The following is a 49,133-nucleotide window of genomic DNA, read 5'->3' on the forward strand; positions in this document are numbered from 1 at the left end:
GCCGTTTCTTCGGCTTTGATGCGCTTGGTTAATGCCGAATACAGCGTCGGCTGCATATTATGAATGTTACCAAGCATCCATTTTACGTAGCTGATGGGAACGTCTTTAATCAGCATCCCCTTATATTTGCCAAAGGGCATTTTACTTAGAGGATTGGCTTTATTTGCAATAGCATGAGCGGCTGCAAAGTCCGTTGGTTCAATCTTTAGGCGCTCGCAGCACGCTTGATAAAGCAGATAACACATGCGCGCATCGCCTAGCGCGTCATGAGCGGCAATCGTCATCTTGCTTGCTTCAGATTTGCCTAATAATTGCTCGATACATCTCGATTGACCATAGGCGTTCCATTCTGGAAAGGCGACACGCGCCAGCCGCACGGTACAAATGAGTTTGGTAGAAGGACTGCCAATCACTCGCCAATCAAAGCGCACATTGTGACCAATCAAATACTGCGGTAATTCAAATTTTTCAAGCTCAAAGCCCTCAAGACCCGCCACGTCGTCATCGGTGATACCATGAATTTTAATCACAATCGGCGATATCGAGCGACCACTATTAAAGTACTTCATCCACTCAAATCCCGTGGCTACATTAATAGTCGCCACTTGAATAGGTCTTGGATCACGACCTTGATCGGTTTCGGTATCGATAATTAGTGCCGTATCATTCATAAATGTGCAGTCATAGTTACTTGGCCATAATAGTTACTTGGTCATAATAGTTACTTGGTCATAATAGTTACTTGGTCATAAATGTTTAATCATAACCATTTATGGGGATAAAATCTAAAGATAACAATGCTATACAAGAATTAAAAGTTCAGCTGCCTATAATGTAAATTGAAATAATTTGCGCCAAACAAGAGATGTCATGCCATCAAATACGAATAGCCAACCACCTAAGCCAACGTTTTTAATTCGTATACTCAACGTATTAATCAAAGCGGCGGTGTTATTGATGCTGTTATTTGTGTTCGACAAGCTTTTACCGAGTATCAGCCAACAAACCCAGTCGTTTGTGATGGCGAAATGGCAGCAAATCAGTTTACTACAACAAGAACTGCCCACCGAAAACAGCTTGCCTAGCCCGCTACCGGGACGGCATTTGACGGATACTTGGGGCGGCGCGCGCAGCCAAGGTCGAAAGCATGAAGGCATCGATATTTTTGCCCCACGAGGTACGCCGATTCAGGCGACAACTCAGGGTATCGTCAGCAAAGTTGGCAAAAATAATTTGGGCGGGCACGTGGTTGTGGTTATCGGACCGGGCGGCGCTGCACATTATTATGCGCATTTAGAAGATTATGCCGATATCAGCCCAAATGACTGGGTCAACGCGGGCGACATTATCGGCTATGTCGGCGACAGTGGGAATGCCAAAGGCACACCAACCCATGTCCACTACGGCATTTATATCCATGGCAGCGCAGTCAACCCTTATCCCCTATTGCAAAAACCTGACAGCTAGATTAAACCATTAAACTTCTAATAAGAAATTTAACGGTCCATCGTTGATACTTACCACTTGCATATCAGCGCCGAACTGGCCAGTCGCCACATTGGGATGCTGGGTTTTTGCATAAGTAATGAACTGTTCAAACAATGCTTGTGCAGCATCAGGTGCCATTGCGCCGCCAAAGTCTGGTCGACGACCCTTATCGGTTTTTGCCATCAAAGTAAATTGTGACACCAATAATACGCCGCCACCAATTTGCTGAACATTTTTATCCAATTTTCCAGCCTTGGCAGGGTCATCAGCGTTTTCAAAAATGCGATAGGTGAGGATTTTATCAATCATTCGCTGAGCACTTTGCAGCGTATCATCTGGCCCTAAACCAACATAAGCCAATACGCCTCGTCCAATCTCACCAATACATTGCTCGTCAACAGTGACACTGGCATGCTGCACCCTTTGTATCAACGCTCTCATTTACAGCCTTCCTTATTTATAAATCGCTTACAGTTTATGGTCGTACAATCATACCCTGACCATGATAAAATACCGTCATCAACTTGCCTATTAATAACTACATCGACATCTTTTGGTAGCCTCATTATGAATTTATTTACCACCCTTCAACAGTTTGTACCGCAGCAGCAGCTGAGTAAAGTCGCTGGGCGTTTGGCCGCTAGCCGCCATCCTTACGTCAAACGCGCGTTTATTCGCAGCTTTGCCAAAGCTTACAATGTCAGCTTGGATGAATACGAACGCCAAAGCTTTAATGCTTATGAGAGTTTTAACGATTTTTTTACTCGCGAGCTAAAAGACGATGCACGAATCGTTGATAGCAGTGCAGGCGGTATCGTCAGTCCTGCTGACGGCATTATCTCGCAGCTAGGGCAAATCCACGATCATAAATTGCTGCAAGCCAAAGGTCGTCATTACGATATTGGTCAATTACTTGCTGACAGCGAAGATGGCAGCTATTTCGCCGATGGCAGCTTTGCCACTGTGTATCTAGCGCCGAGCAATTATCACCGCGTGCACATGCCATTTGCCGGTACTTTGACCAAGACCCGTTATATACCGGGCACGCTATTTTCGGTGAACAATGTCACGGCAGCCAACATACCAGATTTATTTGCCCGTAATGAGCGCTTGGTTTGTCTGTTTGATACAGAATATGGCAAAGCAGCAGTGGTCATGGTTGGGGCAATGATTGTCGCTGGTATCGAAACGGTAGCGACGGGAAAAATCAGTCGCACTGATGATATCCAAGAAATGGTTCATAACATGAGCTTTCAAAAAGGCGATGAGCTTGGTCGTTTTTATTTAGGCTCAACCGCTATTGTCGTTCTGCCTAAAGCAGCAAAAGCCGATTGGCAAAATAGCTTGCAAGCCAATAGTTTAGTAAAAATGGGTCAGCTATTGGGTGTTGCTAATCCTCAATAACGTCCTCCTTATTACTAAATAAGCCCAGTTAAACGTAAATAATGACGTTTAGCCGGGCTTTTTAGTTTCTATTTATTACATTGATGGGCCTAGTTATACATCAATCAACCAGCCTTGCTCAGTCGCATAATCAACCTGTTCCAATAACCATTCATGGATACTAGGGAAACTGTCTTTAATAAACCCCAGCACACCAGCCACTTGTGATCGTGTCACGTCGTGATCACTCCATGTTTTTCCGCCCGTATTGATATTCAACAAAAATGGCAAAATTCGATCGACCACTCTCAGCAGTTCGGCTTCTTTACTGCTGCCAGTTTCTTGCTCTTCCCATATTTTACTGAGGTCAGCGATACCATTGCCACGCTCACTTTGCAGCCGAGCAATACCCTCGCGCTCTTCAACATGAGCTTTACCACGGCTATTGGCGAATAAAAACGTATCACCCGCATCAACTTCACCCAAGTCATGAATCAGTGCCATTTTTAATAACTGCTCATAATTAACATCGAGCTCAAATTGTTCAGCGATGGACCAGCAGGCCATTGCTAAATGCCAAGAATGCTCAGCGGAATTTTCTAAGCGCGTGGTTCCTGTTACATAGCTGCGCCGATTGACGCGTTTAAGCGCATCTAACTCTAATAAGAAATGGATAACATCATTGATATCAATGTTTGAAGCAAGCTTTGGATTTGGTAATGATGTTTGCTTGGTTGCTAAGGTGGCATTTGATGGCATAGCTTTCTCTAATTTAAACAGTGAATGATTAACGCTTTATCTAACTCTAATCTTGATGCAGAGGTGCTTATTATAATAGACATTTTCTTACGCTGGTAAGAATATAGGCATTTCTAAAACCATCAATAGAGGCAGACATCTAATTTTTTATTGTTTAATATTCGACTAATGCTCATAATAGGATAACAGGCAATGCATAAGACTATGGACAAAGTTATGCACAGAATAATGGATAACAACCTGGACCAGACAAGGATATGTCGATGCCAATCCCTACTGACGCTGTAACGCATGCTGACTCATCATTTACCACTTCAGCAACGACTCAGAAAAAACCACCCAATAAATGGCTAATTATCGCAGGCTTCTCTCTTTTAATCGGAGTAAATCAGTTTTTATGGCTGACCTTTGCGACCATCGTTATTAGCACTGAAGCACATTTTGGCGTTAATGAGTTTTTTGCCAATCTATTAACCTTGATGTTTCCTATTATCTTTGTGCTGCTTGCCATTCATTCTGGCAAGGTGCTCGATAACATCGGCTATAAAAAAATCGTCAGTTATGCTGCGCTCCTTATGCTGATAGGGTCAATAATACGTTGGTTGGGTGCTGATCATTATTGGTTAGTATTCGCAGGACAGCTACTGATTGCCATCGCTCAACCTTACATCAGTAATGCTATCAATCAAGTGACCTCCGACTGGTTTGATAAGTCGCAAATTGCCACGGTAACGGGCGTGATTATGGGTGGAATGTTTTCGGCAACTGCCCTTGGTGCGTTTGCTCCTGCCCCATTAATCGAGGCGTTTGGCTTCTCAGGCATGCTACTTATCAATGTCGTTATTACGGCGGTGGCGGTAGTAGGATTTTTGCTAGTCGTCGCTGAAAAACCCAAACAACAAGATAGCGCTATCTCTCTACACGAAATTGAATCACTATTAAAAAATAAACGGCTGTGGTTTATCTCATTAGCGGTGTTTATTGCCATGGGTTATTTCAACGGACTCAGCAACTGGATTGCACCTATTCTTGCGCCACGCGGTATTGATGAGGCGACAGCGGGCATCATTACCGCCATGCTGATCGTCGGCGGCATTTTAGGCGCGCTACTGATTCCGCTGTTATCCGATTATCTGCAAAAACGTCGTATCTTCTTAATATTGGCAGCGTTGGTTGGTGCGAGTGCAACCTATCCTTTACTGTACTCAACGACAGGGACAACGACGTTACTGCTAAGTTTTGTACTGGGATTTTTCTTGCTAGCAGGTTATCCGCTGCTGATTGCCGCCGCTGAAGACACCGTACATGCCTCACAAGCGGCCAAAGCAGTTGCTATGCTGATGATGATGGGCAATCTAGGTGGTGTTATGATGGTTTTACTGATGCAGGGCGTGAAAGGACTGACTGGCAGTTGGACAACGACTGGTTGGGTACTGATTGTTGCCATCGCTTTAGCCACTTTTTTGGTCTTAAAAATAAAGGATAAGCTAGTAAGCAAACCTACTATTAAACCAACTTAAAATGTTTTTTAAAAGCGTTATTTTAAAGCGAGAAAAGTTAGTATTTAAAAAAGATAGCGCCTAAGACTTAAGCGCTATCTGTACTAAACAGCCGAAGATTTTTTAAAGTGGACAATTACTATTTAATCAAATTACTAATAGTCTTAAAAGCAGGGTCTTTACTGCTACGACATAGCTCAAATAAAACCGTTTCAACCGTAGTAATCACGCCACCTGCACGGCGAATACGGCGAATCGCTTGCTTTTTATCGTAAGGATATCGCGAGCCAACAGCATCACCAATAATCACCGGCTGCATGCCATTATCCAGTAAATCAAGCGCGGTTTGCAGCACACAAACATGCGTTTCAACCCCAAACAACAAAACGATACTACGGTTCTGCTGAGCCAGATGATTCCATGAGTCATCATTATCACAGGCACTAAAAGTCACTTTTTCAAAACCTTTGGCGTTATCACCTTCTAATATGTCACGAATCTCAGGCAAGGTATCACCCAGACCTTTTTTATATTGCTCATTGAGCATAATAGGAATATCAAGCGCTTGCAGACCTTTGATGAGCGTCACTGTCTTTTTTAAAATATTTTCATGGTCATGGATATGCGGCGTTAGGCGCTCTTGGATATCAATAACCATCGCTTGGGTATTTTCACGCGCGATTCGATAAGTACGACTGGTAATCATAGTATTAGACATGGCACACTCCTTGTACGACTGACTTTATTATTAAAGGCTCATTTAGCTTTTTAGTTTTATCGTTGATGTTGTCTTTATTGGCCTTACTCTTATTTAGTCATAGTTTGCTGAGGGCGTCAATGAAGATAAATCTTATTAACAATTATGAACAGGATATTATAGACGCCATTTTTAATTAGCCAAAATAAAGCCCCTAGTCATGATGACTAGGGGCTTTATTAATACTATAAGACTAAAGAGGTGTATTAAAACGCTTAAACACGCTCAATAACTGTCGCGATACCTTGGCCAAGACCGATACACATGGTCGCAAGACCGATTTCAGTATCCATTTGCTCCATTGCATTTAGCAACGTAACCGTGATACGAGCGCCAGAACAACCAAGCGGGTGACCTAATGCAATCGCGCCACCATTGATGTTGACGATGTCTTGCTTGTCCGTCAAGTTCAATGACTTCAATACTGCTAAGCTTTGTGCAGCAAATGCTTCGTTTAGCTCAATGGTTTGCATATCATCAAGGCTCATGCCAGCACGCTTTAGGGCTTTTTGCGTCGCAGGAACGGGACCATAACCCATAATAGCCGCATCACAACCAGCAATGGCCATACTACGAATTCGAGCACGAGGTTTCAATCCCAAGTCTTTGGCTTTTTGCGCGCTCATCACTAGCATTGCTGACGCGCCATCAGAGAGTGCTGATGAAGTGGCAGCTGTTACTGTACCGCCTACTGGATCAAAGGCTGGGCGAAGCTTTTGCATTTGCTCCATTGTCGCGTCTGGACGAATCACTTCATCGACAGTACATAGTTGCAAGCGACCAGCAGCATCATGACCTTCGATACCGATGATTTCATTGTCAAAACGACCTTCAGTGGTTGCAGCCCATGCACGGCGATGTGACTCAAGACCAAAGGCGTCTTGCTCTTCGCGGGTGATGTTGTTCATGCGACCGAGCATTTCAGCCGTTAAGCCCATCATGTTTGACGCTTTTGCATAGTGCTTTGACGCTTCTGGGTTAAGATCAACGCCATGCATCATCCCAACGTGACCCATGTGCTCAACACCACCGATGATAAAAACATCACCTTGGTTGGTCATGATTTGCGCCGCAGCTGTATGAAGCGCCTGCATAGATGAGCCACACAGACGGTTCACGGTTTGACCGCCGGCTGTTTTTGGGATATCAGCTAGTAAGCCGATGTTACGACCGATGTTGAGACCTTGCTCTAGCGTTTGGTTAACACAGCCCCAAATAATATCTTCGACGTCACGTGGGTCAAAGTCATTACGCTCAACCAATGCTCGAACCAATTCAGCAGACATGCTATCAGCGCGAACGTGGCGGAACATACCGTTTTTAGATTTTCCCATTGCTGAACGTACGCCATCTACGATGACCACGTCTTTTGGACTTAAAGTTGTCATACTATCTTCCTTTTCAATTTTTATTGTCAGTACTGCCAAGCTCGCCTACCTAATTTAGAAGGTCAAGACTATCGATAATAAATAAATTACCAGTAATCTTATCGAGCATGGGTACGGCACTTCATCCTAGTAATGACCGACCATTACGCCGTTGCGTAAAAAGTCTCGCCTGCTGCTGCCATGTCGCGAATCTTCTGCGGCGCTTCATAGGCTTTGCCAAGGTGCGCATATTTTTCGCATAGCGCCAAGTAGTTATCTAGACCCATTTGGTCGATATAACGGCAAGGGCCACCACGGAATGGCGGGAAACCAACGCCCATAATCATCGCCATATCGGCTTCAGATGGCGTGCTGACGATGTTGTCTTCTAAGCAGCGAACCGTTTCATTACAGAAAGCCAGCATGGTGCGGTCGATGATGGTTTGATCATCAAACGTTTGCTTGTCGCTATCCGTCGTCGCTTTTAATAGCTCATAAGTTGCTTCATCCGCGACTTTCTTTGGCTTGCCGCGTTTGTCAGTCTCATATTTATAGAAGCCAACGCCGTTTTTCTGGCCTAGGCGGTTGTTTTCATATAAATGCTCAATCGCGCCTTTATAATCAGGCTTCATACGGTCAGGGAAACCTTCTGCCATGACTTCTGCGCCATGAACGCCGGTATCTAGACCGACCACGTCGATTAGATACGCAGGACCCATCGGCCAGCCGAATTTTTCCATGACTTTATCGACATGAGCAAAATCAGCACCTTGCTTAAGCAATAAATCAAAAGCGCCAAAGTATGGGAACAATACACGGTTGACTAAGAAACCTGGGCAGTCATTGACTACAACTGGCACTTTGCCCATTTTAGAGGCTAGCGCAACCGTGGTCGCAATCGCTTCTTCAGAGGACTTTTCACCGCGGATCACTTCAACGAGTGGCATACGGTGAACTGGGTTAAAGAAATGCATTCCGACGAAGTTTTCTGGACGATCAAGTGCTTCAGCCAGATAAGTAATAGAAATCGTTGAAGTGTTTGACGCTAAGATGCAGTCATCTTTTACTAAACCTTCGACTTCTTTTAGTACCGCACGTTTAACGTTTGGATTTTCTACCACGGCTTCGATAACGATGTCAGTCTCAGCAAAATCACCATAGTTCAAAGTCGGACGGATACGGCTTAAGGTTTCTCCCATTTTTGCTGGGGTCATTTTTTTGCGTTCGACCATTTTGCTTAATAGCTTGCTGGCTTCGCCCATACCAAGTTCTAATTGCTCAGACTTGATGTCTTTCATGATGATTGGCAAGCCTTTGCTGGCTGCTTGATACGCGATACCGCCGCCCATGATGCCTGCGCCTAGTACTGCGGCTTCAGTGATTTCATGCGCTTTTTTGCTGTGCTGCTTGGCAAGTTTTTTCACCAATTGATCGTTTAAGAACAGACCAACCAAGCTTTCTGCTTGTGGGGTTTTCGCCGCTTTAGCAAAACCAGTCGCTTCAACTTCGATCGCTTTATCACGTGGTAAATTGACGTGTTTTTCAATGGTTTCGATAGCGATTGCTGGCGCTGGGTACTGCTTAGGGTTGGCTTTGGCAAAAATCATACCTTTTGCGCTGTTAAATGCCATCGCTTGCTCAAGCTGATTAAGCTTAACAGGGTTTAGCTTCTCTTCACGCTTCGCTTGCCAATCAAGCTCACCTGAGATACATTTTTTGACCAAATCAATGGCGGCATCTTGCAAATCATCTGCAGGAACGGTCGCATCCACTAGGCCAAGTTTTAACGCTTCAAGTGGTTTTTTCGGGGTGCCAGTCGCAATCAGCTCAAGCGCATTGTCGATACCGATGATACGCGTACTACGAACCGTTCCGCCAAAGCCTGGGAAGATTCCCAATTGGGTTTCTGGTAGACCGATGATGGCTTTGTCGCTCATGACACGGTATTCACAAACCAATGTCATCTCACAACCGCCGCCAAGCGCTGCGCCGTTGATGGCCGCTACTTTCGGGAATGGCAAGTCTTCAAAGCGATTAAAGGCGTCATTGATATTGAACACCCACTCTTTAATCTCGCTTTCTGGTTTTTTAAAAGAACCCACAAACTCTGTGATATCAGCACCAGCGATAAAGACGCCTTTTCCTGAAGTGACAATCAAACCTTTAACGTCATCGGCTTTTTCTAGCGCGGTAACGGCTTCACCAAATTGCTTGTTGGTTTCAGCATCAAACTTATTCACGCTCTCATTTTCGGCGTTGTAGTGCATATTGGCGATGCCATCCTCTAGCATTGACACCGAAATGCGATTTCCTTGATATACCATTTGAAACTCCTTGCTATATAACGAAAGCTATGTTTTAAAATTAGAAGTTTTAAAATTAAAGTACATAGTCAGTTATTGTTAGAAAAACGAGTAATAGCACCGCCAATCTACTGTTTTTTAAGAAACGTCTCTTAAAAATAAAAGCAGACTGAGCCGTACCGAGGTCTTTATTATTCAGCGCTTATATTGATGTACTTAGCGTTATCCAGCACGTGCTAGCGTTAGCACCAATGGATACAGCGCTTTATTTATATACTGTTGCCTTGAGTCATAATTAAAATTGGTCAACGCCGTGTTTTATGCCCAAAATTTTGGATAAAAACTCATGGGTTGAGCGCCAGACCATTTTTACGCCAATTAGTGTAGGGGATTATGCCCCTGACTGTCACAAGCTAATACCAAACTCACAAGTCACTCTTAAATCAGCAGCAGCCCTTTACCTGACTAGCAATCTGCCTTAAGTGATTGTTTGTATACTGGAATTAGCGGGTCGCATCCAAACGCTTAATGTCACCTCTTATCAAAACATACTCAACCGCTAAGTTAAATCATCAATACGTAACGAGGGCTTGTTGCATTATTACGATTTTTTGACGGGCTTTTTTAACATTAAGTCGTCAAAAAACGTCATTGACGATACTTGTCGCATAAGGAATATGGTCTATCATGCTACACTAGCGACACTTTATTATCTTTTTTACGAATGGTTGGATTATGACTGTTTCTTCTACGCTAAACCTTACTGACTCTAGCTTTATGCCCTTTACAAATACCAAGCGGTTTCATCATGATGTGCGCGCCCAATTAACTCACGATATTGAAGTACTGTTTGCTTATGCTGAGCTGCCAAGCCCGCTGCTTAACGCTTGTCGTTATGTGATGACAGGAACTGGTAAATTGGTACGGCCATTATTGGTTGCCAGCGCCTTTGCTAGTGTCAATCGTAGCAATGCTAATGACGATGTTGTTAATAGCACGAATGAAAATGATGGTTTAGAATCGCTGCTAGAAAACGACTCAGATTATGATATGTGCCGCCGAGCAGCATTGGCAGTGGAGCTACTGCATACTTATTCACTGGTGCATGATGACCTGCCGTGTATGGATGATGACGAGCTGCGCCGTGGTCAACCAACTGCACATATTGTCTTTGAAGAATCAACCGCGCTGCTGGCAGGGGACGTATTACAGACGCTGGCTTTTGAAGTATTAACCGCAGAGCTGCCAACCTTTGCTCATTTTGACTCCAATATCGCAAGCCAGCTCATCGCGATATTCGCCCCGCGTGCACGGCGCATGGTATCTGGTCAAATGCTCGACCTGAATGCCGAAGCCAGCACTGAGATTACGCAAAGCGAGTTAGAAGCCATCCACCGTGACAAAACAGGTGCATTGATAGAGGCTGCGATGCTCATGGGCGGTATTTGTGCGGGCGCAACCGCGCCGCAGCGCATTGCTCTACAAGATTGCGCCCAGCATATTGGTCTGGCTTTTCAAGTCCAAGACGATATCTTAGATGTGACTACCAGCACCGATACCCTTGGCAAACCTGCGGGCAGCGATGAAAAGTTAGACAAATCTACCTATGTGAAATTGATGGGCGTTGAGCAGGCGACCAGCTACGCGCAATCGTTATTCAACGAAGGTCGCTCAGCCATCATTCGTGAGTTAAGTGGTCGCGATTTGAACAATCGTAAGCTTAATATCAGTAAAGACAATGACGCGTTATTGGCCCTGATAGAATGGCTTTGGTCGCGCAAAAAGTAACTCAAAATAAATAGGCGCGTAAACAACCAACTAAGTATTTCAATTATTCAAAAAGACATTCAAAACGACAAAGGGTGGTTAACATGGAAAGTACCCCTACTCCGCGTATTTACCTTGGCACGGGCGGTTATAGTGATGCTGACTTACTCGGCACGCTCTACCCTACTGGCACCAAAAAGACTGACTTCTTACGCGAGTACGCCAAGCAATATGGTGCGGTTGAGATTAATAGTACCTTCTACGCGCCCATCGGCCAAAAAGCCTTTGCCGGAATGGTTGATAAAGCTTACGTACAAGCGGATAGCGAATTGAAGTTCGCGGTCAAGCTGCATCAAGACTTTACCCACGCGCGAAAAGGCACAAGCGAGCATGCGCAAGCTTTCCTAACTGCCCTCACCCCGCTTATCGAAGCCAATGCTCTCGCACCATTATTACTCCAATTCCCACATGGCTTTGACCGTACTCGCGAGCATCGTCTTTACTTAGCAAACCTTGTGAGTTGGTTTCAGGATTATCCACTAGCCGTTGAGTTCCGTCATAACGGCTGGCATACGCCGCAAGTGATCGATAGTTTTGTCGATCAAGGTCTAATTTGGTGTAGCGTTGATTATCCCAAAGTCAGCAGTCTACCACCGTCACGGCTGATATTCACTCAGCGCATAGGATATCTGCGTATGCATGGTAATAACTTAAACTGGTGGGATGCGATGAGTGCTGCCGATCGGCATGATTATCGCTACTCTGAGGCTGAGATGAATGACTGGGCGCAAGCGATTGCCAATCAGCGTCAGCATTTTGATACGCTCTATATCTTCTTTCAAAATACCGTTAATGCGCATGCGTATTATAATATTGCGATGTTAAGAGAGGCGTTGGGTAGGTTTGGGTTTGAGGTGTTGTAGTGGCACGATTATTTTAAAAATGTCCTAGAAATATAATTTACATTTGTCGACCTTTCTGATTAACTTAATTCTAAGTTTAATTGCTAAATAGTCATACTCTTCGCAAATCAAGTCTCAATATAACTCGTTTAGGACAATACTATGGCAGCTTATATCACAGTAGGCGCTATAACAACTCATGGCGGTGAAGTCATCGCAGGCTCACCATATAGTACGCATAACGGTATTCCTATCTCTCGCAAAGGTGATAAGGTCATTTGTAAAAAATGCAAAAAACTAACTACCATACTATCAGGTGACCCGTCATTCATCGTCGATGGTACACCTATTGCGCGCGCAGGCGATGTCACTAGCTGCGGCGCTAAGCTGATTGCAGTTCAACAATCGTTCTGTGAGAGTGATTTTGAGGTAGGAGACGTTGAGCAGCCAGCACCCTTAGTGTTTCCTAAGTCTGATCCAGAAGCTTTGTTTGCTGCTATAAGTAAAGATGAGTTAACACCAACTAAAATTCAGCTTTTAAATGAAAAAACACAAGAGCCTTTAGATAGTGTGAAGTATACTTTGACCTTTAAAGATGGTGCAGTTGAAGAAGGATTGACAGACCCTAATGGTTATACACTAGAATTTAATAACAACGATCAAGAAATAGTAAACGTAGAATATCCAAATTTTAAAGAGTTCGGCAACCTTATTAAACACTATATATAACGGACCTACATCATGACTAGTAGTATTGCAAATACTACTGATACCACTAGAGGCGAGCCAACAAAGATCTGTTTAGATAAAGGAATAATGTGTAACGCATTAATAAAACAGCTTAATGTAGCTGTAATAGAGCCATATACATTTGGTATGAATAATTATCAGTGGGATCATCTTAAAACAAGAAACTTACTTGAGTATAACTTAGCAATAGTTTTTTCATTATCTAATGACATGTCGTCTTATACTGACAGTGTTTGGCTAGATAGTGAAAGACTACACATGTTACATACACTTAAATATATTGAATTCAACAACTTTATTATGGAAGCTTTTCTCAATCGCGCAGCGATAGCTATCAGCATGCTACAAACGGCTTCATTAACTTTTGGAACGCCGAAGCTTAGTTTGATGGGAGCGAATGGTATGCGAAAGTTTGCTATACAATCAATGAACAATTCAGCTGTTATTGAAAATGCTGTCGTCATAATAAAGAACAAAGGGCCTTCACTTTTAAATGAGCAACTATTTCATTTGATATTTAACAGAGAGTATCATAGTGAAACCCTTAAATTAAAAAGAGGTAGAAAAGGATTTAAAGCTATAAATAGAATGAACGAAATAGAATACATGAAAAATAACAACTTATGGACAAGTGGACAATGAGAAATTTATGAAAAAAAAACTAATTTTATTATCTCTCTTTAGTACCCTGTCAGCCTGTACCAGTACAGTATCTGGGAATGATATTAACTGTCAAAAAGACGGAAGTATAAGCGCACTATATTCGACCATAACGAGTGACAAAGAACTATATCTAGCTATCAATACAGATTCTGAAAATGAAATAGCCAACCAAGTGTACAGTAGTTTACTTAGTAAGCTTATGATCATTGATGGCCTTACTCATTTATATGAAATTGATTGGGCTAAGAATACTATCAGACCTGACGAATATGCAAATCCTGCGACTATTGATGCGCTATGCGTTGGCAATATTTTTTTAGAAAAATATCATGATTTTGGCGCAAAGAAATACGAATTAGTAGGTGGATATGAAAATATGTATGAGCTAAGTATGTCATACCAACCTTTATATAAAAAGTTATTAGAAGAAGATCAACAGCTTGCAAAAAAAGCAGGACTGGAATCTATAGATTCTTTTGACTGCTTAGCGCTTATGGAGGAATAATATATTTATTATATATCGTTCACAGTTTTAATGATTATCAATGATTAAGGTAGTTTAAGTAGTCAGTAGAAGCTTGATTATATCACTATAATAACGAGCGCCTTAATATGTGCAATGGGGGATTTACGCCAATACAGAAACTAAATCAGGCAGCTTAATTCTATCTATTAGGTGTCTTAGGTTTGGGAGATTTACCTATAGTAATGTACCTTATAAGTTAGTTAAACCAAAAAAAGGACGCCTCTCAGCATCCTTTTTTAAAATCAACTACTTAGTGGTTAAAGATTACTCTTCAACACCAGCATCTTGACCTTTATATTTTGCGTTGGCGTAGTCCCAGTTCACTAGCTTGTCTAGGAAGGTGTCAACATAGTCAGGACGACGGTTACGATAATCGATGTAGTACGCATGTTCCCATACGTCACAAGTCAATACCGCGACTTTATCATGAGTCATTGGGTTATCAGCGTCACCTGTTTTCATCACTGACAGCTTACCACCAACTTTATCAGCAACTAGCCAAGCCCAACCAGAACCAAACTGTGAAGTTGCTGCGTTTTTGAACTCTTCGCGGAATTTGTCATAGCTACCAAAATCTTCTTCGATTTTCGCTTTCAAATCACCCGTGGGTTCGCCGCCGCCATTATCAGGCGTCATGCAATTCCAGTAAAATGTGTGGTTCCACACTTGCGCTGCTTGGTTAAACATTGTCTGTTTGCTGTCATCTTTAGCAGTCGCTAAGATAATTTCTGGTAATGTTTTGTCTTCTAGACCAGAACCAGGTAGCAATTCATTAAGCTTGTTTACATAAGCAGCATGATGCTTGTCATGATGGTATTCTAGCGTCTCGGCGCTGATATGTGGCTCTAGCGCGTCTTTTGCGTATGGTAGGTCTGGTAAAGTAATATTTGACATAGTTATTTTATCCTTGCTGGTTTAGCCATTAGTATTAGGTATAGCTTAAATCAACGCTATAAATTATCAGACTAAATTGGCTTAGTTTATTGTTAGGAAGATGTCTTACATGAACCTCAACATGCTGGTGCATATTGTGGTAAACCTAAAAAACTCTAAATTTAAAAGCTCTCTTAAGCGAACATCACTTATTAGTTAATACGCTTATAAATATATAATAGTCAAAACCCACTAGGAATATCTAAAAGCATTATTAAATTTAAGTTCACAATCCATAAGATATAATTCACTGTAACTTGTTACCTATTATAGCAAGAGTGGCGAGAAATATCAGTTACCAAATGTTATGAATCGCCAATATATTATACTAATTGGTAATTTAGCCAATGACAGCTTAGAATATGCCAGTATAAGTTAATCAATTACGGACAGATAAAATGACTCATAGCAGCGCCGTCGACCCTACCCGAAAAGAAAATTCGAATCAAGCCAACTTATCTAATCAATGGGTACTCGCCAGTAATAATAAAGGCAAACTTGCTGAATTTAAGCGCTTATTTGCTGAAGCGAATTTGGACGTGACGATTATCCCGCAGGGTCAACTTGATATCGAAGACGCAATTGAAGATGGTTTAAGCTTTATCGAAAATGCCATCATCAAAGCGCGTCATGCCAGCCGCGCAAGTGGACTACCAGCGATTGCTGATGATTCAGGATTATGCGTGCCAGTATTGGGCAATGCGCCGGGCATTTACTCGGCACGCTATGCCGGCGAGCATGGCAATGACAGTAAAAACAACGCCAAGCTTATCGCTGACTTGCAGCTTATTCGCAATGCAAATCCAGATACGCCTATCGCCGGCTTGTTTGTTTGTGTATTGGCGATGGTTCGTCATGCTGATGATCCGTTACCGATTATCGCCCAAGGACTATGGCAAGGTGAGATTTTAGAGGCGCCCTATGGCGACGGCGGCTTTGGTTATGATCCGCTATTTTGGCTACCAGAGCTGCAACATACGGCAGCAAGCTTGAGCGCAGCCGATAAAAACAACGTCAGTCATCGTGGTCAAGCCATTCAGCAATTATTAAAACAATTGTCTTTATAGACTTATTTAGCGATAACTAAGCATCTGAAATCAAAGCAAGGCTTATAAATCACTAGCGGGGCGATGAAACAGATAATTTTTACTTTAATAAACAGATAGATTATACTGTTCTACTTTTAAAATTTTGTTGAAAGCCGTTATTTGTCTGTATAATTGAGCAAAAAGCGTTATTATGCGAGCGATTTACGGTCAATATTGATAGTGTTGATTAAGATAAGGCGTTGTGTATTTTTGCGTCAGTAGCGATTGCTACGGGTATGAATAGCGACATCGCAAGCTATCACTATCCCCTATTTATTCCAACGGCAACCGCTGGCACACGCTCGTATTCTGAGGCACGGTTGTCTATCATTATTTACATTTAACCCTAAGTACTATTGATTCAAAAGTACTATTTAATCCTAAAGGTGTAACGAACATGGCTACAGATTTACAAGTCACAACCAACAAGCTGTCTAACAAAGAAACTCAGCTAACGGTTAAAGTTCCCGTTGAAAAAATTCAAAACAAAGTTGAAGGCCGTATCAGCCAAGTGGCGAAAACTGCCAAAATTGACGGTTTCCGTAAGGGTAAAGTGCCGATGTCACACATCCGTTCACAATACGGTGCTGGCATTCAGCAAGAAGTGATCAACGATGTAATCCGTGACACTGTGTTTGAAGCGATTAAATCTGAAGATATCCGTGCCGTTGGCATGCCGAACATCGACGATGTAAAACTAGAAGACGATTTCTTGGTTTATCAAGCCACTGTTGAAATCTTCCCAGAAATCGATGTGCAAGGTATCGATGAAATCGAAGTTGAGCGTCACACGGCGACCGTCAGCGACGAAGACGTTGACACCATGATCGAAAACCTACAAAAGCAGCGTCAAGAATTCGTTGAGAAAAAAGGCAAAGCGGCCAAAGACAACCAAGTGACCTTTGACTTTGAAGGCTCAATCGATGGTGAGAAGTTTGAAGGCGGCTCTGCTGAAGACTTCAAACTGGTTATCGGTAGCAATCAGATGATTCCAGGCTTTGAAGATGGCATCAAAGGCATGAAAGCGGGCGAAGAAAAAGTTATCGATGTGACTTTCCCAGAAGATTACCAAGCTGAAAACTTGGCTGGTAAAGAAGCACAATTTAAAATCAATGTAAAATTGGTTGAAAAATCAAAACTTCCAGAAATCGACGAAGAATTCCTTGAATTATTTGGCGTAAAAGAAGGCGGCGTTGAGAAATTAAAAGAAGACGTGCGTAAAAACATGGAACGCGAAATCAAAAATGCGGCGCGTAGCCAAGTAAAACAAGCGACGTTTGATGCGCTACTTGAAAAAAATGAGTTTGACGTTCCAAACGCTATGCTAGAGCAAGAAATCGATCGTCAACGCAACATGATGATGCAGCGCTTTTCTCAGCAGTTCGGTACCAACGCTGATAGCTTCGATAAAGACATGCTACCAAATGAGCTATTTGAAGAGCAAGCGCTACGTGCTGCCCGTCTTGGCATCATCGTTGCTCGCGTTATCGACACCAAAGGCCTAGAAGTTGATCAGGATCGCGTTGAAACTTTCATCAAAGAAGCGGCTGAAAACTACGAAGATCCAGCAGAAGTGATCGAATACTACACCAATGACAAGCAGCAACGCGCGAACATTGAGTCTGTAGTACTAGAAGACCAAGTAGTTGACTATCTAATTGGACAAGGTAAAGTGACTGATAAAGAAGTTAGCTACCAAGACCTACTGGCCGCTCAGCAGCAGCAAGCCATGTAATCTAGGGAATTACCAGTCAATACTGACTGATTTAATACCTAACTTATTAAAAATGCCCTAACACATTCGTTAGGGCATTTTTATTGCTGGCTTATAAGCTGTTTTTATTAATAGTTTATCAAGGCTGCCCTTGATAAGTAGTCATAGACGCCTTATTAATAGGGAGTCATTTATCAATTGTCACATTAAAAATTTACTATTGCTTGGATAAAGAAGTTACCATTAGCTCAATTATTTGTAGCGCTTGCTGTTGTTATCAGTTTCTGTTTTAGCAGGTAATCACTTTTATTAAGCATATTTGAATAGTCACAATTCGCTATTAGCACGACTCCTGACGTAGGATTGGTTCAATAAGTTTTGCACCTTAATAGGTTTTATTACCAAGCGATAATGTTTACAATGATAATCATCAATAACAATGTAGCCAATAGCTAGCTTCTATTTTTTATTTTATGAATTTATAAACAGGACCTCTTTATGACAGATTATGATCGCATCACTGCTAACCCGCATTTTGATATGTTGATGAGTGCGCACAACACTACCCAAAGCGCACAATATAGTCAAAGTGCGCCGCAAGCTGCATTAGTGCCGATGGTGGTTGAGCAGTCAGCACGCGGTGAACGCTCTTTTGATATTTTCTCACGCCTATTGCGTGAGCGCGTTATCTTTTTGACCGGTCAAGTTGAAGACCATATGGCCAATCTTATCGTGGCACAGCTATTATTTCTAGAAGCGGAAAACCCTGATAAAGACATTCATTTATATATCAATTCACCAGGTGGCTCAGTCAGTGCTGGTTTGGCAATTTTTGATACCATGAACTTTATCAAACCTGAAGTTTCGACCATTTGTATGGGCGGTGCTTATAGCATGGGTTCATTCTTGCTTGCAGCGGGCGAAAAAGGCAAACGTTATGCCTTAGCCAACTCGCGCGTGATGATTCATCAGCCTTCAGGCGGTGCACAAGGTCAAGCAACCGATATCGAAATTAATGCTCGTGAAATTTTAAAAACACGTGCTCGTTTGAATGAGATTTTGGCTGAGCGTACCGGTCAACCGGTAGAGAAAATCGAAAAAGACGTTGAGCGTGACTATTGGTTAGATGCTAAAGAGGCCAAAGAATACGGTTTGGTTGATGAAGTATTAGAGCGTCGCCCCGATTCTTTATAAGCTTTAATTTTTTTATAAGCTTTAATAATAGACGTTTAAAAGACTTTAAAACATCAGCTGCCTAAGCGCGATATGGTAAGCGAGAATATATCAACTGCCCGACGCTTTGGCGCTGACGTCCATAATCAAAATATTGATAAGCATTAAATTTTAGGAGCGCCTGTATATGGCAGAAGATAACACCCCGCAATGTTCGTTTTGCGGCAAAGCAAAAAGTGAAGTAAAGCAGCTGATTGCCGCTGACGACGCTAATATCTGTAATGAATGTATCGAGCTATGTACGGACCTGATTGCTGATAGCGCCGAAGACGGTGACGACGACAGCGATATTGATACCTCTTGGGTCAATAAAAAACTGCCAACGCCAAAAGAGCTGCGTGCCAAACTAGACGAATACGTCATCGGTCAAGACGCTGCCAAAAAAGCATTAGCAGTTGCAGTTTATAACCATTACAAACGCCTAAAAGTCAGTCAAACTTTGGCCAATGACAGCAAAAAAGCCAAAATCGGTGCTGATGATGCGATGGTTGAATTGGCTAAAAGTAATATCTTGCTGATTGGTCCAACGGGTTCTGGCAAGACCTTACTGGCTCAAACCTTGGCGCGTCTGCTTGATGTGCCGTTTGCAATGGCAGATGCGACGACGTTAACGGAAGCAGGTTATGTTGGTGAAGACGTTGAAAATATCGTCCAAAAACTCTTGCAAGCGTCTGATTACGATGTCAGCAAAGCTGAGCAAGGTATTATCTATATTGATGAGATTGATAAAATCAGCAAAAAAGGCGACAACCCTTCTATCACCCGTGATGTATCAGGCGAAGGCGTTCAGCAAGCTTTATTGAAACTTATCGAAGGCACGGTTGCTGCTATCCCGCCACATGGCGGTCGTAAACATCCACAGCAAGAGCTTATCCAAGTTGATACCAGCAATATCTTGATAATCGTTGGTGGCGCGTTTGCTGGTCTTGATAAAGTGATTCAGCAGCGAACGGAAAAAGGCGGTATCGGCTTTAATGCCGATGTCAGCTCAAAAGATGACAGCCGCCGCAGCTCTGATTTACTCCAGCAAGTCGAGCCAGAAGATTTAATTAAATTTGGTTTGATTCCTGAATTGATTGGTCGTTTGCCCGTATTGGCTGCATTACAAGAGCTTGATGAAGAAGCATTGGTTCAGATTTTGACTGAGCCTAAGAATGCCTTGGTTAAGCAGTATAAGTATCTGTTTGATATGGAAGGCGCTGAGATCAGCTTCACAGACGAAGCGCTTGATGCGATTGCCAAAAAAGCCATGGAGCGTAAAACAGGCGCGCGTGGTTTACGTTCTATCGTAGAAAATGCTTTGCTTGAAACCATGTATGAATTGCCATCTATGAAAGATGCCAAAACTGTCTTGGTTGATGAGGAAGTCATTAACGAAGGCAAAACTCCTAAAATTGCTTAATTATTAGATTTTATCGTTGTAAATAACGTTAAAAAAGCAGTCAGTTCTTATTAATGAGTGAGTTATTAAAAAAGCGTCTGACCTTAGGTTCAGACGTTTTTTTGTGTTTGTTAACTCTCAATATAAGCTGATTGAAAATGACAGCTGCGTTTATCAATCTTTAGCAGCCAAACATATAATTCATGCTAAGGTAAAGCTCTCTTTATTCTTTATTTTTAAAATTCACATCTGGTAAAACTGAAGATAAAAGTTATATCCAAGCTTTTCAAATTAATGATACAAAGGACTGTTTATCATGCTTAACAACATCTCTAGAAATATCTCTGGAAACGCCGCTGCAATAGCAACTTCATTACGCGAACACCTACCCTTTCCCTCTCATCAAGATCTTGATATTGTCCCTTACTATGCTGATCATGTCGCTGCTATCACGGGGGCGGGCTCGGGAATGGGGCGTGAGCTTGCCATTCATTTAGCAAAAATGGGTTGTGATGTGGCGCTATCGGATATCAATCCTGAGCAGTTAGCCCAAACCAAAGACTTGCTCGTCGGTTATGATATCAAAGTCACGACGACGGTACTTGATGTTTCAGATAATAAAGCTGTTGAGGCGTGGGCAGATAGCGTCATGGCAGAGCATGGTAAAGTGAACTTTATTTTTAATAATGCTGGCGTGGCGCTTTATTCATCCGTAGAAGGAAGCAGCATTGACGAGCTTGAATGGATCATGGATATCAATTTCTGGGGCGTGGTCTATGGTACCAAGGCGTTTTTACCTTTGATTAAAAATAGTGTCAAAGAAAGTGAAATTACTAGTGGTAGTAAGGATAACAAGTTACGCCAATTTAAAGAGCATGGTCATATTATTAATATCTCAAGCGTATTTGGTTTGACTGCGCAACCCTCCCAATCTGCTTATAATGCCAGTAAATTTGCCGTACGCGGTTTTACTGAAAGTTTGCGCCAAGAGTTGAATATTCAGCGCTGCGGCGTATCAGCGACTTGTGTCCATCCGGGCGGTATCAAAACCAATATCGCCAATAGCGCCCGTGGTAACGACAGTATCAGCGACCTTGGCATGCGTAGTGGTAGTAAAGCCATCAGTAGCTTTAATAAGTTCTTAAAATTCGATGCCAGCGAAGCGGCTTGGATTATCTTACAAGCCGCCGCCACCAACGAGCCACGCTGCTTGATTGGCAACGATGCCAAAATGATGGATGCCATCCAGCGTCTGTTCCCGTCTCGTTATGGTCAGGTACTCAATGATATCAATAAGCTATCGCGTAAATTAAAAGGCAAGAAACGCGTAAAAACAGCCAACCGTAAAACGGTACCTGCTCATTAATATAACAGCAAATAAACGACGATAAGTTAAATTATTAGAGAGACATCCTTAGCAAAAAAGCGCGTAAATATTTCCCTATTCACGTGCTTTTTTAGTAGAAAACAACATAGATACTGTGGTTTGCGCCTTAGCTGTCTTTAATTTGATTTGTCACGTTATGTTTTATTTTTAATTTAAAATCACTTTACGTATTTGTATTTGATACAATCATGTTACTAGCAAGTTACTGATTGATTACCCCGCAGTTTTGATGAACAAAGTGCAGCGTATGCGCAAAGTCATGCTGTCATTTTTATTTAAATCACAGCATAAGTTCTGCCATCATTGCTGCTAAATTAACACATCGATAAATTTTTACATATTATATTTTAAGATAAGGATATTCCAATGAGAAAGTTTTCACGTACTAAGTCTTCTATTTTAGTGGCGACTATCTTTGCTCTTGGGGCAACTGTTATCACAGGTTGTGATAATAGTAGTGAAACTAAGGCCGTTGATCGTGTCGAAGAGGCAGCAGCCCTAGCACGTGTAAAAGATCTTGAAGCACGTGCAGACGCCTTAAAAGGTAACATGCCTGCTGCCAATGATATAACTGCAGGCGGCGCTGATGCTGCAAGCGGTAAGCCGTCCATTAAAATGCCAGACGAATCGACGATTCCAGATGATGAGTTTGGCGCGGCGGTGAAACGCGGGCTACAATTGGCCAATCATACCTATAAAGAGTTACCAGATAACGTCGGTAACCAGCTTAACTGTACCAGTTGTCACTTAGGGAATGGCTCAGAAGCGTTTGCAGCGCCTTGGAATGGTATGCCAGGCATTTACCCTATTTACCGCTCACGAGGCGGCCGTGTCAATACCATTCAAGAACGAATTAATGGCTGTTTTGAGCGTTCAATGAACGGTAAAGCTCTGGACTTGGGTTCAGACGATATGAACGCGATGGTTTCTTATATGAGTTGGTTGTCACAGGGTTTACCATACGGCGTCTCCCCTGAGGGTCGCGGTTTTGCTAAAGTCGATAAGAGCTTAGAAGCCAATACGGATAACGGCAAAAAGCTATTTGCAGAAAAATGTAGCGTTTGTCATGGCGCTGACGGTGAAGGTCAATACAACGATGATGGCTCTTATGTTTACCCAGCAGTCGCGGGCGATAAATCATTTAACGATGGAGCGGGAATGGCACGCACTTATACCGCAGCATCATTTATTAAAGGCAAAATGCCATTTGGCCAAGGCAACTCGCTAAGTGATCAAGAGGCGGTCGATATTGCCGCCTACTTTACCCATTTGCCACGTCCTGTCAAAGCCAATAAAGATAAAGATTGGCCAAATGGTGATGCCCCGAAAGATGTTCGTCGCTGATTCTAAATTTTTATAATATAGCAGGTTCAATTTAAAAGTGTTACAGCGATACAGGGATGAATTTTGCGCAGCCTCTGGGAACACAGCAAACAAGGAAAATTTATACCTGTATCGCCTCTGAACTTATGACAGTTTTACTTTTAATTAACTATATATAAAATGTCGAAAGCCCAGTTATTTAATAGCTGGGCTTTTTTATCATGGTGGTTAGGATATTTATCCTCTTTGATTTTTAGATTAAAACCTAAGGCAACCTCATATCCCCATCAACTAACCAACCAAGACGGCGCATCATATAAGCAACGACACCAGCGATGAGCGCAGGTAACACGAACATTAACAATATAATCGCCGTCCATAACTGAGTACTGCTCATGATTTCTTGTGACGCTTCAATGACGCCAAATACCCCAACCAATCCTGCTGTGCCCATACCAGCGCCAGTTGCTGTACAAGCCAGTCCAAAACCAACGGTTGCGATAGGACCAACAATGGCGCTAGCGGTAACGGCGGGCAGTAGTACCAATGGTTTTTTTAGGACATTGGGGATTTGTAGCATACTGGTGCCAAGTCCCTGAGAAATCACGCCACTGACGCCGTTATCTTTAAAGCTCGCCACTGCAAAACCAATCATGTGCGCCGCACAGCCAACGACCGCTGCCCCGCCCGCTAAGCCGCCAAGCCCAATAGCGATACAGATAGCCGCGCTTGAGGTCGGCAGGGTCAATAAAATGCCAACGACCACCGCTATCACAATACCCATTAGTAACGGCTGTAATTCAGTGGCCGCTTGAATACCTTGACCAATAGCATTGACAGCAGCAACGACTGGCGGGTTCAGGAGAGCGCAAACTACCAATGCGACTGCGCATACCGCTAAAGGAATAAGTAAGATATCAAGCTTAGTCTTGCCAGCGATCCAAGTACCAGCACGATAAGAAAATACTGAAGTTAAATACGCGCCAATCGGATTACCGGGCACAGCAGCAAAGCTTGCCGGACCTGCGTCTTGCGCCATAAATAAATTGCCTGCCATCAAAGCTTCAGAGTGTGCACCAAGCATCCCTGCGACCAAACAGCTAAGCATGACCAAAGTTGGCGCTTTAAGATAGTAAGCGATTCCAACCCCGATTCCCGCGCCCATCAGAACCGATGCCAATTTACCCACCGCGATCAATACCGGTAGTCCTAACCAACCGCCAATTTGCGAGATAATAAGACCCGCAATGAGGGTAACAAATAGCCCTAAAGCCATGCCTGTAAATGCATCGATAAAATACTTTTGAAAAAAAGCTCTAACCCTACCGACGGGGGCAGTTTCTAAAGGAGTCACAATCATCACCATGCTCTTATGTTAAGTTTGCTAAAAGATATTAAAAAAACTATCAAAAAAAAGAGATAAAAAAAGCGTCACTCTGACGCTTTTTTAATTAATACACGGCTTTTAACGACGCTGTTCAACGATAATAGAATCAATGCCATTGTTTTGCAGGCGCTGCTGGGCAGTAGCAACCGCTTGACGATTACTCATCGGGCGCGAAATAACCTGATAGATAGGTAAACCATTGCCCGTGGTATTTTTTACGACTCGAGCGTCTACTCCAGCCATCAAAACTTGAGCGCGGCGTCGATCAGCCTCATCGGCATCGCCAAAGCTATTGATTTGCAAGATATAAGTCGCTGCAGGCTTAGCTGGCTGCACGCTAGCATTACTAGCACTATTGGCATTTGCCGTATTGGCTCTGTTGGCGGCGGCACCAGTATTATTTGTAGCTGGGGTGCCATCGTAGGTCGCATCTTCTTCAACGATGACAATATCATCGTCATTAGCGCTATTGGCTGCATTATTGCTACGACTAGGCTCAATCGTGGTGCTTTCAGCGATACCAAAGTTTCCTGTATCATCACTATTTGCCGTCGTATTTTCCGGCTGATTGATGACCACATCCGGCTCGAAGTCAGTGATTTGACCTGATTGGCTATTACTTCCTTCGCCAAAGTCTTCATCAGGAATCGTTGCCATCTCTTGATTGGGCAAGATATCGTAGAATTCATAATCGCCATTATCGGTATCCGTATCGACACGTTGTTGTACTTGTCTATCAGGATCGGTAGCGTCACCGCTACCCGCAGGACTGAAGTTAAACAATGGCGAGAGATATAAAAACACTCCAATCATGAGCGTTAATACTGCCCCAACAAACATCCATAATAAGCCTGACGCACTACTTGTTTTGCGTTTTTCAGTGGCACCTTTTGGTTTTTTGGCTAACATGGATCTCGTTCTCCCTACTGAATATATCTGTCGTTATCGAATTATCGTTGTCGATTAGAATTGTCGAATTATCGTCAAATGATGGTTACAGCCGTCTGTCTTTATACTACATGCTAGACGGCGCAGACAAGCCTAATAAGCTCAAGCCATTGGCCAATACTTGACGCACGGCTTTAGACAGGCGTAAACGCGCTTGCATCATATCCATCTCATCTTGGCTTGGCGTCTCACCTGAGGTCAAACTGACCGGCAAGATGCGATTGCTATCGTACCAACCATGAAATAACGCGGCCAACTCTTTGAGATAGTTGGTTAAAATATGCGGCTCGTAGCCTGTCGCCGAGCGTAACAAGGTTGCAGGATAAGCTGCCAGCAATTTAATCAGCTCTTCTTCGCTTGGCGCAGTCAATAACGCCTGCTTCTCAGCACCGATGATATCGTTTACTTGCAGGCCACTGGTTTCTAGTTTTTCTAACACGCGGCAAACCCGTGCATGCGCATACTGAATATAGTAAACCAAATTGTCTTTGCTTTGCGATTTAGCCAACTCTAAGTCAAAATCAACATGTACTTCTGGTTTACGAGCGACATAGTAGAATCGTGCGGCGTCGTTACCGACTTCATGACGTAGCTCGCGTAAGGTGACAAATTTTCCCGAACGCGATGACATTTGCACTTTTTCACTGCCGCGCCACAAGGCAACAAACTGTACTAGCACCACATCAAGGCGGTCGGCATCGATACCAAGCGCCGTTAAAGCAGCTTTTACGCGCGGCACATAGCCATGATGGTCAGCGCCCCAAACGTTAATGACTTTATCAAAACCGCGATCAAATTTGTTTTTATGATAAGCGATATCAGAGGCAAAATAGGTGCTTTGACCATTGGCACGGCGCACGACGCGGTCTTTCTCATCGCCAAAATCAGTGGATTTAAACCAGATATTGCCGTCTTTTTCGTACAAATAGCCTTTTTCATCTAATATCTGCAAGACAGGTTCAATCTCGCTATCGATGGATCTTTCGCTAAACCAACACTCGTAACGCACACCAAAGTCGTTTAAGTCATCTTTGATATCCGCCAAAATACTGCTCAATGCGGCGTTTAAAAACAGCTCATAACCGTCACCAAGCAAAGCTTTGCTGTTAGCAATCAGACCGTCAATATGGGCTTCTTTATCGCCTGATAGCAGCACTTTTTCACCATCAGCATTTGTCTCAAACTGTGAATCTACTGGTACGTCTTTGGTAATGTCGGCAAAACTATGCACGTAGCTATCGCCATGCTGGGTTTTCAGGGTTTGCGCGATATCACTGACATAATCACCCTGATAACCGTTGACGGGGAATGTGACTGGCTCACCGTTGGTTTCTAAATAGCGCAAATAGGTACTGGTCGCTAAGATATCCATTTGACGGCCGGCATCATTGACATAATATTCACGCGTCACGTCATAACCAATGGCTTCGAGTAAGTTCGCCACACTCATGCCAAAGGCGGCACCGCGACCATGACCGACATGTAAGCTAGACGTTGGATTGGCAGAGACAAACTCAACTTGTACTTTTTGACCTTGAAACTGCTTACTCAAGCCAAAGCGTTCTTGCAGTTTAAAGATATCGTCTAACACCGCAAATTTGGCTTCGGTATTTAAAAATACATTGATAAATCCGGGGCCTGCAATTTCTACTTGGCGAATATTTTCATTGTCAGGCAAGGCGTTGACAATTTTTTCAGCCAGCTGGCGCGGATTGGCTTTCGCAGCTTTGGCAGCGGTTAGCGCGATATTGCTCGCAAAGTCACCATGACTGGTATCTTTTGTTCGCGTAATTTGGCTGTTGTTTTGCCAATCAGCCGGTAGCTCGCCGTCATTTTTTAGGACTTGAATGGCACTGTCAAACAGTGAGGCGAGCGTATCAATTTGGGCTTGTGACATAGGACTATAAACTCAGATAAATGAACAAAAAAATTGGTGGGACATTAAATAATACGAAAAGATAGGTAACCTATAAATATAACAACCTTTAGCTACTATTGCACTATTTGAACCAAAAATAGCGATGAAAGTGCTGCTATTATACTAGATGAGCACTACTTATAATATGCTGGTAATTATAGGCGGCAAATAAGCCTATGTTTAGATTGATTGTAGCGTTACTGTTGCCTGACGTTAGTGAAACATTTATAGCGACCTAATTCCGCGTTATAATAAAAACACTAATCGATTGCTCTATCCATAAACTATTATTTAATTTATGAAAACCATAAAAACAAACCACAGAAAATATGTCACTTTACAATTTTATTTATAGGAAAAACCATGTTTGCTATTGCTGCTAGTACCGTCACCAGTTGGGGCATGTATATTTTATTACCCATCTTTATTGCTTTCTTATTTTTTATTATCTGGGACTTATCAAAACGCTCTGAAGCGGGTCGTGCAGGTACCTTTTGGATGTTCTTAGCATTAGGTGCTGGATTTATCGGTTTTATTCTTAAAGTTCTATTAGAAGTGGCCTTTGAAAAATGGTTTATCTAACCCAGCTTTGCTTAGTTTAATTACCGCTTTGTTTAATTACCGCTTATCTACCCCATAAGGTTGTTGAAACATACGGTCACTCTTATGGAATTCTAAAACGGTAATTTTTACAACAGTCGTTATTTTTTTGCCATCAACGTCGCGCGCTTCGGCGCTGGGTAGCCTTCAATGGTTTTGCTGACGTCATTAGGGTCTAAGAAATCTGCCAATGAATGATAAGTCATCCAATCGGTTTTGCGCTGCTCAGCAGTTGAGGTGACGGCAACATCGACGCAGCGTACTTCGGCAAATCCTGCTTTTTCTAGCCAGCCCGTCAGTGCCGCGACCGATGGTAAGAAATATACATTATTCATCTGGGCATAGCGGTCGTGTGGCACAAGGACGGTATTGGCATCACCATCAATAACCAAAGTTTCAAGCACAAGCTCACCACCTTTGACCAACTGACCTTTAAGCTGTTGCAAATGCTCAAATGGCGATTGTCGGTGATAAAGTACGCCCATACTAAATACCGTATCAAATAGCTGACTGTGCTCAGGCAAAGCTTCGAGTGGTACCGGAATATAGTGGGTACGATAGCTATCAGCATCACCAACGAAGTGTCGAATCGCCATAAACTGATGATAGAACAGGCATGATGGGTCAATAATAATAACCGTATCTGCCCCCGCGCCTGCCATCCGCCAACCGTGATAACCAGAGCCACCGCCCACATCCAATACCCTGCGACCTTTTAGGTTTCCTAAATGCGGCGCCACTCGTTGCCATTTCCAATCACTATGCCATTCGGTATCGATTTTTATGCTGGACTTGTCATTGCCAATCTGACCACCAATTTGAAAGGGTCCTTTTCGCCACGGCATGAGTTGCTTTAATAATGCTAAGGTTTGTTTACGCTCAGAGTCACTTAAATTGGCGGCAATCGTCAATACATCACTGTCCAAATCCACCTTATCAGCCGCTACTGTTGGCAAACGTGCTACTGATGCCTGGTAAGCGGGCGCGTGGGCGTAATTGGCTTTATCTTTAATATCATTTAGCCATGTCGGTAACTGCGTCAGCCATTCGTAAGCGCTCGGCTGCTGCTGCGCTAATTTTAATAAGGTTAAATACAGTTCACGTTCAGCATTGATGATGGTGTCGTTAAGCATAAAAACAGATTGCCATGTTGGTTAGAAAATAGGATAAAGTTTTATATTACAAGTCTAGCGGTTATTTCTATCGCGTTTAAATATTATGTAAAGGCCACAATAGAAACAAAGTTTAAAAACTGAAACCACGTTAAATGACGCTGAAAACCGACATCGCTCAATCGTGCATGATGCTGATCTAAGGTATCAGTAATAAGGACGTTTTCGAGCGCATTTCGTTTGCCACTAATCTCCATCTCGGTATAGCCATTAGCACGTTTAAAGTCGTAATAACGCTCTACCAACCACGCGTCATATTGCTCATCAAAAGCGTGGGTCTTTTCGGTCAATACCAAAATACCACCGTCACTCAAAGCTGTATAAATTTTCTCTAACACCGCGATCCTATCAGCGGCTGGTAAAAACTGCAGCGTCAAATTTAAAATCACCATATCGCACGGTTCAATCTCGACATCACGAATATCGGCGGTGATGACCTCGATGTTATGCGTTGGATAATTCTCAGCCAATAAGGTTTTTGCTTTCGTAGTCATCGCTGGCGAGATATCAATCGCTTTAATTTGTAAATCTTGCGGTTCGAACTCGCCAGCCAGTGCCATACTTGCGCCACCAAGCGAGCAGCCCAAATCATAAATACGGCTCACACGCTGGCCATTCTCATCCTGCTGGCGGAATTTACAATGACGGCGCGCAAAGATAGGCAGCATCGCCAATACTTGACCGTAACCTGGCACACTGCGGCGAATCATATCGGGGAAACAGGCCACCACTTGCTCATCAAAAGAAAAACGCGCGGCTTTATCAAGTGGCGTGGTAAATAAAGTATCGTGTTTAACGGTGTCGTTAGTAAGGTTAGTAGGTTTATTTTGGCTCATGGGGCGGCTCATTTTTTGATGGTGGGACTTAAGTTTTGATAATAAGGTTTTGATGATAAATTTTCGCTGGTAAAGCTTTGATGAAAGCGTTTATCGCTAATCGCTTTTAAGACAGCTAAAGATAGCAAAAGCTCATTATAACATTACTGTTTGTTACTTATCGCGACCAACTGCCCTGCTAAGCTAAATAGGTAGTGCTAAGTGCAGTGCCGCATTGAAAGATGAAGACAGCATTGAAAGTTTACAATGTGGCAACCACATAAAGAACTTAGCTCATCTCTATAACAACAGCTATAATAATAGGAAAAATTATGCAAACCATTATCTTAGGCGGCGGCTGTTTTTGGTGCACCGAATCCGTATTCTTATCCGTAAAAGGCGTTCAGTCTGTCGTATCTGGCTACATGGGCGGTGAGGCTGTTTCTGCCAACTACGAAGCGGTCTGCGGCGGTGACACTGGACATGTTGAAGTGATCAAAGTTGAATTTGATGAATCTATTGTGCCGCTAGAAGTCGTGCTCGATGTCTTTTTTGCCACTCATGATCCCACCACAATGGATCGCCAAGGCAACGATGTTGGTAGTCAATATCGTAGCGTGGTTTTCTACACCGATGAAGCGCAAAAACCAACGGTAGACCGTACGATTAATAAGCTGCGCGATATGGGTATTAATGTAGTGACAGAAGTCCATCCAGCTATGGAATTCTATAAAGCTGAAGAAGCGCATCAAGATTTCTATAATCGCAACCCAGGACAGGCGTATTGCAACTTTTCTATCCCGCCAAAACTTGCCAAACTGCGTAAAGAGTTTAGCCAATATATGGTGAGCTAAACGATTACTATGATTTTTATATGCTATAAAGGCCAAGAGTTGAGTCGCTTGGCTTTTTTATTGCGTTTAACCGTATGATAGTGATAAACATTTAAAGTATAGATATGTTAGGAATAAAGGTATGGATTCTAAATTTTGGCAACAGCGCTGGCAAGAAGGCCGTATTGGCTTTCATCAACCTAACGTCAATCCTCAGCTAATTAAATATATCTCCAATCTGGCGTTGTCAATCGGTAGCCAAGTTTTAGTACCTTTATGCGGGAAATCGGTTGATATGGCATGGCTGGCGCACGAAGGCTATGACGTTGTCGGTATTGAGCTGGTTGAGACCGCCGTGCAAGCGTTTTTTTCTGAGCAGAATATTATCCCTACCATTGCTGAATTTACTAGCGCTACTGACAAATCCACGTTAAAACGCTATCAGGGTCAGCTTGCTGATCAAACCATTACCTTATGGGCGGCAGATATTTTCTCCCTAAATGCAACAGATATTGGCGATATTGATGCTGTTTATGATAGAGCCGCGTTGATTGCTTTACCAGCAGACATGCGTCAAAAATATAGCAAGCAAATACGTAAGCTTAGCCATAACGCCTCGCAACTATTGATGACGCTTACCTATGATCAAAGTAAAAAAGCCGGCCCACCTTTTTCTATTAGCCATAAAGACATTCAACAATATTATGGTACTCACTACCAGATTAAGGAGCTTGAAGGCGAGTCATCAACGCTAAATGCGGCATCTGAGATAGCGGTTACTGAGCATGTTTGGCTGTTGACTAAATAGTCTGAAAATATCGCCATTTAAAACCCTCTCCTAACCTCACGCGCGCGTCAGCTTATAGTAATTGAGTGCTTCGATACCTTTTCTTTACTATTGAGATTGGTTACTCTAAGTAAAATCGCTTTTTAATTGCTTTGCCTCACTTTTAATGACTATTTTGACGTTTATAGGATATTTTCATGCGCTTGACTCATTTGTCCACTTTGTCTTTGTTGACTGCCGCCATCGGTCTCAGCCTTGCTAGTACCGCTCAAGCTGCTAAACCCGACGCACCGAACTTGTCTAATGCTCAGTTTCAACAATGCTTGGACGGGTTAAAAAACTCTAGTAAATTTCGCGGCGTCGATAGCTATACTTTTAATAATTACCGCCCCTCTCAGCCTGATCCAAGTGTGATTCAGTCACTCAATTACCAACCTGAATTTCAAAAGGACGTTTGGGATTATCTGTCGTCACTGGTCGATAAAGAACGGGTTGAAGATGGTATTCGCGCTAAACACCAATGGGCTGATACATTGCGCCAAATTGAATCGCGCTATGGTGTCAAAGCCGAGCACGTACTTGGAGTGTGGGGCGTTGAGTCCAACTTTGGGCAAACATTAGGTAAAAAACCCCTATTTGAATCTTTAGCAACGCTGTCATGTTTTGATCGTCGTCAAAGCTATTTTCAAGGGGAATACGCCAATGCGCTAAAAATCGTCCAAAACGGTGATATTGCGCCCAGCGACATGACTGGTTCATGGGCAGGCGCATTTGGGCAGACGCAGTTTATGCCAAGCACCTTTTTGGAATTGGCTGTCGATTTCGATGGCGATGGTCGCCGCGATTTGGTCAATAGCGTGCCCGATGCACTGGCTTCGACTGCCAACTTTTTAGATAAGCGTGGCTATCGTACGGGCGAGCCTTGGGGTTATGAAGTCAAATTACCAAGTGGGTTTTGGGCAGCCTCTGATCGTAAAAACAAAAAATCCATCAGCCATTGGCGCAACCAAGGGCTGACCTTGGCGAACGGTAGTCCGTTACCTTCTAGTTTAAGTAGCGCTGGATTATTATTACCGGCAGGTAAAGATGGCCCGGCATTTTTGGTCGGCAAGAACTTTGATACGTTTTATTCCTATAATGCCTCAGAAAATTATGCGTTAGCTATTGCCCATTTATCAGACTTAATCGCGCGTGAAGACAGTAGCAAAACTGACTTTATCACGGCTTGGCCGACAGATGATCCTGGTATTAGTCGCCAGCAATCAAAAGATATTCAGCAGGCGCTATTGAATGCAGGCTACGATATCGGTGAAGTAGATGGCATCATTGGCGATAATACTCGAACGGCTATTCAGCAATATCAATCAAGCCACGGCATTTTCCCAGCGGATGGGCGCGCAGGACAGAAATTTTATCGCGCAATCGTGGGTAATGCGGTTCCTACGAACAACCCATATGGTCAACCGTCGAATAGCAAACCATTAAATCCTGCCCCTGCTGATCGAATGGGACAGCTCATTCAGCAGCAAACAAGTATGCCTAATAATTACTCCGCACAGCCAACTGCAAACCCATCAAGCTCTGGTAATACACGCTATCGCCGCGTTACTGACGCTGACGGTTCTGTGAAGCTTGTCCGTATTGATGAAGGCTCATAGCCTTATCACCCCTAAATAATGATTAAATAAAAGAAGCCACGTCATAGAAACGTGGCTTCTTTTTAAGTCTTTGGTTAACACTACATTTGAGCAACTAAGCTTGTTTGATAGCGGCAGTTATTTTTTGCATTTTAAATTAGACAATAGGAGGAGGATTTGGTTGGCCATTATCGCCATCCCAGTTCTCACGCGCTTTGTCATCCAAATCAGCAGGTGTTTTTGGCTTCCACTTGCCATTTTCTTTCCAAGTCGCATCGCCCCAGTCGGCATCTTCTTCTTTTCTGTCCAAATCTTTATAAGCTTGGGCAGGATCGATACCACGGCGCTTCATATCCGCGACTTGCTCTTCTAAAGTGTGAAACTGGTGCGCCTCATGCATCGCGTTTTCTAAGCCATTCAACTCGTTGGTCAAGTCATCATATTTTGAGTTACTCATTATTTACTCCCTAATTATTCAGTTTTATTATGTATTTATGCCCTTTATTATTACGGATATTGCATAAGTTCACAATCACCGAGACGTATGCTTTGTATTACAAAGGGTAAGCAACGCCTTTATAAAAGAAAAGTTTATAGATGAGGTTTTATAAATAGAAGAGATTTATGAATTGAGCTAATCGAGGCGTGAAGAGGATTGACTACTTACTTTGGAAGTATTTTTCGTCAATAAGCTTTTGGCATAAAAGGTCAGTTTCCAAAGCTCTTGGGAGACGCGCGTTCCATAGGTGGTTAGCTGGATCCAATTGGCTGCTACCAACTGGCACTGTAATTGGTTTAAGTCATCTTGAGAAATCTGACAGCGAGAAACGGCATGGACATTTGGCATGTCCTTTTTGATATCAAGCTCAGCTTTGGTGGCAATTAAGCGATTGATAGCGCTTTGTAGGCCATAATTGGAAAAAGTGGCTGGGATTTTGATCAAAGTGATTAATACCTCTTGCCACGACAATGTCATGGTCCGGGTGACATCGGTTAAATTGCCGCCTTCATAGGCTTGCGCTTTATATTGAATCTCAAAAGTGTCTGTTAGCACGATGGGTTTGCTGACGCTATCAGCAGTCAAATGTTTGAGAGTGTCAGCAGGCGCTTGGGCGAGCTTGATTATTTTATTAGTCGAAGCGTTATCAATACCAATAGATTCCTCAGAAAGACTTTTTTCAATGACAGTGACTCTATTCGCTTTCATCAGCTCGTCGCCAACCCTTACCCAACCATCGCCTACTTGATGATTGGCAACCATTTTATAATAGGCTTGAATAAGTAGCTGCTCAATATCGTTTTCTGTCTCATAATAATAAATTTTATCGGCTTTTTTGGTGACCATGTGGGTAAATTCTAGCAGTTGCCGACTAATATTGACCTCATTATGGTGAGTTTTAATCAATATCAGCAAGGGTTTAAGCTTGGCTTTGGCATTTAAATAGCTCAAGTGCATTTGACTAACGCCCGTATTTTGCGTCGTACCATAGCTATCACCGATAATCATCAAGGCATAATCACAAGCATCAATACACTGGCGACCATATAGCGACGCTTTGGGTAATTTGCTCGAAACATCATAGGTTAAAAATGCGCGAGCTTGAAAAAACATCGCAACACTGTCTAAAACCAACAGCTGATCGTTGTCAGCACATATGACGTGAATATGATAGCGACGGTTTGGCACAATCACCTCTAAGCTTGAGTAGCTATATAAATCAGAGTTCTATAAATCCACAGGAAAACCAATAAAATTAGGAACTAATTAATTCTGATGAGCAGATACTAGCCTAACATAATATTTCTACTATGCGTCCAATTTATTACTAATACCATTATTATCTTGCGGAATTATAACAGCAGTATCACCACTAAACCTTTAAGCAACTTCTGCTGAGTCTAATAAACAGGGTTAAGGATGAGAATAATACTGCAAAAGGCTCTGCTTACCGAGCAAACTTTGTATTAAAATGTGTAACTTCTCATCATATTTGGTCGCATAAAAGGTCAATGGCGGCGCAATACTTGTATTTTCTGCTCTATTCTCTTTTAAAGCCTTATCACCCTTCAAAGACTTATTATCCTTGAAAGTCTGACTGCTTAAAGCCTCACCACCTAAATCCTCAGCTGGCAAAGCCAATAAATGATCTACTAATAATAATTGTTTGACGCGCTCAGCAATTGCTTGTCCAGAATCGACAATTTGTATCGATAATTGCTGCTGGGCAATCTCTTGCGTTAAAAACGCTTTAAAAAAGGGATAATGCGTGCAACCTAGAACCAACTGATCTACGCTATCTTGCGCAAATACCTGTAATTGCTCACGTAAATCCTGAGCAGTTTTACTATCTTCCGGCATTCCCGACTCTACCCAAGGAACCAAGTTTGGGTCAAAGTATTTGGTTACCTTCGTTGCTTTAGGACTGGCAATATGGTTAATAACGTCATTAAGCAGCGTACCGTTTAAAGTCGCCTTTGTTGCCAATACTGCCACATGACCACTTTTACTGGCCAATACCGCAGGCTTCAACGCTGGCACCAAACCAACAATAGGCAACTGCGGATAATATTGTCTGGCGGTCTCTAAAGCATACGCTGAGGCACTATTGCAAGCGATAACGATCAGCTTGCAGCCTTGTCGATATAACCACTCTACTGCTATTAGTGTTAACGCTTTAATATCTTCACTATCGCGATTTCCATACGGCACATGCAAGGTATCTGCATAATAAACATAACGTTCATGCGGTAATTGCTGAGCTAAATGCAAATAGACCGACAAGCCGCCAACGCCTGAATCAAACAAGCCGATTGGCGCATTGCGATCCTTTTTAGTCACCTTCTCTATCACGTGATTATTTGATTGAAGCTTTCTAAAATTATCATCAATAAATGTCGTTGAGTGCGTGTTAAGCCTATCGAGGATAGTATGTTCAGGCGCTGCTTTTACAGCAATCTTCATGGTTATCTTACCGCCGTTTTCATATAGGAGTTAAATATTGTTAGATACTAAATATTGTTTATTTTTAAGCAGATGGCATCGATAATGAGTAAGAGTTGCCACCACTTTGCAGCGTTAGTATCGTCTCACCATTTTGCTCTGTCAACTCACCAATTTCGGTTAAGTGATAAAAAGTATTTCGTCCAATTAATGCCTTTAAGCCATTTCTCACCATCATATAAGGACGGATTTGGGTATTCTCTTCTGTGCTTTCATTTACTTTTGTGCTTTCATGATCGTCAGGGCTTTTAATCGTATAAGCGCGTAACTGAATAGGATGCTCATCATCTAAACGTACCACATCGCCCGTGGTGGTGGTAAATTCTAGCCAGCACTTACCGGCTTCATGAACGATGCCGACATCATTAATCAGTAATGGCGCATCTTCTACTTGAATGCGCAGCTTTTGCACAGGTGTCTTTAGAAAATACGCAACCGAGCCATTATTTTCCTCCTTCCATAAAATAGTAGCAAATAAGCGCACCAATGACTCTCGGGTCATATGACTGCCTTCGTGCCACCATTCACCGTTGGCTTTAATCGTCAAATCCATATCTGCTACTTGCTCAGGGTGCCAATTCTCAAGAGGCGGTATGACGCGGCCTTCACGTTTGCTTGCAGCCGACTTAAAATATTGGCTTAAGGCATTCATACTATTTAGCTTGGACACCTTATCAGTTGGGGTTTCTGAGCTATTTTTATTAATGGCATCATCGCTTTTATTCTTATCATTCATCATAAAATCCTTTATTTAGTAATCAAAGTTTGGCAAATCTATTATTACCATAAATTTTTGTTTCGGGTATGATGAAAGCCTATCGTCATTGTACTCCCGCTATTTGAATTTTACCTTAACATTGATACCCAGAAATGCGTATCGTGTTTGTAGGACTTTTCTTTTATAATGAGTAACGATTATTTATTTGAAATGGTTCAGTGGGTGTTGAATTAACGACACATTTTACGTTATGGGTTGATAGGTTTTGGAAAACATCTTTAACCTTAACGTCGTCAATTGATGCCGCAAAGACAGTTTTTATCGGGCAGCCATATGTCTGAGTAACGTTAGCGCCGCAAGCCTTATTATTCAATTGTTAAGCTAATGATGCCCTGGGATAAGCCACTACAAGTTTAGGAGTAGGTATGCAAGAGCAAGACAATCAAAAGCCTGTCGTTGATAACGACACTGTTAACAATGACGCGCCCATCGTGGATAGCGATACCGTAAATACTGATGCAGCCGTAGCAGAAGTAGAAACGGCAGATGCATCACAAGAAGCAGAAGAAGTCGCAGCTACTGAAGAAGCCTCTGAAGTTGAAGCGGCAGAAGTTGCCGTCGAACCAGTAGTAGAACCAGTAGTAGAACCAGTAGTAGAGCCTGAAGCTGCCGAGCCTGAAATCGAACGTGAATCAATGGAATTCGATGTCATTATCGTTGGCGGTGGTCCTGCCGGGCTGTCAGCAGCCATTCGTCTGCGTCAGCTTGCTATTGCAGCGGGCAACGATGAATTTATGGTTTGCGTGGTCGAAAAAGGTTCTGAGTTTGGTGCTCATACGTTATCTGGCGCGGTTATGGAAACACGCGCTTTGGATGAGCTGATACCTGATTGGAAAGAAAAAGGTGCGCCACTAAACGTTCCTGCCATTGAAGACCGCGTTTATATGCTGGGTTCTGCAACCAAGGCCACCAAACTTCCTGATTCTATCGTGCCTGCTAGTATGCACAATGAAGGCAACTATATTGTCTCACTAGGCAACGTCGTTCGCTGGTTGGCAGAACAAGCGGAAGAGTTAGAAGTCATGATGTTCCCAGGCTTCGCAGCCGATGACATCTTATATAACGATGACGGTTCGGTAAGAGGCATTTTAACGGGCGACATGGGCGTAGCTGCCGATGGTGAAGCCAAGCCTAGCTTTGAGCCAGGGTATGAGCTACTTGGTAAATATACCATCTTTGCTGAAGGCTGCCGTGGTCATTTAGGCAAGCGTTTAATCAGCCGTTTTGATCTTGATAAAGACTCCGATCCTCAGCATTACGGCATTGGTATTAAAGAGCTTTGGGAAGTCACACCAGAAAAACATGAACAAGGCGTGGTGATGCATGGTTCAGGTTGGCCATTGACTGACACAGGCTCTTCTGGTGGTTGGTGGTTATACTTCGATGAAAACAACCAAGTAAGCTTCGGAATGGTCATCGATTTATCGTACTCAAACCCTTATATGTCACCGTTTGATGAAGTGCAGCGCTTAAAACTGCATCCCCTCATTCGTAACATCTTAGAAGGGGGCAAACGCCTGTCTTATGGCGCTCGTGCTTTGACTAAAGGCGGCTTAAACTCTTTACCAAAATTCACTTTCCCAGGTGGCGTTTTGGTCGGTGATGACGCTGGCTTCTTAAATCCTGCCAAAATCAAAGGCACGCATACTTCAATGAAATCGGGAATGCTAGCTGCTGAGGCAATTTTTGAGGCGCTACAAGCTGGTCGTGAGTATGATGACGTGGTCGCTTATAGCACTATGTATAAAGAATCTTGGTTGTATCAAGATAACTACGAAGCGCGTAACTTTGCACCAGCCATGCACCGTATGGGACAATGGATGGGCGGCGCCTTTAACTTTATCGAGCAAAATTTGCTCGGCGGCAAGATGCCACTGACCATTCATGACAATCAGTATGATTACGATCAGCTTGAGACCGCAAAACACGCCTATCAGCCCACCTATCCTAAGCCGGATGGTAAACTGACATTTGATAAATTGTCATCGGTCTTTATCTCGAACACTAACCATGCTGAAGATCAGCCAACGCATCTAAAACTGACCGATCCAACAGTTCCTGTCTCCGTCAATTTACCATTGTATGCTGAGCCTGCGCGTCTGTATTGCCCCGCTGGCGTTTATGAATTGGTAAAAGATGCCGAAGGTGCTAAGTTTGTTATCAATGCGCAAAACTGCGTCCATTGTAAAACCTGTGACATCAAAGACCCATCACAAAACATCACTTGGGTGACGCCAGAAGGTGGCGGTGGTCCTAACTATCCAAACATGTAAACCCTGTTCGTAATAAATATTACTTAATAAAAAACCGCTCTTAATGCTAAGGGCGGTTTTTTTATGCTTGTAGTTTTAATAGCTCAATTCTTAATTTATCTCTAAAGACTAATCGGTCCAAGCATCACGGTTGGCTTCGTCTTTTAGTTTCACAAAGTCATCTGGGTCAAACTTAATTTGATCGCCCGTTTTGCCTTCTTTAACTTGTCGCTCATAATCACGCAAGATGCGTAGGGCGACAGGCGATAAAATTAAAATAGCCACTAAGTTGACGAGTGCCATCAGACCCATGGATAAGTCAGCAAAGTTCCAAATAGCAGGGAGGCTTGCGATAGCACCAACAAATACCATTCCCAAAACCATAAAGCGGAAAATCATAATCATCACTTTGGCGTTTCTTTCACCAGAGATAAATTCAAGATTGGACTCACCATAACTGTAGTTGGCAATAATGGAGGTAAATGAGAAGAAGAAAATCGCAACCGCGACGAAAATAACGCCCATATCACCCACATACTGTGACAGTGCTAACTGCGTTAATTGAATCCCTTCCTGTTCGACATTTGGGTCGACGACGCCTGAGAGAATAATAATGGCAGCCGTTGCCGTACAAATAACCAGCGTATCTATAAAGACACCGAGCATTTGCATAAAACCTTGCACCGCTGGATGATCGGGATGGCTTTTTGCCGTTGCTGCTGCATTGGGCGCTGAACCCATACCGGCTTCGTTCGAAAACAGACCGCGTTTGATACCATTAATCATTGCCTGCGCAATACCATAACCAATAACGCCGCCTGCCGCTTGCTCAAAACCAAATGCCGATTTTACAATCAAAGCAACCGCTGCTGGGAATTCGCTAAAATTCGTCACAATAATATAAAGTGCCAACAAGATATAAAGTATCGCCATGACGGGCACAATCTTACCAGCGATACGCGCAACCGAACGCAAACCACCAAATACGACTGGCGCAGCCAATACCACCAGCACCAATCCTGTCATCCACGTTGGCACCCCAAAGGCTTCATTGGTCGCTTGGGCGATAGTATTTGACTGAACGCCATTAAATGCCAAACCAAACGCCACCAGCAAACAAAGTGAGAAAAATATCGCTAGCCAGCGCTTTCCCAAACCCTTTTCGATATAGTAAGCGGGACCACCGCGGTAAACATTGTCTTTATGCGGCACTTTATAAGCTTGCGCTAAGGTAGACTCGATGAAGCTGGTCGACATACCGACTATCGCCGTCATCCACATCCAAAATACCGCGCCTGGTCCCCCAAGATAAATAGCAATTGCAACCCCTGCCAGATTACCCGTACCGACACGCGCTGCTAAGGAAGTCATCAACGCCTCAAATGAGCTGATACCGCCCTCTTTACGACCTTGATTTGACACTCGTAATAACTGCCACATATGACCGAAGTGACGAAACTGAATAAAACGCGTAGCAACGGTAAAATATAGACCGGCACCGATTAGCACAAACATCAGTAGTCCATACCACGGATTGCTTGCAATCAACCAATCATTATTCCCCCATATAATACTAACACCGTAATCAACGATGTTATTAAACCAACCTGCTATGCCTTCGTTCATACAAACTCCTCACTTACGCTTTATAAATTTTGCTTATTTTTTATATAAAAATGTCTATAACCAATCAAAACAGTCTCAAAATTAACTAAAAACATTCCTGAAAAAGTTACCGTGGGCATTCTATAGTGTTTAAGGCGTGTCTGACTATCACATCTGGTTATCATCTCAAGATGTTCATTTCTGAAATAAATGTAACTTGCCCTTTAACTGCTATAGAATGAAGAATGTAACAAATGAGAAGCATTTTTTAGACATTTATCGTACGATTACAATAACGTCGTCGCTCGCTACTTAATAAAACTGCTAGATCTTTTTGATGACATTAACTGTTTTATGATGGATGAACAAAAATGATGGGTTATTTGAAACCAAGTTTTTAATAAAAACAGTTTTTAATAACGACATTTTTTCAACACGATAGACTGAATTTTATAGACATTAGCGTTCGGTTGATATTGGTTTATTGGCATGAATGGCTATCGTATTAAAAACTTTAAGACTCTTGTCAGGAAGACGGGATCGTAAAAAGACAGCGGATTGTTGACCTTCATGATTTTACCTCGATAAATCCCCTCTTTTCTGCAAAGCACCCTTAAACCTAGAAGTAATAAGCATTCGTTATCTCTTCGTTTTATGAGACCAGTTTTTAACGAAACCGATTTTAATAACTCGATTTATAGGTAAGTCATTTTGCACCAGATTTTTAAATGGTTCGCTTTTAGGTCTTTGGTTTTGATAATTTTTGATGGCATGAGGCTGTAAATACCTCTTTTTAACTTTGTTTGTTCATCATAAATAGCTAAAGCCTCTTTCATTTGTGCGTATTTTTTCAGCCAAGCTGTTGAGTCATTTTGTATTAGCTGTCTATAAGATGGTTTTTTGTAGACATAACTTCGCTTGGAGCGATAGACAATAATCACTCATTAGGCTCAAATCAAACATGATGTTTTTAGGTAAGACAAAAGGAGTTGTCCTATGGAAAACCACAACGATCCATCCGGTTATTGGCGTGCCAATGTCCGTCTCATTTTAGGTAGCCTCGTTATCTGGGCCCTATGTTCTTACGGTTTCGGTATTTTATTTCGTCCATTATTAACAGGCATTCGAATAGGTGGAACTGACCTAGGATTTTGGTTCGCTCAACAAGGATCCATTGGTGTATTTATCATTTTAATCTTCTTCTACGCGTGGCGTATGAATAAGTTAGATAAACAATATGGTGTAGACGAGGAATAGTCCTATGAGTCAATTTGCGATTAATATTATTTTTGTAGGCCTATCTTTCGCTTTATATTTCGGTATTGCGTGGTGGGCACGTGCAGGTTCAACCAGTGAATTCTATGTTGCTGGTGGCGGTGTGCATCCGGTAGTGAACGGTATGGCAACGGCTGCTGACTGGATGAGTGCGGCGTCATTTATCTCCATGGCAGGTATTATTGCCACCGGTGGTTATGCCGCATCCACTTACTTAATGGGGTGGACGGGGGGTTATGTTCTACTGGCCATGCTGCTCGCGCCTTACCTGCGTAAATTTGGTAAGTTCACGGTTCCTGATTTTATTGGGGACCGTTTTTATTCCAAAACCGCTGCTATGATTGCGGTGGTTTGTTTGATTATTGCGTCGACCACTTACGTTATCGGTCAGATGACGGGAGCTGGAGTTGCGTTTTCCCGCTTCTTAGAAGTGGATAACACTACAGGTCTGATTATCGCGGCGGTTGTCGTGTTCTTCTACGCCGTCCTGGGCGGTATGAAAGGGATTACCTACACGCAGGTTGCGCAGTATGTGGTTTTAATGATTGCTTATACGATTCCTGCAGTCTTTATTTCACTGGAATTGACGGGCAATCCGATTCCTGGTCTTGGTTTGTTCTCAAACCATATCGAAGCTGGTATTCCTATCTTAGCCAAGCTTGATCAAATCGTTGTAGATTTAGGCTTTACCGCTTATACGGCTGACGTACCAAACAAGCTAAATATGGTGTTATTTACTTTATCACTGATGATTGGTACCGCAGGTTTACCTCACGTTATTATTCGCTTTTTCACGGTTCCTAAAGTTGCGGATGCACGCTGGACTGCTGGTTGGACATTGGTATTTATTTCTCTACTATACTTTACGGCACCAGCTGTTGGCGCAATGGCACGCTTAAACCTAATCGATACCATCTATCCACAAGGTGTTGAAGAGCCTGCTATCGAATATGATCAACGTCCAGACTGGATGAGAACTTGGGAAGACACTGGCCTCATTAAATATAACGATTTAAATAACGATGGTCGCATTCAGTTATATGCTGATAGTGGACTTGGCGCCGCTGAGCTTGCATTGGCTGCCGCTACCACTGACGGCGGTGATGTTGCAGCAGCAACCGCGGCTGTAGAAGAGGCAAAAGCTGAGCATGCTTTAGAGCGTGATGGCATCTTCGTCGATAGAGGCTGGGAAGGTAATGAGCTAGACGTCAACGCGGATATCCTAGTATTGGCTAACCCAGAAATTGCGCGTCTACCAGGTTGGGTTATTGGTCTTATCGCCGCCGGTGGTTTGGCAGCAGCGCTATCAACAGCGGCTGGCTTATTACTTGCCATCTCATCAGCAATCAGTCATGACTTGATCAAAAGAAACATCAATCCGAACATTACCGATGCAGGCGAACTAAAAGTCGCTCGTATCACGATGGCGATTGCGATCGTTGTTGCGACTTGGCTTGGTATTAATCCACCTGGATTTGCCGCCCAGGTAGTGGCTCTAGCCTTTGGTATCGCAGGTGCGTCACTGTTCCCTGCCCTGATGATGGGAATTTTCTCTAAGCGTATTAACAACCTTGGCGCTATCGCTGGTATGTTAACGGGTTTGGTTAGTATCTTGGTTTATATCTTTCTCTTCAAAGGCTGGTTCTTTATCAGTGGGACAGCAAGCTTCCCTGATACTGAAGAGTACTGGTTGTTCGGCATCTCGCCATTATCATTTGGCGCAATTGGTGCCCTGCTGAACTTTATCGTTGCATTCATAGTCTCTTATGCAACGACACCACCACCGGCCCATATCCAGGAATTGGTTGAAAGTGTTCGTTCGCCACGTGGAGCTGGCGGCGCAATCGATCACTAATCTAGACGATATTGTGTGTTATTCTTTGTCATATAATCACTCACTGGCAGCAGCTGCTTGTGAGTGATTTTTTTATATCAGGCTTATTGTAAGCTGGTTCGTTATAAATTGGTTTTAAATGCGCTGATAGCGTTAAGGAAAAATCTTATGCTTTTTGAGTTTATTGCGACCATAGCTGCTGGATTTGGTATGGCTGGGATAGCATTGATCATTACCCATCTCAGCAAACTGGTTGGAAAAAAAGCACCAAGGTGGTTGATTCCACTGTTTGGTGCTATCGGTATTTTTGGCTTTCAAATACAACAAGAATACAGCTGGTTCGAACAACAGACCTCACAACTTCCTAAAGGCGTGCATGTGGTTAAAAAAGTTGAACAGCGCACTTGGTTTCGTCCATGGTCCTATATTAAGCCACAAACATTTCGCTTTATGGCAGCTGACAGCGGGCACGCTCGCGCTAACGCCGATAATCCAGATATTTACTTGGTTAATTTATATTTATTTGAAAGACGTAGAAGTGTTCAGCAAGTACCACAAGTTATTGATTGCGCTGCACCCGCCCGCGCAGATTATGTGTTGCAAGAAAAAAATAGTAGATTGAGCATTGATGAACACATTAAAGAAACAACTACATGGCGACCACTAGAAAAAGATGATCCTTTATATACCAATGTTTGTATCAACAAAAATTAAGAATAATATGAGTAAGCAGTTTGACTGAAACCGTATTGAAGACATGGTATTAAAAATATGGCATTAAAAATATTATTTTTCTAATTCAACTAATAACGTCCCTGAACCCTTGTATAATTATGCTTTGAGTTTGCTCCTAATAATAGGCCGGCGCACAGACCACCGAAATGCGCCGCGAATGAGATGCCTTGCTGCGGCATCAAACCTTGCTTAATGGTCAGCCAATAGCCTGTGCCCATCACAATACAAGCAAGCAGATAACCCCAACGCCGCGCAAATACTGCCCCACCTATCATATAGCCAAGCATTGCAAAACAAAGCCCCGACGCCCCAATATGAATCGACAACGGCGAACCGATGACCCACGTCACCAATCCTGACGCTACGATAAGTTTTAGCACTGTACGATAAGCATTACTTTCAAAAAGACCAAATAAGAATAAAATTTGCAATAGTGTCAACGTATTGCCCAGTAAATGAGGAAAGTTGCCATGCATCGTCCATGATGCAAAGACACCAATCATACTGCCGATATCTAATGCCCGTGGCACAATACCAAAAACATTCCACAGACCAAAAAGCACAGTGTCGTTAAGAAAAAACATGCCCCACATAGGAATAAGTACAATCGCGTATAAGCCGATGACTTGCTTAATCCTTTGCAATATCAAAGTCGTTAGTTGTTGCCATTTCATTTTACTTTTTACCTTTTAAACCTCTTCATTTCATTAAAGCTATATTACTGACTTACAGAAAACAGGGGGCTTTCTACAGGTTTAAACGATAATAATGAAGCGTCTTTGTCAGCGGTCAATACACTTTTAGCATGCAGCAGTGAGGTTGAATGGTAAGGGACTAAAGCGGTCGGCATAAAATTACGCGCAGCATCGATATGCTTGACCGAATCATCAAAGAAAATATGCGGCGCAAATGTTTTTAGTACTGAAGTTTTTTCAAGTCCGCCTAAAAAAAACGCCATATCGAGATTGACGTCCCAGTCGCGTAGCGTTTTGATAGCGCGTAAGTCAGCAGGGGCATTACGCGCAGTGACCAAGGCAATTTTCATAGGAGAAGAGTGCAAATGAGCAGGTAGACGCTCCTGCATTTTTGCCAGTTTAATCAACAGCTCTGCATAAGGACCCTTCTCTATAGGCAAGTCACGCATTTTGGCTTCACGCTCATGGAAAGCTTGCAACCCTTTTTGCTTATAAAGCAGCTCACCCGAGTCATCAAATAATACCGCATCACCATCAAACGCGATACGCAGCTGCTGCGTATCTAGCTCATAGGTGTTTATCGGGGTAGAATCTAGTATCGCACACGCACAAATATTGGCATCTGCAACTTGCTGAGCATCCTCACGATTGGTGGTCAAAAATAAATCAACATTAAAATCTTTAATATAGGGCGCTACAGGGCTTCCGGAGATAAATGCCGAGCGAGAAATGGTTAAGCCGTGTTCACGAATCGCATTGAGCACTTGTATTCCCGTATCAGGGCTACTTTTTGACACGATGACCACTTCAACCAGCGGCGTTTCAATACCTGAGTTTTGCTTCCCACTATCCTGACAATAATTATTTAAGTTCAATAAAGCTTTGATAAGTGGATATCCGGCGCCGATATCGAGTGGGTCGTTTTCACGTTCAGCCATATAATCTCGAAACACTTTAATCGCGTCGCTAGGCCGCTGCTGCAATAACGCTGTCAGATGATTCTCAGATTCTGACAAGTCAAATAAAGCGGTCGCTGATATCGCAACGATTAAGGTGTTAGTAAAATCTACTGCCATAGCTTTCTCTACTTAATTTTCTATAAGAATATATGGTATGCATTCTACTATATCCATCATTATTTATAATGATGAGAACCGTTATGTTAACGTCATTACTGTAATAGTATTTATCATATCTTCAAAACTTAAATTCATAAAAAAGCCATATCGTCATTACGACAATATGGCTATAAATCTAAAAACAATGTTACTTTTACGATTGTGAGCAGCTTATCCCCCAATAATACAGCGGCAATTGAACCCTTTGATCTAGTTCAACAGCACCAAAGATATGGCAGGGAAGGCAACTAAAATAACCAAGCGTACCAAGTCGGAGACAATAAACGGTGTTACCCCCTTAAACATATCTGACAGCTTAATATGCGGTGCCATTGCCTTAATCACAAAAATATTCATCCCCATCGGCGGTGTAATCAAACCAAGCTCTACCGTTAATACCGCAATAATACCAAACCAAACTGGATCAAACCCTAAGGCCAAAATAATGGGATACACCACAGGAATCGTAATCACCAGCATTGCTAGCGCATCCATAAACAGTCCTAGCAAGAAATACATGATTAAAATACAAATCAGTACCACCATTGGGCTTACCGCCAAGGTGCCAATCCAGCTTGCTAAACTATAAGATAAACGCGAGACTGAAATAAAATATCCTAACGCTTCTGCACCCAGTAGCATAAAGAATACGACGGCAGATAATGCCAGCGTCTCAATCAGCGATTGCTTCAGCCCTGTCATGCGCATACCTTTGGCAAAGGCATAAGCCCATGACACAAAGGCACCAACTGCTGCCCCTTCTGTTGGCGTAAATAATCCAAAGAAGATACCAGCAATAATTACAATGAAAATAAAGCTAAAAGGAATCAGTCCGGTCAAAGAGATGAGCTTATCTTTCCAGGACGTGGACTCACCGCGTCGTGCTAAATGCGGCTTCCAGCGCACCATAATCATAACGGTGATCGAATACATCACCATCCCTAACATTCCTGGTAAGAAACCCGCGATAAACATGTCGCCAACCGACTGCTGGGTTAAGATGGCATAAACCAGTAAAGCAATACTGGGTGGAATCATAATCCCCAAAGTACCACCAGCTGCTAAAATACCGCAAGCAAAGCCTGGCTGATAACCGTACTTCTCCATTTGCGGCAAGGCGACTTTAGTCATGGTAGAAGCAGTAGCCAATGATGACCCTGAGATAGAGGCAAAGATGCCAGACGAGCCAATTCCTGCGATTCCTAGGCTACCTCTGACTCCACCAAATATCGTTCGCGTCGCTTCAAACAGTTTGCCCGCCATTCCTGAATGGGTAGCGAAGACGCCCATCAATATAAATAACGGAATAGCACTAAAATCATACTTAGCTAAGACGTCGACTGGTAAGTCTTTGAGCATTTGCACAGCGCCAATAGGTGCCGTCACTGCGCCAAAACCTACCAAACCCACGCCAAGCATTGCCAAAGCCACTGGAACTCGTAGGACGACAAGCAGAATCATGACGATTAAGCCAATGGCGCCAATAATTTCTGGACTCATGCGCCTGTCTCCTCAGCGTCAAAGAACTGGCCTGTTTTAAATATATTGATGGATTCAATCAATGAGCGAATAGCGAGTAGGATACTTAAGAAGGCACTAATAGCATAAATAGGCATCATAGACAGTCTGAGATCTTGGGTTACTTTGCCGTACTGTAGAGCGTCAAAAGCGCTGTCGTAAAGACCCCATGCAAACACGATTCCGATAACAAAGAACCCCATCATAAAGACGCCCATCATGTAGCCTTTAATAGCTTGAGGCATCTTTTGGGTAAAGACGTCGACGATGATTTGGGAGCGTTCAACAAAAGCGGCAAAGGCGGCCAGTAATGCAAAAAGCATAAAATAAGAGACTATCTCCACGCTACCTTTCACCGTAAATCCAAATTCACCGCCGGTAAGTTTGAAAATATAACGAGCAGTGACATCAAGCATGGTTGTCAGAACGATAATGATAAGACTAACGCCACCAATAAACTGGCATAGCCTAGAAATAAAGGTACTAATTTTCACTAAAAATGCCATGTGACACCTCCCATAAGTTAGACCTTACAGGCTGCACTGGCGGCTTTAGCTTTTTTATAAACACCATCTGCGTCTAAACCTAAGGCTTTAACATCAGCAAGATATTTATTGGTACCTTTCTCAAGCGGTCCTTTCCAGTTAGGATCATTCAGTGGATCAGGGATGTCGATGATTTTATCGCCTTTATCTTTAGCTGCCTGAATTGCCATTTGGTCATGCTTATCAAATACTTCACCCACTTTATTAGCAAGCGCCATTCCTGAGTTTTTATCCAGAACTTGCTTTAAATCATCTGGTAGACTGTTATATTTGTCCTTATTCATAGTAACCATAAGCGCTGAACTATAAAAAGGGATACTAGTATGATATTTCGTTATTTCATCAATCTTAAAGGCGGTGACTGCTTCCCAAGGAAAACTTAGCCCATCAACAACGCCGCGCTGTAAAGAAGTATACATATCATTAGCAGGAAGCCCTACAGGCGAAGCACCAGCAC

The 49,133-nt window shown here is 42.9% G+C and carries 45 protein-coding genes; 23 read left to right on the forward strand and 22 right to left on the reverse strand.

All coding sequences use genetic code 11. The features are described from left to right. A partial coding sequence (locus B4K26_RS08950) for a putative quorum-sensing-regulated virulence factor (RefSeq protein WP_296244937.1) occupies positions 1-671 on the reverse strand: 671 nt, incomplete at its 3' end. Between the two features lie 199 nt (positions 672-870). Here B4K26_RS08950 and B4K26_RS08955 point away from each other — a divergent pair. After that, positions 871-1,467 (forward strand): M23 family metallopeptidase, encoded by a 597-nt coding sequence (locus B4K26_RS08955; protein ID WP_296244938.1) that lies wholly within the window; start codon positions 871-873, stop codon positions 1,465-1,467. A gap of 9 nt (positions 1,468-1,476) precedes the next feature. On the opposite strand, the gene dtd is transcribed toward B4K26_RS08955, so the two are convergent. Next, positions 1,477-1,929, reverse strand: a complete 453-nt coding sequence (dtd, locus tag B4K26_RS08960) for a D-aminoacyl-tRNA deacylase (RefSeq protein ID WP_296244939.1) — start codon at positions 1,927-1,929, stop codon at positions 1,477-1,479. A gap of 126 nt (positions 1,930-2,055) precedes the next feature. Between dtd and asd the strand changes: the two genes are divergently transcribed. Further along, on the forward strand, positions 2,056-2,892 hold the full coding sequence (asd, locus tag B4K26_RS08965) for an archaetidylserine decarboxylase (protein WP_296244941.1): 837 nt from the start codon (positions 2,056-2,058) through the stop codon (positions 2,890-2,892). A gap of 93 nt (positions 2,893-2,985) precedes the next feature. Here asd and B4K26_RS08970 read toward each other — a convergent pair whose 3' ends face one another. Continuing rightward, entirely contained in the window at positions 2,986-3,630 is a 645-nt protein-coding gene (locus B4K26_RS08970) for an HD domain-containing protein (protein WP_296244943.1), read from the reverse strand. A gap of 263 nt (positions 3,631-3,893) precedes the next feature. Between B4K26_RS08970 and B4K26_RS08975 the strand changes: the two genes are divergently transcribed. Beyond that, a complete protein-coding gene (locus B4K26_RS08975; RefSeq protein WP_296244946.1) occupies positions 3,894-5,150 on the forward strand; it encodes a CynX/NimT family MFS transporter in 1,257 nt (418 codons plus the stop codon). A gap of 118 nt (positions 5,151-5,268) precedes the next feature. On the opposite strand, the gene B4K26_RS08980 is transcribed toward B4K26_RS08975, so the two are convergent. From B4K26_RS08980 to fadB, 3 genes are all read right to left on the reverse strand, one after another. Continuing rightward, on the reverse strand, positions 5,269-5,847 hold the full coding sequence (locus B4K26_RS08980) for a hydrolase (protein ID WP_296244948.1): 579 nt from the start codon (positions 5,845-5,847) through the stop codon (positions 5,269-5,271). Positions 5,848-6,101: 254 nt separating this feature from the next. Continuing rightward, complete coding sequence (fadA, locus tag B4K26_RS08985; protein WP_296244949.1) at positions 6,102-7,274, reverse strand: acetyl-CoA C-acyltransferase FadA; 1,173 nt, start codon at positions 7,272-7,274, stop codon at positions 6,102-6,104. 143 nt (positions 7,275-7,417) lie between these two features. Continuing rightward, positions 7,418-9,577, reverse strand: a complete 2,160-nt coding sequence (gene fadB, locus B4K26_RS08990; RefSeq protein ID WP_296244951.1) for a fatty acid oxidation complex subunit alpha FadB — start codon at positions 9,575-9,577, stop codon at positions 7,418-7,420. 714 nt (positions 9,578-10,291) lie between these two features. Here fadB and B4K26_RS08995 point away from each other — a divergent pair. The 5 genes from B4K26_RS08995 (at position 10,292) to B4K26_RS09015 (ending at position 14,143) form a co-directional block, all read left to right on the forward strand. Next, positions 10,292-11,344: a polyprenyl synthetase family protein gene (locus tag B4K26_RS08995; protein ID WP_296244953.1), complete on the forward strand. Its 1,053-nt coding sequence runs from the start codon at positions 10,292-10,294 to the stop codon at positions 11,342-11,344. An 83-nt stretch (positions 11,345-11,427) separates the two neighbouring features. After that, positions 11,428-12,246: a DUF72 domain-containing protein gene (locus B4K26_RS09000; protein WP_296244954.1), complete on the forward strand. Its 819-nt coding sequence runs from the start codon at positions 11,428-11,430 to the stop codon at positions 12,244-12,246. Between the two features lie 141 nt (positions 12,247-12,387). After that, positions 12,388-12,954: a PAAR domain-containing protein gene (locus tag B4K26_RS09005; RefSeq protein ID WP_296244955.1), complete on the forward strand. Its 567-nt coding sequence runs from the start codon at positions 12,388-12,390 to the stop codon at positions 12,952-12,954. Positions 12,955-12,966: 12 nt separating this feature from the next. After that, the gene (locus tag B4K26_RS09010; RefSeq protein ID WP_296244957.1) at positions 12,967-13,617 is read left to right on the forward strand and encodes a hypothetical protein; all 651 of its coding nucleotides are present in this window, start codon (positions 12,967-12,969) and stop codon (positions 13,615-13,617) included. Positions 13,618-13,624: 7 nt separating this feature from the next. Further along, a complete protein-coding gene (locus B4K26_RS09015) occupies positions 13,625-14,143 on the forward strand; it encodes a hypothetical protein (protein WP_296244959.1) in 519 nt (172 codons plus the stop codon). A 285-nt stretch (positions 14,144-14,428) separates the two neighbouring features. On the opposite strand, the gene B4K26_RS09020 is transcribed toward B4K26_RS09015, so the two are convergent. After that, positions 14,429-15,058: a superoxide dismutase gene (locus tag B4K26_RS09020; protein WP_296244960.1), complete on the reverse strand. Its 630-nt coding sequence runs from the start codon at positions 15,056-15,058 to the stop codon at positions 14,429-14,431. Positions 15,059-15,495: 437 nt separating this feature from the next. On the opposite strand from B4K26_RS09020, the gene rdgB reads away from it, so the two are divergent. The 7 genes from rdgB to B4K26_RS09055 all read left to right on the forward strand — a co-directional run bounded on the left by rdgB (position 15,496) and on the right by B4K26_RS09055 (position 23,244). Further along, positions 15,496-16,164 carry an RdgB/HAM1 family non-canonical purine NTP pyrophosphatase gene (rdgB, locus tag B4K26_RS09025; RefSeq protein ID WP_296244962.1) on the forward strand — a complete coding sequence of 223 codons (669 nt, stop codon included), beginning with the start codon at positions 15,496-15,498 and terminating at the stop codon, positions 16,162-16,164. 221 nt (positions 16,165-16,385) lie between these two features. Next, entirely contained in the window at positions 16,386-16,529 is a 144-nt protein-coding gene (locus tag B4K26_RS09030; RefSeq protein ID WP_296244963.1) for a hypothetical protein, read from the forward strand. 53 nt (positions 16,530-16,582) lie between these two features. Continuing rightward, positions 16,583-17,920, forward strand: coding sequence for a trigger factor (gene tig, locus B4K26_RS09035; RefSeq protein ID WP_296244964.1), 1,338 nt, complete (start codon positions 16,583-16,585; stop codon positions 17,918-17,920). A gap of 477 nt (positions 17,921-18,397) precedes the next feature. Further along, positions 18,398-19,093, forward strand: coding sequence for an ATP-dependent Clp endopeptidase proteolytic subunit ClpP (gene clpP, locus B4K26_RS09040; protein WP_409521376.1), 696 nt, complete (start codon positions 18,398-18,400; stop codon positions 19,091-19,093). A gap of 166 nt (positions 19,094-19,259) precedes the next feature. After that, positions 19,260-20,534: an ATP-dependent protease ATP-binding subunit ClpX gene (clpX, locus tag B4K26_RS09045; RefSeq protein WP_296244967.1), complete on the forward strand. Its 1,275-nt coding sequence runs from the start codon at positions 19,260-19,262 to the stop codon at positions 20,532-20,534. Between the two features lie 295 nt (positions 20,535-20,829). Next, on the forward strand, positions 20,830-21,879 hold the full coding sequence (locus B4K26_RS09050; protein ID WP_296244969.1) for an SDR family NAD(P)-dependent oxidoreductase: 1,050 nt from the start codon (positions 20,830-20,832) through the stop codon (positions 21,877-21,879). A gap of 387 nt (positions 21,880-22,266) precedes the next feature. Beyond that, positions 22,267-23,244, forward strand: a complete 978-nt coding sequence (locus tag B4K26_RS09055; RefSeq protein ID WP_296244970.1) for a c-type cytochrome — start codon at positions 22,267-22,269, stop codon at positions 23,242-23,244. A gap of 244 nt (positions 23,245-23,488) precedes the next feature. On the opposite strand, the gene B4K26_RS09060 is transcribed toward B4K26_RS09055, so the two are convergent. The 3 genes from B4K26_RS09060 to argS all read right to left on the reverse strand — a co-directional run bounded on the left by B4K26_RS09060 (position 23,489) and on the right by argS (position 27,455). After that, positions 23,489-24,583 (reverse strand): PTS transporter subunit IIC, encoded by a 1,095-nt coding sequence (locus B4K26_RS09060; protein ID WP_296244972.1) that lies wholly within the window; start codon positions 24,581-24,583, stop codon positions 23,489-23,491. Between the two features lie 105 nt (positions 24,584-24,688). Beyond that, a complete protein-coding gene (locus B4K26_RS09065; protein ID WP_296244974.1) occupies positions 24,689-25,519 on the reverse strand; it encodes an SPOR domain-containing protein in 831 nt (276 codons plus the stop codon). Between the two features lie 106 nt (positions 25,520-25,625). After that, on the reverse strand, positions 25,626-27,455 hold the full coding sequence (gene argS / locus B4K26_RS09070) for an arginine--tRNA ligase (RefSeq protein WP_296244976.1): 1,830 nt from the start codon (positions 27,453-27,455) through the stop codon (positions 25,626-25,628). A 384-nt stretch (positions 27,456-27,839) separates the two neighbouring features. On the opposite strand from argS, the gene B4K26_RS09075 reads away from it, so the two are divergent. After that, complete coding sequence (locus tag B4K26_RS09075; RefSeq protein WP_296244977.1) at positions 27,840-28,058, forward strand: DUF2788 domain-containing protein; 219 nt, start codon at positions 27,840-27,842, stop codon at positions 28,056-28,058. 119 nt (positions 28,059-28,177) lie between these two features. On the opposite strand, the gene cmoB is transcribed toward B4K26_RS09075, so the two are convergent. Both cmoB and cmoA read right to left on the reverse strand, forming a co-directional pair. Next, entirely contained in the window at positions 28,178-29,209 is a 1,032-nt protein-coding gene (gene cmoB, locus B4K26_RS09080) for a tRNA 5-methoxyuridine(34)/uridine 5-oxyacetic acid(34) synthase CmoB (RefSeq protein ID WP_296244978.1), read from the reverse strand. Between the two features lie 83 nt (positions 29,210-29,292). Next, positions 29,293-30,096 carry a carboxy-S-adenosyl-L-methionine synthase CmoA gene (gene cmoA, locus B4K26_RS09085; protein ID WP_296244979.1) on the reverse strand — a complete coding sequence of 268 codons (804 nt, stop codon included), beginning with the start codon at positions 30,094-30,096 and terminating at the stop codon, positions 29,293-29,295. Positions 30,097-30,395: 299 nt separating this feature from the next. Between cmoA and msrA the strand changes: the two genes are divergently transcribed. The 3 genes from msrA to B4K26_RS09100 all read left to right on the forward strand — a co-directional run bounded on the left by msrA (position 30,396) and on the right by B4K26_RS09100 (position 33,341). Beyond that, positions 30,396-30,917, forward strand: coding sequence for a peptide-methionine (S)-S-oxide reductase MsrA (gene msrA, locus B4K26_RS09090; protein ID WP_296244980.1), 522 nt, complete (start codon positions 30,396-30,398; stop codon positions 30,915-30,917). A 121-nt stretch (positions 30,918-31,038) separates the two neighbouring features. Next, positions 31,039-31,704, forward strand: coding sequence for a thiopurine S-methyltransferase (gene tmpT, locus B4K26_RS09095; protein WP_296244981.1), 666 nt, complete (start codon positions 31,039-31,041; stop codon positions 31,702-31,704). Between the two features lie 176 nt (positions 31,705-31,880). Beyond that, on the forward strand, positions 31,881-33,341 hold the full coding sequence (locus tag B4K26_RS09100; RefSeq protein WP_296244982.1) for a lytic murein transglycosylase: 1,461 nt from the start codon (positions 31,881-31,883) through the stop codon (positions 33,339-33,341). 136 nt (positions 33,342-33,477) lie between these two features. On the opposite strand, the gene B4K26_RS09105 is transcribed toward B4K26_RS09100, so the two are convergent. The 4 genes from B4K26_RS09105 to B4K26_RS09120 all read right to left on the reverse strand — a co-directional run bounded on the left by B4K26_RS09105 (position 33,478) and on the right by B4K26_RS09120 (position 37,057). Then, on the reverse strand, positions 33,478-33,777 hold the full coding sequence (locus B4K26_RS09105) for a hypothetical protein (RefSeq protein WP_296244985.1): 300 nt from the start codon (positions 33,775-33,777) through the stop codon (positions 33,478-33,480). A 177-nt stretch (positions 33,778-33,954) separates the two neighbouring features. Further along, positions 33,955-35,013 (reverse strand): DUF4062 domain-containing protein, encoded by a 1,059-nt coding sequence (locus B4K26_RS09110; protein WP_409521377.1) that lies wholly within the window; start codon positions 35,011-35,013, stop codon positions 33,955-33,957. A 219-nt stretch (positions 35,014-35,232) separates the two neighbouring features. Further along, positions 35,233-36,282, reverse strand: coding sequence for a glutamate racemase (gene murI / locus B4K26_RS09115; RefSeq protein WP_296244989.1), 1,050 nt, complete (start codon positions 36,280-36,282; stop codon positions 35,233-35,235). Positions 36,283-36,346: 64 nt separating this feature from the next. After that, positions 36,347-37,057 carry a DUF1285 domain-containing protein gene (locus tag B4K26_RS09120; RefSeq protein WP_409521379.1) on the reverse strand — a complete coding sequence of 237 codons (711 nt, stop codon included), beginning with the start codon at positions 37,055-37,057 and terminating at the stop codon, positions 36,347-36,349. A gap of 407 nt (positions 37,058-37,464) precedes the next feature. On the opposite strand from B4K26_RS09120, the gene B4K26_RS09125 reads away from it, so the two are divergent. Further along, positions 37,465-39,372, forward strand: a complete 1,908-nt coding sequence (locus B4K26_RS09125) for an electron transfer flavoprotein-ubiquinone oxidoreductase (RefSeq protein ID WP_409521378.1) — start codon at positions 37,465-37,467, stop codon at positions 39,370-39,372. Positions 39,373-39,480: 108 nt separating this feature from the next. On the opposite strand, the gene B4K26_RS09130 is transcribed toward B4K26_RS09125, so the two are convergent. After that, positions 39,481-40,977 carry an alanine/glycine:cation symporter family protein gene (locus B4K26_RS09130; RefSeq protein WP_296244992.1) on the reverse strand — a complete coding sequence of 499 codons (1,497 nt, stop codon included), beginning with the start codon at positions 40,975-40,977 and terminating at the stop codon, positions 39,481-39,483. 975 nt (positions 40,978-41,952) lie between these two features. On the opposite strand from B4K26_RS09130, the gene B4K26_RS09135 reads away from it, so the two are divergent. The 3 genes from B4K26_RS09135 to B4K26_RS09145 all read left to right on the forward strand — a co-directional run bounded on the left by B4K26_RS09135 (position 41,953) and on the right by B4K26_RS09145 (position 44,779). After that, on the forward strand, positions 41,953-42,213 hold the full coding sequence (locus tag B4K26_RS09135; RefSeq protein ID WP_296238612.1) for a DUF4212 domain-containing protein: 261 nt from the start codon (positions 41,953-41,955) through the stop codon (positions 42,211-42,213). Between the two features lie 4 nt (positions 42,214-42,217). Beyond that, positions 42,218-44,086: a sodium:solute symporter family protein gene (locus B4K26_RS09140; RefSeq protein ID WP_296244994.1), complete on the forward strand. Its 1,869-nt coding sequence runs from the start codon at positions 42,218-42,220 to the stop codon at positions 44,084-44,086. Between the two features lie 147 nt (positions 44,087-44,233). Then, positions 44,234-44,779 carry a hypothetical protein gene (locus tag B4K26_RS09145; RefSeq protein WP_296244996.1) on the forward strand — a complete coding sequence of 182 codons (546 nt, stop codon included), beginning with the start codon at positions 44,234-44,236 and terminating at the stop codon, positions 44,777-44,779. Positions 44,780-44,868: 89 nt separating this feature from the next. On the opposite strand, the gene B4K26_RS09150 is transcribed toward B4K26_RS09145, so the two are convergent. From B4K26_RS09150 to dctP, 5 genes are all read right to left on the reverse strand, one after another. Then, positions 44,869-45,474: a rhomboid family intramembrane serine protease gene (locus B4K26_RS09150; RefSeq protein WP_296244998.1), complete on the reverse strand. Its 606-nt coding sequence runs from the start codon at positions 45,472-45,474 to the stop codon at positions 44,869-44,871. A gap of 44 nt (positions 45,475-45,518) precedes the next feature. Continuing rightward, entirely contained in the window at positions 45,519-46,571 is a 1,053-nt protein-coding gene (locus B4K26_RS09155; protein ID WP_296244999.1) for a 5'-nucleotidase, read from the reverse strand. 252 nt (positions 46,572-46,823) lie between these two features. Beyond that, positions 46,824-48,113 (reverse strand): TRAP transporter large permease, encoded by a 1,290-nt coding sequence (locus B4K26_RS09160; protein ID WP_296245001.1) that lies wholly within the window; start codon positions 48,111-48,113, stop codon positions 46,824-46,826. Beyond that, complete coding sequence (locus B4K26_RS09165; RefSeq protein WP_296245003.1) at positions 48,110-48,637, reverse strand: TRAP transporter small permease; 528 nt, start codon at positions 48,635-48,637, stop codon at positions 48,110-48,112. The genes B4K26_RS09160 and B4K26_RS09165 overlap by 4 nt, the downstream gene beginning before the upstream one ends. Positions 48,638-48,654: 17 nt before the next feature. Further along, the coding region (gene dctP, locus B4K26_RS09170; RefSeq protein WP_296245004.1) for a TRAP transporter substrate-binding protein DctP at positions 48,655-49,133 on the reverse strand (479 nt) is incomplete at its 5' end.

The sequence above is a fragment of the Psychrobacter sp. UBA6766 genome, from assembly GCF_002453355.1.
Taxonomy (GTDB): Bacteria; Pseudomonadota; Gammaproteobacteria; order Pseudomonadales; family Moraxellaceae; genus Psychrobacter.

Bases quoted from the DNA above. Each gene is read 5' to 3' on its own strand.
- B4K26_RS09010 (WP_296244957.1), top strand. From the start codon at position 12,967: ATGACTAGTAGTATTGCAAATACTACTGATACCACTAGAGGCGAGCCA.
- B4K26_RS09145 (WP_296244996.1), top strand. From the start codon at position 44,234: ATGCTTTTTGAGTTTATTGCGACCATAGCTGCTGGATTTGGTATGGCT.
- B4K26_RS09060 (WP_296244972.1), bottom strand. From the start codon at position 24,583: ATGATTGTGACTCCTTTAGAAACTGCCCCCGTCGGTAGGGTTAGAGCT.
- B4K26_RS09055 (WP_296244970.1), top strand. From the start codon at position 22,267: ATGAGAAAGTTTTCACGTACTAAGTCTTCTATTTTAGTGGCGACTATC.
- B4K26_RS09165 (WP_296245003.1), bottom strand. From the start codon at position 48,637: ATGGCATTTTTAGTGAAAATTAGTACCTTTATTTCTAGGCTATGCCAG.
- B4K26_RS08980 (WP_296244948.1), bottom strand. From the start codon at position 5,847: ATGTCTAATACTATGATTACCAGTCGTACTTATCGAATCGCGCGTGAA.
- B4K26_RS08970 (WP_296244943.1), bottom strand. From the start codon at position 3,630: ATGCCATCAAATGCCACCTTAGCAACCAAGCAAACATCATTACCAAAT.
- B4K26_RS09100 (WP_296244982.1), top strand. From the start codon at position 31,881: ATGCGCTTGACTCATTTGTCCACTTTGTCTTTGTTGACTGCCGCCATC.
- argS (WP_296244976.1), bottom strand. From the start codon at position 27,455: ATGTCACAAGCCCAAATTGATACGCTCGCCTCACTGTTTGACAGTGCC.
- B4K26_RS09120 (WP_409521379.1), bottom strand. From the start codon at position 37,057: ATGAATGATAAGAATAAAAGCGATGATGCCATTAATAAAAATAGCTCA.
- B4K26_RS09155 (WP_296244999.1), bottom strand. From the start codon at position 46,571: ATGGCAGTAGATTTTACTAACACCTTAATCGTTGCGATATCAGCGACC.
- fadB (WP_296244951.1), bottom strand. From the start codon at position 9,577: ATGGTATATCAAGGAAATCGCATTTCGGTGTCAATGCTAGAGGATGGC.
- B4K26_RS09065 (WP_296244974.1), bottom strand. From the start codon at position 25,519: ATGTTAGCCAAAAAACCAAAAGGTGCCACTGAAAAACGCAAAACAAGT.
- B4K26_RS08975 (WP_296244946.1), top strand. From the start codon at position 3,894: ATGCCAATCCCTACTGACGCTGTAACGCATGCTGACTCATCATTTACC.
- B4K26_RS09160 (WP_296245001.1), bottom strand. From the start codon at position 48,113: ATGAGTCCAGAAATTATTGGCGCCATTGGCTTAATCGTCATGATTCTG.
- B4K26_RS09050 (WP_296244969.1), top strand. From the start codon at position 20,830: ATGCTTAACAACATCTCTAGAAATATCTCTGGAAACGCCGCTGCAATA.
- B4K26_RS09005 (WP_296244955.1), top strand. From the start codon at position 12,388: ATGGCAGCTTATATCACAGTAGGCGCTATAACAACTCATGGCGGTGAA.
- B4K26_RS09125 (WP_409521378.1), top strand. From the start codon at position 37,465: ATGCAAGAGCAAGACAATCAAAAGCCTGTCGTTGATAACGACACTGTT.
- B4K26_RS09135 (WP_296238612.1), top strand. From the start codon at position 41,953: ATGGAAAACCACAACGATCCATCCGGTTATTGGCGTGCCAATGTCCGT.
- rdgB (WP_296244962.1), top strand. From the start codon at position 15,496: ATGACTCATAGCAGCGCCGTCGACCCTACCCGAAAAGAAAATTCGAAT.
- murI (WP_296244989.1), bottom strand. From the start codon at position 36,282: ATGAAGATTGCTGTAAAAGCAGCGCCTGAACATACTATCCTCGATAGG.
- tig (WP_296244964.1), top strand. From the start codon at position 16,583: ATGGCTACAGATTTACAAGTCACAACCAACAAGCTGTCTAACAAAGAA.
- B4K26_RS09020 (WP_296244960.1), bottom strand. From the start codon at position 15,058: ATGTCAAATATTACTTTACCAGACCTACCATACGCAAAAGACGCGCTA.
- B4K26_RS08995 (WP_296244953.1), top strand. From the start codon at position 10,292: ATGACTGTTTCTTCTACGCTAAACCTTACTGACTCTAGCTTTATGCCC.
- msrA (WP_296244980.1), top strand. From the start codon at position 30,396: ATGCAAACCATTATCTTAGGCGGCGGCTGTTTTTGGTGCACCGAATCC.
- B4K26_RS09075 (WP_296244977.1), top strand. From the start codon at position 27,840: ATGTTTGCTATTGCTGCTAGTACCGTCACCAGTTGGGGCATGTATATT.
- B4K26_RS08955 (WP_296244938.1), top strand. From the start codon at position 871: ATGCCATCAAATACGAATAGCCAACCACCTAAGCCAACGTTTTTAATT.
- B4K26_RS09150 (WP_296244998.1), bottom strand. From the start codon at position 45,474: ATGAAATGGCAACAACTAACGACTTTGATATTGCAAAGGATTAAGCAA.
- clpX (WP_296244967.1), top strand. From the start codon at position 19,260: ATGGCAGAAGATAACACCCCGCAATGTTCGTTTTGCGGCAAAGCAAAA.
- B4K26_RS09105 (WP_296244985.1), bottom strand. From the start codon at position 33,777: ATGAGTAACTCAAAATATGATGACTTGACCAACGAGTTGAATGGCTTA.
- B4K26_RS09000 (WP_296244954.1), top strand. From the start codon at position 11,428: ATGGAAAGTACCCCTACTCCGCGTATTTACCTTGGCACGGGCGGTTAT.
- cmoA (WP_296244979.1), bottom strand. From the start codon at position 30,096: ATGAGCCGCCCCATGAGCCAAAATAAACCTACTAACCTTACTAACGAC.
- dtd (WP_296244939.1), bottom strand. From the start codon at position 1,929: ATGAGAGCGTTGATACAAAGGGTGCAGCATGCCAGTGTCACTGTTGAC.
- tmpT (WP_296244981.1), top strand. From the start codon at position 31,039: ATGGATTCTAAATTTTGGCAACAGCGCTGGCAAGAAGGCCGTATTGGC.
- cmoB (WP_296244978.1), bottom strand. From the start codon at position 29,209: ATGCTTAACGACACCATCATCAATGCTGAACGTGAACTGTATTTAACC.
- B4K26_RS09130 (WP_296244992.1), bottom strand. From the start codon at position 40,977: ATGAACGAAGGCATAGCAGGTTGGTTTAATAACATCGTTGATTACGGT.
- B4K26_RS09015 (WP_296244959.1), top strand. From the start codon at position 13,625: ATGAAAAAAAAACTAATTTTATTATCTCTCTTTAGTACCCTGTCAGCC.
- asd (WP_296244941.1), top strand. From the start codon at position 2,056: ATGAATTTATTTACCACCCTTCAACAGTTTGTACCGCAGCAGCAGCTG.
- clpP (WP_409521376.1), top strand. From the start codon at position 18,398: ATGACAGATTATGATCGCATCACTGCTAACCCGCATTTTGATATGTTG.
- fadA (WP_296244949.1), bottom strand. From the start codon at position 7,274: ATGACAACTTTAAGTCCAAAAGACGTGGTCATCGTAGATGGCGTACGT.
- B4K26_RS09140 (WP_296244994.1), top strand. From the start codon at position 42,218: ATGAGTCAATTTGCGATTAATATTATTTTTGTAGGCCTATCTTTCGCT.